Source organism: Candidatus Acididesulfobacter guangdongensis (genome assembly GCA_004195045.1).
Classification (GTDB): Bacteria; SZUA-79; SZUA-79; order Acidulodesulfobacterales; family Acidulodesulfobacteraceae; genus Acididesulfobacter; species Acididesulfobacter guangdongensis.
The window spans coordinates 807400-865070 of the sequence record SGBC01000001.1; the positions used below are offsets into that span (position 1 = coordinate 807400).

The following is a 57671-nucleotide window of genomic DNA, read 5'->3' on the forward strand; positions in this document are numbered from 1 at the left end:
TGTTATAATTGCGCAAATAGGGGCAGATTCATCAAAATTTGACATATTGTCCCATTTAGATTTGTCTTTAAAAGGCTATTTGAATATCATTAAAATTATTAATGAAAAAAACGCGAACAAAATATGGCTGGGCGGCGGCGGATACAATAATAAATTTACTTCATGCGCATGGTCATCGGCTTTCAGATTGGTTTTGGGAGATATAAATGCCGGCGATATCAAACATAATATTAAAGACCTGAAAGCGTTTAATTATGCAGAAAAAAATTACGACTTTCTCGCAAAAAACATTCTTTTAAAGCTAACTGCGCAACTTGACTGATATATAGATAAAATAATATATATTATATATATTTAATTATCGATAGGAAAAAAAGTATTGTTCCCACTACCACGCAGCTGTCGGCAACGTTAAAACTCGGCCAGTGATACTGATATATATGGATATCTATAAAATCTACCACAAATCCCTGAACGACCCTATTGATTAAATTAGAAAAAGCGCCTGATATAATTAATGCGGAAGAAATTATAAAAAGATTTGTATTTATTTTAACTTTAAACAAAATATAAATTAGCGCAATTATAATGGCAAACGTGAGAAATATTATGATATATTTGGAGGCGCTTCCCATAATCCCGAAAGCTATGCCTGTGTTATCAACATGCACTATATTGAAATAATGTTTTATAACCGTAATTTTTCCGTAAAAAGAAATATTTTTAGCTATTATATATTTTGTGAGCTGGTCAATAATAAGAATCGGAATAAATATAGCAATTAAAGTTAGTAATTTTTTTTTCATATATGATTATTTATTTTTTTACGAAAAATTTATGTATTTTATATATTTTATTGTATAGTGATTTGCATAGTAATTTTTATTTCGTAATTTTACAATTGTTGATTAGGCGTCAATTTATTTTTTTTGGAACATTCTATAAGAGCCTGTATCCCCGGTAAAACTTTACCCTCAAGCAGTTCAAGAAATGCTCCGCCCCCTGTGGAAACATAAGACATTTTAGCAAATTCGCCTGCTCTGTGCAGAGCGACATCCGTGTCTCCTCCGCCGACTATCGTAAGTGCGTATGCGTTTGCAACATTAGATACCATAGCATATGTACCTCTGCTGAATGCATCAAACTCGAACACGCCCATCGGACCGTTCCATACGATTGTTTTTGCATTCTGAATTGCCTCTGAAAATAAGGTTACGGTAGCAGGTCCAATGTCCAATGCCAGCCAATCTTTCGGAATTTCCTGAACGGTTGTAACTTTGGATTCTGCATCCGGTGCAAACTTATCGGCTACTACCGCATCGACAGGCAGGTAAAGTTTAATCTTTTTTTCTTTTATTTTATTCAATGTTTTTTTGGCATACTCAACCATATCGTTTTCGACCAACGAAGCTCCGATGTCATGACCTAAAGCCTTTAAAAAAGTGTTTGACATAGCGCCGCCTATAACTAATTTATCGACTTTTTCAGCTAAATTAGAGAGCACTTCTATCTTTCCCGAGACTTTTGCTCCGCCTATAATTGCCACAAACGGTCTCATCGGGTTTTCTACTGCTCTTCTAAAATAATTAAGCTCTTTTCTGATGAGAAAACCGGCTGCGCAGGTGTTGACATATTTTGTCACTGCAACATTTGAGGCATGTGAGCGGTGTGCCGTTGCGAAAGCATCGTTAACGTATATATCACACAATGATGCAAGCTCTTTGCCGAAATTATCGTCGTTAGCAGTTTCTTCGGAATGAAACCGTAAATTTTCCAGAAGCATAATATCCCCGTAAGAACTCGACTTTACGGCATTTTCTGCTAATTCCCCTATACAATCGTTGACGAACTTGACTTCTTTGTCCAAAAGTCTGCTTAGCCTTTTGGCGACAACGAGAAGAGAAAGTTCAGGAACAGGTTTTCCTTTAGGACGTCCCATATGGGACATAAGTACAATCTTTGCTTTTTCATCAAGGCAGTAATTTATTGTCGGTAAGACTGCTCTAATTCTGGAATCATCTGTTATATTACCGTTTGAATCCAAAGGTACATTAAAGTCAACCCTTATTAAAAGGGTTTTATTTTTAATTTCGATTTCATCAATATATATAATATTATCCATAGTATCCATGAGTAATAGTTAGGCGTTTTATAAATCTACCATTATTTTATTATTATAGCGCTAAGATATCAAGCTTAATCCTCAGGCATATATGAAAATCGAGTTCAATTTGTAAATCATGAGCTGCCTATTAATAAATTTATAGGCTTCCTGCTCCAACTCCAACGACGGGATACTTGTTTGGCGCATTGATTTGCCATTCACGATTTAAAGTTTATAATTCGTTATATTGCAACTCGACGAAGTTAATAATAATACACGAAGTTAATAATAATACGGTTGATAATTATTTAATATTTATTTATTATCTGAACATAAAAGTGCTTAAATCGGTAATTCTTGTTGAATAACCCCACTCGTTATCGTACCATGCGAGAACTTTAACCAAATTATTCTGTATAACTTTTGTCGTTAAAGAATCCACAATAGATGAATGAGAGTCACCCCTATAATCTATTGAAACTAACGGCTCCTCGCTGTAAGCCAGAACACCTTTCATTGAATTTTCAGAAGCCTCTAGAAATTTTTCGTTTACTTCTTCTACCGTCGTATTTTTTTTAACCAAGCATACTAAATCGTTTATTGATACGTCCGGCGTAGGAACCCTCAAAGACATACCGTCCAATTTTCCTTCCAATTCAGGCAAGACTTCGCAAATTGCTTTTGCAGCGCCGGTCGTAGTAGGTATTATAGAAACGGCTGCGGCTCTCATTCTTCTGAAATCTTTATGAGGAAGATCCAGAATTCTCTGGTCATTGGTGTAGGAATGCGCCGTTGTCATATTGCCTTTTTCTATAATGAAATTATCATTAAGCACTTTTGCAACCGGAGCGAGACAGTTTGTTGTGCATGATGCCATAGAAACTATCGTATGTTTATTTTTGTCATATATATTTTGATTTACGCCAAGCACAATAGTAGCGTCAGGATTGTGCGCAGGAGCCGAAATTAAGACTTTTTTCGCTCCGGCTGCAAGGTGTTTCGACGCGTTTTCTCTGTCCGTGAACAACCCTGTAGATTCAACGACTAAATCTACGTTAAGTTTTTTCCACGGCAGCCCGGAAGGGTCTTTAATAGCGGTGATTAGAGAGTCCCTTTTATTAGCATAAATATTTGTATCGTCATACCCTATTTCGAAATTTGCTTTGCCGTGAACGGAATCAAATTTTAGCAGAAAAGCAAGCGCTTTAGGTGTGGTTATGTCATTTATGGCGACAATTTCAATGTCTTCGCCAGCCTCTATTTTAGATTGAAAAATTCTGAAAACATTTCTGCCTATGCGGCCAAAACCGTTAATTGCAATTCTTAAAGAAGCCATTCTGTTACCTCCGTGTTGAAATAAAATTGAAATAAATAAAATTAAAATAAATTAAAATTAACTTAAAGACAAATTGCATAGCATAACGCAGGGCACTTAATTAAATTTTAGCATATTTGTCCTAAAAATGTGTTGATAATTATTGTAAATATTATATATTATGTATTATGTATTGATAATGTTAATATAATAATAAAATACAAATTAAAATATTAATTATCTTTGTTATTTTATTGTAATATTTGATATAATATCGTATTATATAGCTTGTGCATTTATAATTTGATGTATAACTATATATAATTTATATAATTGTTAATATTTTTAGTATGTTTATATTATTTGCATATTGTTTAGCAGGCGATAAATTTAATAAATAAAATAGGCTATTGCAAATTGTTAATCAGCCTATTAATAAATAAACGCTAATAACACTGCCGTCAGATTAAATTATATCACAATTATATTCATTTATCATATATCATACACAAATAATATAATAATTGACAAAAACATAATTCATCATAGATTCAATTATAGTGCTATAATGTTGCAGTTTCAAATTTTTAAATTTGATAATTTGATAATTTGATTATTTGATTATTTTGTTTAATGTAATCTTAAATATAACTAAAAAATAAGGAGATATTTTAATGTACGTCTATAAAGATATTACTATAAAAAGAATTGCCCATGACTGTTTTTTAGTTTCAAACGGTAAAATTAATCTTTATTTTGACCCGTTTAAGATAGAAGAAAACCTTCCGAAGGCTGATTATATTCTTATAACGCATGAACATTTCGACCATTTTTCAATAGATGATATAAGAAAAATAATTAAAGAATCCACCGTTTTATTTATGAATGAAATGACTGAAAAGGCATTGGGCGACCAGTTAGCAAATAAAATTGTGATAATTAACCCTGGAGATTCAATGGATTATGATGGAATTCACATAAAAGGAGTTCCTGCTTATAATGTCAACAAATTTAGAGAACGCGGCATCGTATATCATCCTAAAGAAGATAAAAAATTAGGGTTTATAGTGCTTATTAACAATGTAAAGATTTATCATGTCGGAGATTCGGACAATATTCCTGAAATGAAAAATTTAAAGGATGAAAATATTGATATTTTGCTAATTCCGGTAAGCGGAACTTACGTAATGACTCCCAAAGAGGCTCTCGACGCTACATTAACTATTAATCCAAAAGTTGCTATCCCTATGCATTACGGGGCTATAGTCGGTTCTGAAGCCGATGCGCAGGATTTTGTAGAAGCAGTCAAGAAAAAAGGGTTGGATGCCGTTTTAATTTGATGTTAATTACTGTATCTAAGCGGTTTATTTATTTACATGATTAATAGCATAATAATGGCAAAAACGACGCCGAATGTATTTAACCGGTTTATTTTTTATTTATACATAGTTATATTCTGTCAAATTATATAAAACCATATGCAAAAAGAAAATTATCTGCCGATAATAATAGAAAGTCTCGTATTCGGCAAAAATTCCGATTATCCGCTATATATTAAAACAGGCGACAGATATGTTTTATACAGGTCGAAAGCGCTTATATTCTCGAATAACGATGTTTTAAGACTGAAAAATAACGGAGTCTGCAATCTGTATATTAAACAGGAAGATAAAAGAACATATGATGCAGATATGATAGAACATATGAAGAACATAACATCTGCCGACAATAAAAGTTTTGAAGATAAAGCCGTGAGTATTTACAATTATTCAAAAATATATGCGCAATATATAATGACTACCGGAAACATAAAAGATGTCAAAGAACAGCTGAAACAGGTCATTGAAACTATGGTGGAATATATTTTAATGAGTGAACTTGCTTTGGTTAATATTATTCATATGTCACAGCACGATGCCGGCGAAGTGGGGCACGGTATGAACGTCAGTATTTATGCCATGACGCTTGCAGGCAGATTAGGATTTTCCAACAAAGTATCATTATATGAGATAGGATTGGCAGGATTAGTGCATGATATAGGAAAAATAAAAATTTCACAGCAATTACTGCAGAAACAAAATTTGACCGAAGAAGAATTAAATGAAATAAAGAAGCATCCTATTTATTCAAAAGAAATTTTAATAGAAAATGAGGTTGACAACGATAATATTATAAATGCCGTTATTGAACATCATGAAGCGTCAAACGGAACCGGTTATCCGTATGGTAAAATGGAAGAAAATATTTCCGCTTTCGGCAAAATACTTATAGTTGTCAATATGTTTGATTCGCTTACAAGGGAGTTGCCATATAAAATCAAATTAGAAAAAAAAGACGCGTTAAACAATATGATGTTACATAGAGAACTCTATAATAATGCATTTTTAAAAGAATTTGTGCTGCTCATGAAAGAATCAGGCGAGAAAAGCAAATTGATCACAGATATTAATTTTATTTCTTAATCTTTTTAATTTTAACTTTAGTCCCTCTGCTGACCAAATAAATTTAAAAGCATCAGGAAAAGATTTATAAAATCAAGATAAAGGGTCAATGCGCCCATAACCGTCTCTTTTCTTTCATCAAAAGAACCGCTCATGTAAATCTGTTTCAATTTTTGCATATCGTAGGCTGTCAAACCCAAAAATATAACTACTCCCAGTATAGAAATAATATACATTAAGGCGCTGCTGTGCAAAAAAAAGTTGACAAACATAGCTACTATTATCGCAATTAAACCTACCATCATAAAATTACCCATGGATGTTAAATCTCTCTTGGTTGTATAGCCTATAAACGCAAGCAAACCAAACGAAAATGCTGTTAGAAAAAATACTAATCCTATGGATTGCGATGTGTAAATTAGAAAAATTGTTGAAAATGTAATGCCGGTAAGGGCGGCATACAAAACAAAAATGGTTTCGCTCATAACGGCAGGCAATTTATTAATGCCGAATGAAAGTCCTAAAACTGCGGCAAGCTGTAATCCTATAAGTATATAAAATAACAGGACATGAGTGCTCAGAAATATTACCATCGGCTTATCCGAAGACACTAATTCCGCAATAACGCCTGTAATAGCCAGTCCGAAAAGCATCCATGTGAAAATACCCCTGAAAAAATCCGACAAACCTTCTCTTTCACCGGTGCCGTAAGCCGCCCTTATGCCGCCGTTTGAATTATTTCCAAAATACATTATGCACCTCTTGAAAATTAGATTATTTTATTTATCATATTAAGTATTAAGTATATGAAAGTGTTTACAAAAAAATAAAATCAAAATTATTAACTTTCAATTATTAGCTTCAAAATACATTATAATAAAATTTAGTCCTGAAAATCAATCTAATTTGAGCATATGTCCGTTATCTTTGAGCCATTTTATACGGATTTTGTAATCAGGCATTATTAAACCCACATAATTCCAGAAGTTTTTAGAATGATTTTTATGTATCGTATGCGATAGTTCGTGAATTATCACATAATCAATGATATCTGTCGGAGCCATTATCAGTCTCCAGTTTATTCTTATGCAGTCGTTATATGAACACGAACCCCATCGTTTTTTTGCAGAGGTTAAACCGATTTTTTTATATTTAAAACCGTGAGCGTCCGATATAACTTTAATCCTTTGCGATATTACGGCGGATGCTTTATATTTATAAAAATTTTCAAAAAATAATCTATAGTCCTCAGCAGTGTAAAAATTACGGCGGTTTTCAGAATAGTTTACACTTTTGCTATCTGTTTTTTTGCCGATGCATTCGTATTTATAATATTTATTTTTCGGTATAATCTCTATTTCTATGCAGCTATTCTTTACCGTCTGAATAAAGCGTTCTGTTTGAACAGGAGGTATATTGAAAATATAGAAAGATTGAGAATTTTCATTATGTAATAGACAAAAATTATCTAATATCGATAAAGAGCAGTGCGCAGATGAGATATTTTCCGAACTCAGCGCTAATTTAAAATCATTTTCATTGCCGTCAATAATTTTTAGAGTATATTTTTTTCCGAGGAGCAGAAATTTTTCACCGGAGACAAATAATTTCTGTTCGCCTGCAGCATATTTTTTAGACTCCATAAGTTCAAATTTTTCATTGAGCCATTTCTCATTTTTTTTTAACAGATTATAAATGCCTGATTCAGTATAATTTAACGGCAATCTTATAATAAGGGTTGCGGAAGGGGTAATTTCCAAAGTTACGCTCTTTCTTCTGCTTTTTATGATTTTTTCTATCTTATCCGGATTAATAACAGAATGTATATCCGGTATTTTTTTTATTAAGTCTGTATTTATAAATTTTTTTTTGTATTTATCATTACGATGCAACGCATTATTTTTCAAATTCATTTTTTTGCCGATTATATTAAAAATTTTTTCAAACATTGTTTATAATTATATAAAATTTATATTTATTTAATTTATTTATTTATTTAATTTATTTATTTATTTAATTCATTTATTTAATTCATTCATTCATTCATTTATTTATTTACTTACTTATTTACTTACTTATTTATTTATTTACTTACTTATTTATTTATTTACTTATTTACTTACTTACTTACTTACTTACTTACTTAGATTATTTATTTAATTTATATATAATTTGTTTAAAAAGACGGCTGCAAAATTTTAAAATATCTTTTTGTTTTATAAAACAATTGCCAATTAAATTATTTACGATATAATAACATTATATTATGATTGCTGCTTAAAATAAAATAAGTTAATTAAATAATTAAATAATTAAATAAAAATCCGGAGGTTTATCTGTTATGGCTAAAACATTAAAAGGAACGAAGAGTTTTGAAAATTTAAAAAATGGATTTGCAGGAGAATCAGAAGCGAATAGAAGATATTTGTATTTTGGAAAAGAAGCCGATATTCAGGGTGAGCCGGATATTGCAAATAATTTTAGAGAGACAGGGGAAGGGGAAACAGGGCATGCTTTCGGACATCTTGATTATTTAAGAAAATATGAAGGCGGAGATCCGGCCACTGGCAAACCGCTTGGCGATTTAAAAGAAATGCTGGAATCGGCTTTTGCCGGTGAAACATATGAGTACACCGAAATGTATCCGGGTTTTGCCAAAACTGCAAGAGAAGAAGGTTTTGACGACCTGGCTTTGTGGTTTGAAACACTTGCAAAGGCGGAAAAATCCCATGCAGGAAGATTTCAAAAATTACTTGAAAATTTTAAATAAATTAATCAGGAGCATCAATGTACAAAGCAGGTGCAGACCCGAAAGAAGCTCAGAACTTCGATATAAAAGACGCAAATTTTTTCAGTGAAGATAATCTTTTTGAAGAAATAAAAAGGGTATACCTTAAGTGTATAAGCTGCAGGCTATGCGTTGGGTTTTGTCCTTCGTTCCCTGCAATATTCAACGTTGTAGATAAAAAAGACGGCGATGTCGGGGCTATGACTAAAGCAGAATTGATGAAACCGCTCGATTTATGTTTTTACTGCAAACGATGCTATTTTAAATGTCCGTTTACTCCCCCTCATGAATGGAAAATTGATTTTCCGCATTTAGCGCTTAGATTTAAAGCGTTCAGATTTAAAAAAGAAGGAGCAAGAATTCAGGACAAGCTGCTTGTCGATACCGACAGTATGGGTAAAAAATCAGTCCCTATGGCTTCTATAATTAATAAAATCAATACATCAAAGGCTGTGCGTTCCATAATGGAACCTTTTATGGGCTTGGATAAAAGAGCCAAATTACCGGTGTTTAATAAAATAACATTTGAAAAATGGTTTCGCAATAATTACAAGCCGGATAAAAAACCTGTAGAACAGTTTAGCGGAAAAGTCGTTCTTTTTTATACCTGTATGCTTAATTATAATTTTTTAGAAAGAGGGATTGCTTTAATCAAAGTTTTAGAAAAAAATAATATATATATTGAGCTGCCGGACATACAATGCTGCGGCATACCTTTTTACGATACAGGGGATATCAATAATTCAATAAAAAAAGCCGAATACAATGTCAAGAATTTAAAAAAGTATATCAAAGAGGGTTTTGATGTAATAGTTCCTGTGCCGACATGCGCAATGCAGATTAAACATGAGTATCCGCTGCTGCTTCCAGACGATAAAGACGTACAGTTAATTTCAGCTAAAACCTATGAAATAAACGAGTATCTGTTTAATCTATACAAAAATGATAAATTTAATACCGATTTCAAAAAATCTATGGGTAATATCGCCTATCATATTAATTGCCATTTAAAATCCCTTAATGTTGGCTATAAAGCGGTAAATCTATTAAAACTTATTCCTGATACCAGGGTTAAAATTATAGAAAAATGTTCAGGACATGACGGAACATTCGGGGTGAAGAAGAAAACCTTTGATTACGCTCTAGATGTAGGAAAAAGTTTATTTGAAGAGATAACTGAAATGCAGATGGATTATTTTATTTCGGATTGCCCGCTGGCTTCTGATCAGATTGAGATGGCAACAGGCAAAAAAGTCAAGCATCCGGTTGAAATTTTATATAAAGCTTATTCGGGTTAGCAGATAAATATGAGAAAAATTGAGCTTAAAGATATTATAAACATTTATGAATACGAAAAACAAAGAGAACAGCGAATAAAAGATATTCTGCAGTTAAAAGAGAGAAGAAGAATCCATATTGGCGACAAACTCTTAATAACGTTTGAAAATTTTCAAACGTTATTGTTTCAGATTCAAGAAATGCTCAGGGTGGAACGGATTGTTTCTGAAGAAAAGATACAGGAAGAAATTGATGTATATAATGAGTTAATGCCTCAAAAAAATGAGCTTTCTTTTACTTTATTTATAGAAATACCTGATGATGAAGAAAGAAAAAAGCTGATAACAAAATTAGTCGGTATTCATGACTTCGTTGAGCTTCATATAACGAGAGTGAATCATGAAAATAGTCGGAATGATGAGCTGAATAAGGATATGACTAACGAACTGAATAACAATATAGTCCGGCGGGTTATAGTTATTAAAGGGACTGCCGATAAACAGAGCGCATTAGATTATAAAACGAACCGTACTCAAATGGTGCATTTTTTAAAATTTCATTTTAACGAAGATGAGATAAAACAATTTGAAATCGGCAAAAGCTTAATTGCCGTCAATCATCCTGAATACAATTATAGCACTGTTATAGAACCGCAATTAAAGCGGGAGTTGTTAGATGATCTATTGCAATAAAAAATATATTTGCGCTATAAAGTAATTTTTTTGTTTTAATTAATGAGACTAGACTATTATTAGCAAACAATAAAAAATAATACAATAAAATAATAATAAAACAATATACAGAGAGATGACATGGCTTACTTGTTGAAATCAGAACAAAGTTTTGTTTTAGAAATATTGCTTGGCACAACAATTTCGGAGTATAAAAGAATAAGGAAAGATTTAAAATTTTCAGAGAATATAACGTCTATCGACTATTTAAGTCTTTTATATATCAAACTTAATATATCTGCAATAGATGACAAGATTTTTAAAAGTATACTCGGTTCGCTGAGGACTGCGGATTCTATGATTATCAAGGGCAAAGAAATTATTGTATTTTTGCCCGGAACAGATAAAGAAGGCGTTTTACATTTAGAAGCCGGAATAAGAGAATTTTTAGACGATCTTTATGAAGGATATGTGAGCGTGTCATACCCAGAAGACGGTGATAACAAAATAGAATTGATTAATAATTTTAAAAAATATATAAGATTAAAATTTAATGAAGATTCAGAGCTGCTGAAAAACATTAATTAAATTTTTATTTAGTTAACATTTTAAAGATGGTGCCGAAGGCCGGAATCGAACCGGCACGGATATTATCCACCACCCCCTCAAGATGGCGTGTCTACCAGTTCCACCACTTCGGCAGTTTTAATACTTTATACTTTAGATAACACACAATATAATGAAATTTTTTTAATGCATTCTTCTGCGTTTTACAGCTTTACAAATTTATATATTATAATATTATTATATTATAATTCAGTCCTTTAACTATTTTTTTGATTTCTCGCTTGTCTTATTATTAACAACCGTGCTGTTTTTTGCAGGCGTTTTAACAAGAGCGCTATTATTGGCAGCTTTACCGGTATGATTTGCCGTAATTTTTTTGGCTGTAATCTTCTTAGAAATATTTAGACTGCCGGTTTTTTTTACTGCATTTTTGCCTGCTGCAGATGTTTTTTTAGCAGAAAGATAGTGTTTTATGGATATTGGCGCAACCTGCTTTGCCGCTATATAGCTTATTAAAAACGCCGAACCAAGAAAAATTACCGCAAGCACGGCGGTAGTTTTGGTTAAAAAATTTCCGGCTCCTGAAGCCCCGAACACGGTTTGGGAACTCCCGCCGAAGACGGCGCCCATTTCCTGACCCTTACCCTGCTGCATTAAAATTACGATGATAAGAAAAATAGCCGAAACTATAAGAACAACTGTTAAAAAAGCAATCATAGTATAATTATTAATTATTTATTAAAATTAGTTAAATTAGCTTGCAAAGAATCTATTTATTTACTATTTTATTATTTTATTATGCACAAAACAATAAAAAACTGTTTTCTTATATATTAATGATAATTAAATATACAAGTTAATTGTTAATAATATAAAATTGCGGATAAAAAGTCAATTTTAATTTTTTTCCTTAATCCTGCAATAGAAAGTTATCTACTCGGAAAAGGTGTCAGACACCTTTTACTTAGACACCTTTTACTTCCTTTTACTTTTTACTTATATTTCGCTTAACAGAGCAAAGAAATGCATAAATATTTTCTATTGCAGGATTAAGGTTTTTCAAAATTATATCCGTTTGTTTTTGTAATTCTTTGATAAATTATTAATGTAAGTTTAGCAAAACCGTATCCTAAAATGCCTCCTGCAATTACATCAAGAGGATAATGTTCGCCGTCATATACCCTTGAAAACGCGACGATTGCGGCTAATATATAAAATAGTTTGTAATGTTTAGGAAAAAAATAAGCAAGGGCAACGGCTAACGAAAAAGCTGTTGTTGAATGACCTGAAGGGAAAGAATATTCGGTAAGATGTCTTCCCAGCAGGTCGATATGCACCAAACCCTGTTCTATCAATTTATGCATTGCGACGATTGGTCTCGGTCTGTTTATTAATCTTTTTAAGATAATATCAAATATGCCTGGAACCAATTGAGTAATAAATAACAAAAAGAAAGATTTTTTAAAATTTTGTCTGTTATAAATATAAACAAATAATAAGACAAGCCAGTATACAACCCAGCCGTTTCCTAAGAATGTGACTGCCCTCATATTTTCGTTGAGCATTGAAAAATGAAAATTATTATTTATAAATAAGAACAGCAGCGTATCTAAATGTAATATGTATTTAAGCATAATTTTTTTATTAAAATTTTTAAAATTTGTTATTTTTTTAAATAATTTAAGATATAATTAAAATATAGGTGTATTAAATGTTTATTTATAGTTTAATAGTTTAATATTTATATTTTATAGTTTAATATTTAATAATGCACGCTAAATATTTACGGCAGCAAGTTGTTATAATTATTTTATTTTATATACTTTTATGTACGGCGGCTGTGTTTAAAATATATAATATTTATTTTTGATGCTGATTTCGCTATCGCGTTTTGTGCAACTTCATATATCTACCTTATCATATTTAGTTCGTTAATTAAATAGATAATTAACATGTCTATATCAATTAATATAATTTATGATACTTTTATTATAAAAAAGCATAAAAAGGAGGAAAATTAATCTATGCAAGCTGTTATTATGGCAGGAGGTTTTGGAACAAGACTTAAGCCGTTGACGAATAATACTCCTAAACCGATGATACATGTCGCCAACAAACCTATGATGGAACATGTAATAAATTTATTGAAAAAATATTCGATTAAAGACCTTATCGTTTTGCTTTATGTTCAGCCTGAAGTCATTACAAGCTATTTTAAAGACGGAAGCCAATTCGGAGTCAATATTAAATACATTCTTGCCGACGAAGATTATGGTACTGCCGGAAGTGTTAAAAATGTTGAAAAATTTATCGAAGAAGACAGTTTTATGGTTATAAGCGCCGATATTATTACAGATTTTAATCTTCAAAAACCTGTTGATTTTCATAGAGAAAAAAATGCCGATGCGACTATAGTTCTGACAAGGGTTGAAAATCCGCTCCCTTATGGAATAGTTATTACCGACAATGAAGGTAAAATTAATAAATTTCTTGAAAAACCGTCATGGTCGGAGGTTTTTAGCGATACTATAAATACAGGGATTTATATTTTAAATAAAAATATATTTAAATTTATTCCAGAAAAAAAGGAATTTGATTTTTCTAAAGAGCTCTTTCCTTCTATTATGAAAAACAATATGGAGCTTTACGGTTTTATTTCCGACGGATACTGGAAAGACGTAGGCACGCTTTCTGAATACAGACAAAGCCACCTTGATATTATTGCAGGTAAGGTTGATATCGATATAGACGGAGGACATTTAACAAAAAAAAATATACGTATTGCGGAAGGTACAATAATTGATATAACTTCCGATGTTGAAAATTCAATATTCGGGAAAAATATCAAAATAATGCAGCAATGCAAAATCAAAAACTGCGTTATCGGCGACAATGTAGTTATACAGGGGAATACATCAATAAGCGGCTCTGTTGTCGGTAAGAATTCGCATATCGGCAGCTCATGCGAATTACAGGAAACTATCTTAGGATATAGAACACAGGTAGGAAATAATGTCTTTGTCGGTACCGGTGGAATTATTTCAGATGCATGCATAATAGGAAATGACGCGGTTATAAATCCTAATGTGAAAATATGGCCGTTTAAAAATGTGGAAGACGGCGCTATACTTTCAGAAAGTTTAATCTGGTCCGATAAATGGAGCGCAAGAATTTTTGGTCAGTATGGAGTTACAGGGCTTGCCAATTATGAAATAACGCCGGAATTTTGTTCAAAATTGGGCGCTGCCTTCGGTGCATCGATAGGCAAGTCTAAAACAATATCTATTTCAAGAGACAGCCATAAAGCATCAAGACTTTTCTCAAGGGCTATGATGTCCGGCGTTCTTTCCGTCGGCGTTAATGTAAACGATTTTAGCGACACTCCTATACCTATTGCGAGATATCAGGCGCGACAATATAAAACATTCGGCGGTATTCATGTAAGAAAACATCCTTTTGACAGAAAACTGATAAATATCAAATTTTTTGATTCGGAAGGATTAGACCTTTCTCTTGCAAATGAACAAAAGATAGAGAGATTGTTTTTCAGAGAAGATTTCACAAGGGTGGGCTCTGAAGACACAGGAGAAATTTTTTATCCGACACACGGCACGGAATATTATACCGACGGATTTTTAAAAACAATAGATGTTGATAAAATTGCTAAAAGGAATTTTAAAATAGTTATAGATTATTCTTACGGATCTTCCAGCAAAATATTTCCGGCGATAATAGGCAAATTGGGCGTTGAATCCGTTCATCTCAATGCCAATCTTGACCAGACTAAAATAACCAAAAGCGATGAAGAATTTAAAAAATCGCTAAAAGATCTTTCCGGTATTGTAAGGTCAATTAACGCGGATATAGGTATCTTTATGGATAACGGCGGAGAAAAAATTTTTATATGCGATGAAAACGGCGATGTAATTGACGGGAATACAGCCCTTTCGCTCATGAGCCTTTTAGTTATGAAAACGGAAAATCAGAATAAAATTATTTCTGTGCCTGTAAATTCTTCATTTAATATAAGCAAATTAGCAAAAGAATACGCTTTTGAAGTAATTCCGGCAAAAAATTTTTCAAGCGCTCTGATGGAAAAGGCGGCAAATTCTCAAATATGTTTTGCTGGGGACAATGAGGGCGGATATATACACCCCGTGTTTCAGCCTGCATTTGACGGAATGTATTCGGCAATAAAACTTTTAGAAATGCTGGCAACGTTAAACACTTCTATTAAAAATGAATTGAGATATGTAGAGCCAAGTTATTTTGAATACACAACTGTACCGTGTCCAACAGAACTAAAAGGTTTCATTATGAGAAAATTTATAGAAACGTATAAAGAAGAAGATGCATTGTTTGTCGATGGAATAAAACTTTTTAAAGCGGACGGATGGGTCTTATCCACCCCTGCATCTGAGGGAGCATATTTTGAAATTTATTCCGAAGGTAAAACTAAGAGTGAAGCTGTTGAGTTTTTAGAGCAGTTTAAGAACAATATTGAAGAATGGAAAAATGAAAGAACATTCAGTTTTCAATCTTAAGATTAACACCGTGCAAATTAAATTAAGAATATTATGCGCTTGACACCGATGATGCTGCTGTATTTACCTTATCTTATCATCTTACGCCGAGCAAATTAAATTAAGAATCTTATGCAGCATGAAGCCGAATGTTAAACGGATGACAATATTTAGATTATTAGATGATTGCAATAAGTTAATTTATGGAGATTAAATATGGAGATTGAATATGGAGATTGAATTTGGCACGTCCGGCTGGAGAGGAAAAATAGCCGATGATTTTACTTACGAAAATGTAAAGTTAGTTTCTCAGGCAATATGCAATTTTTTAAATGAAAAAAGCGCAAATGTCGGCAAGATTGTCAAAGATAGACAGAACGGCGGTATTGAAAACGAACATACGATTACGGCAGGCAATACAGAAAAAATTATAATTGTAGGATATGATACACGTTTTTTATCTGAAGAATTTGCAAAATGCGCAAGTGGTGTTTTTTGTGCTAACGGCTTTAAAGTATTGTACTGCGAAACTTTTACGCCTACTCCGGTTCTTGCTGCGGCAATATTAAAAGAAAAAGCGCTGGGAGCTATTAATATTACCGCAAGCCATAATCCGTACAATTATAACGGGGTTAAATTTTCGCCTTGCTGGGGAGGACCTGCCCTTCCTGAAGATACCGAAATTATTACCGATAAATCAAATGAACTGCTCAAAAATCCGCATTATAAATTTATTGAATTTGATGAAGCAAAGGATAAATCTCTATTAAAAGAAGTAAGTTTTATTGATTATTATATCGGTCTTATAGAAGATAAAATAGATTTTAATCTGATAAAATCTAACGGCAGCAATATTTATATTATTGTGAACCCCATGCACGGCACTTCCAGCGGAGTAATAGACAAGGTGCTAAAAAAAAACGGCATAGATTTTGACATATTAAATCCGCAGAGAGATGCCTTTTTTGGAGCCGGAAAAGCACCTGACCCGTCTGATAAGAATTTAGCCGACCTTAAAGCAAGAATTAAAGAATATAACGATAAAAGAAATAATAATAGCGACGGCAAGAATAAAAAAATAGCATTCGGACTTGCTACGGACGGTGACGCGGACAGATACGGGATAATTGACGAAGAAGGCAGATTTGTCGAACCTAATATTATTTTGCCTATGCTTTATAATTACTATATTTCAGGGAAGAATATAAAAGGCGATGCTGCAAGAAGTGTGGCTACCTCAGCGCTTATTGACAGAGTTGCGAGGAAATACGGTTTTAAAATTCATGAGACTCCTGTCGGGTTTAAATATCTAGGAAAATTAATTTCCGAAAAAAAAGTTATAATGGCGGGCGAAGAATCGTCAGGGCTTACCGTTATAAACCATACGCCTGATAAAGACGGCATATTCACATGCCTGTTAGTTCTTGAGATGCTCTCTTTCTATAAGAAACCGCTAAACAGTTTAGTTAAAGAATTTATGGAAGAATTCGGTCCTATTTTTACTAAGCGTATTAATGAACCTGTTAACAGAGAGAAGTTCAAAGCGAATATAGACAGCAAAATGGCGGCATTTCCTTCAATTTTTGAAGGAAAAAAGGTAATAAATAAAAGTTTTGTCGATGGATATAAAATCTTTTTTGAAGATGATGCGTGGCTCCTGGCAAGACTTTCCGGAACAGAAGAGGTCATGAGAATATACGGAGAAGCAGACACGTCTGAGACATTAAACTTATTAATTGAGTCATTTAAAACCTATTTAAATAAATAAAAAATGCTATAATATAAAAAGTTTTACAAATTTATCTTTTAAAATTTTAATTATTTATAAGGAGATTAAAATATTGCCGGTAAAATATTTTATAATACCTTCAGGGCCTTTTGAGGTAAACACTTATCTTGTTTATGACGATGAAAACAGTGAAAGACCCGGATTTATCATTGACCCCGGAGGGCAGGAATCTAAAATTGATAATTTAATTAAAGAAAATGATATTAACCTGAAATTTATATTAAATACCCATTGCCATATTGACCATGTGGCTATGGTTAATTATTTTAAAAAAAAGTATAGTATTCCGCTCTATGCAAATGAGAACGAACAGTCTATTATTGACAATTTAAAAGAACAGGCGGATTATTTAGGATTTGATTTTTCAGGCGAGAGTATTTCAATAGATAAAAAATTAGATGAAAATGAAAAGATAAATATCGGCGGCATTAATATCAGAACAATCTTTACACCCGGTCATTCACCCGGAAGCACGTCGTTTCTGGTAAATAATCGATTTCTTTTCAGCGGAGACACTTTATTCAGACAAACGATAGGAAGAACCGATCTTTTCGGCGGGGATTCCGAAAAAATAATAAGCTCTATTAAAAATAAGCTTTTTAAATTAAATGACGAGATTAATGTATTTCCGGGTCATGGCAGAGAGACGACTATAGGATATGAGAAAAAAAATAATCCTTATTTTTTATAATCTCTAAAAATTAATGCACGTCCTGCAATATGTCTAATAAATAAGATAATACGATTGGTTAATCGGCTGCGGTATCATTTAATTATTTCAATTGTCCCAGTTTTCTGTTATTAATACTATTAATATGGTAAATACTGTACGATAAACAGCCTATAAAAAAATATGGTATTAAAAAATAAAAAAATTATTCTGTGCATTACAGGTTCAATAGCAAGCTATAAAGCAGTCGAACTATACAGGGTTTTAAAAAAAGAAGGCGCCTCAGTTGTTATAATCCTCAGCTCGTCGGCTTCAAAGTTTATTTCTCCGTATATATTTAAATCATTCGGGGAAGAAGTATATAGCGATGACGCTTTTGAAATTCCTCTTGCGCATATAGAACTTGCAAAAATGGCAGATGCAATAGTTATTGCCCCCGCTACATATAATACGATAAATAAGATTGCCTGCGGTATAGCAGATTCTTTAATAACGCTCACTGTTTCGGCTTCCGGCGACAAGCCGTGTGTGATAATCCCTGCAATGAACGGCAAAATGTATTCAAATGAAATTTTACAGAAAAATATAAAAGAGATGCCTTCAAAAAAATATTTTTTTGTATCTCCCGCTTCAGGAGAATTAGCCTGCGGCGATTTTGGAGAGGGGAAATTTCCTGAAATTGCGGATATTATTTTCGAACTGGAGAGCGTATTTAAAAATAATATATTAAAGGGCAGAAAAATATTGATTACGGCAGGGGGAACAAGAGAGTATATTGACCCTGTGAGATTTATATCTAACGCTTCAAGCGGAAAGATGGGGGTTGCTATCGCTAACGAGGCGGCTAAGGAAGGTGCAGACGTTACGCTGATAGCATGTAATATAGATTTTTCATGTTTATATATAAGCAAAAAAATAAAATTGATTAGAACGCAGAGTTTCCGAGATTTAAAGGATAGCATTCTGAAAGAATTTTCAGATAATAATATATTAATTATGGCGGCGGCAGTTTCCGATTTCGGTGTAAAAGAAAAAAGCGCTTTTAAGATTAAGAAAGAAGATATAAGTCCTAAAGGTACGGTAGGTATGAGATTAAACCTTATTAAAAACGAAGATGTTCTTAAACTTCTTGCAAAAAACAAACAAGACGGTCAGATATTTTTTGGATTTGCTGCTGAAACCGATAATATAATTGAAAATGCACAAAAAAAACTTAAAGAAAAATCATTAGACTATATTTTTGTAAATGATGTTTCAAAAAATATAATAGGAAGCGATGAAAACGAAGGCTATATGATAAAAAAAACATCTGAATTCATTACGGCGGCAACTAATAAAAGTCGCAATGAAACTAATAAAAAATCAATCGAAAATTACGGTCCGCTTCTTGAAATAAAAAAATTTGAAAGGATGAACAAAACTGAACTTGCAGAATTGCTGCTGGCGGAGCTGATATAGTATAGTAATTATTATGTAATAGTATATAATAATACCGTACCATATTCGGTAACTGTAGAAGCAGCGCAGCCTGTTTAATTGCAAAACAAGTTAATATGCCCATCTTATTCTGTAGGCTGACGGCACAAACACAAACATATTTATATTTGTATTTATGCTTATTCTGCAATAATTATTTCCTCAATAATCGGCTTGTTAATTTTATCGGGCATCAAATAGTTTTTAATATCCGCGACATCTTCTAATGTGTTGCCTTTAATGGAAACGATTGTATAAGAGTAATATGGCCATGAAGCGCCGATATCGGTATTTGAAGGAACAGCAGGGTGGTTCGGATGGGAATGGTAGAATCCTATTACTTCTATATTTTCTTTTCTTGAAAGTTTATCTATTTCAAGCATATCCGCGGGTTCAATTTCAAATGCATCCCATGCTATTTTTCTGTATTTATTCCGAGCTGGAAATATTTTTGTTATTTTCTTATTATTGCCGTCAAAGATGCCGAGCATAGCTCCGCAGGCTTCATAAGGAAAAATTTCGGTAACGTGTTTTTTAATTATAACTAAATTTTCTTCAGAAATTATCAGCGGCATGGTTTATTATTAATATTATTATAAGCTACAGTTTTGATTATTTTTATTTTTTTAACTTTTTTATAATTATACAATACATACATACAATACATACACATTATACGTTTGTAGATAAATAAGTTTTTATTTTATTCCGCATCGCATAGGAGATTTTTCAAACAATTTTCATTTTCATTGGGATTATTTTTATCGTCATCCCTTATATCTTTTATTATGGAAAACAAAATATTAATAATAGAATTTTCGTTATTGAGTTTATAAAACGTCCATGTGCCTTTTTTTCTGGTTTTAACTAAGTTGGCTTTTCTGAGTATGCTGAGATGAAAAGAAAGATTCGGCTGCGGAAGTTTGAAAATTTCCTGAAACTTACAAACGCAAATCTCTTCATTTTCCGTTAATAATTTTATTATCTTCAATCTAATTTTATCAGAAAGTGCATAAAAAAGTTCTCTGACGTCATCAATATTATTACTGTCCGAATTGTCGGATAAAACGGTCTGTACAACAGGCTCGATAAGCTGATTGCGTTCTGCTGATTTGTTTTTACCGCTTTTTTTTACTGTTAGATTCGGCATTTTAGCTTTTTAAGTTTTTATGATCATTTTTATTAATTTCATTTATAAGCAATTATAGCATAAAATTTCCTAAAAAGCCAAAAAGACCGTCAGTTTTGTTTTTTATATTATATTATTGATTATTTATCTCTTATTATTTTAGCTGCATTTATTTTGATTTCTCATTGCTTTTTCCATCGTTGTTTTTATTTCGTCCTTATTAACATCCCCTTTAATTTCTATAGACAATTTGCCGTCAGAATCTTCTTTGAGCGAAATAGATTCTATCCTTTCTTTTTGAGATTTGCTTAAACAATCGCATTTGCCGGTATTACAGTTTTCTATACTTTTCTCCATATCGCTTTTTTTAATTTCCGAAGAATTCAGTTCGATAAGAACACCTCCGTCTAAATCTTTTATTAAGGCAGCAGCATCTTTAACCGTTTTATTTTCTCCAAAACTGCAGCAGCTTGAAGCAATAGATTTTTCATTCATTGTCGTTCTCCTAATTTTATTAAATTTTAAATTAAATTAATTAAATTGTAATATCATTTTGCGCAGCTGACAGGCTTAATCTGCTTCATCTATTGATTAAGCTGTTAATTTAAGTATATAAAATTATATTTATAAACTTGATTATAACTTGCCGCTGTTTCTATATTTATGTTCGTCTTTAATTTAAGTATATAAAATTATTTTTATATAGTCAAGTTATATATAAAATTATTTTTATAAACTTGATTATAATCTATTACTCTTTCTATATTTTTGTCATATTTTATATAGTTTACAAAGAATAAATATCAGAAAAAATAAATTATAAAATTTTTTTATTGACAAAGTTTCGTAAAACATTTATTATATTATTATTAGCATATGCCAATAACTATTTTTGATATATAACAGTTATATATCAAAAAAAATAAATGATAATTAAATAATAATCAATACAGTTAACTTATAATAAATAACGCAAAAAACAAAAAATATGAGACCGTTTAAATGCAGAACAGTTGAAAGCGAACCTGTCATCAGTTATTTTAAGCCAAACGGTATTCCGGCAAAATTATTAGAAGAAATAATATTGACGGTTGACGAGTTAGAGGCTGTGAGGTTGGATGATTTTGAAGGTTTATATCAGGAAGAGGCTGCGAGAAAAATGGGCATCTCACGTCAGACGTTCGGTAATATTATAACGTCTGCTCATAAAAAAATTGCTGATTGTATCGTTAACGGTAAAGCGCTAAAAATCGAAGGAGGTGTTATTGCAATGAAAAGACGTTTTTTATGTTCAGGGTGCAAGAACGAATGGGAAGAGTCTTTTGGAACCGGCAGACCTGCGGAATGTCCAAAATGCGGGTCAAAAAAGTTTCAGAGAGCGAATAAAGGAAAAGGAGAATGCGGCGGCAGAGGAAGACGTTCGGGATGTTCTAAGTAAATGTAAATTTTAATATTAAATGAAAAATTAATTGAAAATTAATTAAACAATCAAGGAGAAAAATTATGAAATTATGTATTCCTACGGTCAGTTTTGAAGGGGTTAAGGTGAGTAAACATTTTGGGAATGCTCCGTACTTTTTTATTTACGATACAGAAAATGAAACATCTGAAATAATTTCTAATTCTAATAAGATTCATGAACACAATATGTGTAATCCGATAGGTGTTATTGCAGATAAAAATGTCGATGCCGTTGTATGTTTTGGTATTGGCGAAGGCGCAATAAGAAATCTTAAAAGAGGCGGAATTGATGTTTTTAAAACTAATAGAAATTTAGTTTCCGAAGTGCTGCAGGACAGTAAGGATAATAAATTTAACAATTTTGAAGAAGGTCATATATGCAGCGAACATGACAATCATCATGGAAATGGCAGCGATATTCATGCATGTCATTAATGCCATTTGTAATTGAAAAATTTGCAGCAATAGTAAAGTAGAAATGCAATAAAGGGCGGAATTTTATAATTAGGCGCTGTTCGTGCAGTTTTATAAAACAAAAGGCATATTCTTTCAGAATGAAATATGCGCTAAAAGATAAAATAAATCCGCCCTCTTTTATTGCTTTTATTGCTGAATATAGTTATAAAGCGTATCTCTCCTGATAGGATTTTTTCCGGCTGATTTTATAAGAGATATTATATCTTTTTCACTTAGATACTCGCCGAAATTGCCTCCTGCACTTTTTGTAATATTTTCTTCCATGAGCGTTCCGCCGAAATCGTTAATTCCGCATGAAAGTGATTTAACCGCAAGTTCCGTGCCTATTTTAGGCCAGCTTGTCTGAATATTTTTAAAATTATTTAGATATAATCTTAATATAGCATAAAATTTTAGTATTTTTTGACTGTCAGCGCTTATGCCAGTTTGAATCTGATGTTTTAATGAAGTTTTTGACGCAATAAAAGGTAAAGCAATAAATTCCGTAAAACCGTTTGTTGAATCCTGAATTTTTCTTATTAAATAAAGATGATAAGCTATATCGGCGTTTGATTCAATGTGTCCGACCAGAATAGTAGCCGAAGATTTTATATTCATTTTATGCGCAGTTTTAATAATTTCAGTCCATTGGAGCGTGGATATCTTATCTTTGCATATTGCTTTTCTCGTTTCAGGCGCTAAAATTTCAGCGGCTGTTCCGGGCATTGAATCGAGTCCGTTTTCTTTTAGAATTTCAAAAACTTTTTCAAACGAAAAGCCTGTTTTGGCAGAAAGTTCAAAAATTTCCTGCGGAGAGAATGCGTGTATATGCAGTTCCGGAAAAGCGGCTCTTATAGATTTGATTAAATTAAAATAAAAATCAGGATTAAAATCCGGATTTATGCCTCCGGTAACACAAACCTCATTTATGCCGATATTATAGCCTTCATTTATTTTTTCAATAATTTTATCGATTGTTAAAACAAATGAGTCCTTTGAATTGACAGTTCTTTTATATCCGCAAAATTTACAATTCAGATAGCAGATATTTGTAAAATTAATATTTCTATTGACTACATATGAAACGTTATCGCCGTTGACAGATTTATTAAGATAAGCTGCGTATTGTATAATTTCGTTAAAATTTTCGCTATCATCAAGCAGATTCAAAAGTTCATCGCTATCTATCTGCTCAGATTTATCAATCTTATTAAAGATATTATCTAACTTATGATATTTGTTTATATTTATATTTATCATATTTTATATATTAAGATTGCAAAAAATATAAAAATTTATTTATATTAAAATACGATTCCTTCCATTTGAGTGGAAGCAGATGCGTATAGTTTCATTGGAATTCTCCCCGATAAAAAAGCCAGCCTCCCGGCTTTGACGGCGTAATTCATAGCAAGAGCCATATTCAGCGGATCTGTAGCTCCGGCTATTGCCGTATTCATTAAAATTCCGTCAACTCCCAGTTCCATAGTTTTTGCGGCATCGGATGCGGTACCGACTCCTGCGTCAACTATTACAGGAACAGATACGGTTTCTTTTATTATTTTTAAATTATAAGGATTTCTGATTCCTAAACCGGAGCCTATCGGCGAAGCAAGAGGCATTACAACCGGACAGCCCATATCTTCAAGTTTTTTTGCAACTATAGGGTCGTCAATAATATAAGGCATAACCGTGAATCCTTCATTTACCAGAACCTTTGCTGCTTTTAAGAGTTCTTCGTTATCAGGATAAAGGGTTTTAGGGTCGCCTATGACCTCTAATTTTACAAGGTCTGTTTTAAATATGCCGAGTTCGCGGGATAATCTTATCGTGCTTATAGCGTCTTCAGCTGTAAAACACCCTGCGGTATTCGGCAAAAGGGTATATTTATCCTGGTCAATAAATGATAGCATATTTTCTTTCTGTTCAAAATCGATACGTCTTATTGCAACCGTTATAATTTCAGCGCCGGAAAGCTCTATTGCTTTTTGCATAGTGACAAAATCCGGATACTTGCCCGTCCCGACTATTAAACGCGACTTGAAGGAATATTTGCCTATTTTTAATTTGTCTTCAAAATTGGTTGTCAGATGATTATTGGGTATTATAGCCATATATTCTCCTCTTTGCTTTGATATTATTTAGTGAAATGTTTTATTTTATAATTAAATTAAATTATCCGCCCGGTGCGATAGTTACCAGGTCCAATCTATCTTTATCTTTCAGGATAAATTCAGCATATTTAGCCTTTGGTACGATTTCTTTATTAACTGCAGCCGCCGTACTTTTAATATTGAGATTAAGAGTATCTATAAGCTGGGCTATAGTTAAGTTTTCATTTAAATTGATTTCTTTATCGTTTACGTAAATAAGCATAATTTATTTTTATAATTGAAGCCGTTAAATTTTACTATTTATTTTACCGATTTATATCATGTATTATGCGATAGTTCTTGTTTGCTTAAGATTAAATAATTAGTTAAAAAAAAAGCCCTTAAAGCTGCCGTATGAAAATTTCAGCTTTAAGGACCGCTTTTATATTTATTTAATTTAAATTAATTCAGAACCTGTCTACTTAACCATTGTCAGTGCCAGTATCCGCTGTATTTCTTATGAGTTATATTATACCGATTAAATTGGTTTATACAAATAAGAATAATACAACACAATGCAATTTAAAAATTGTTCTGAACTATTGTTATGTAAATAAGTTTATAAGCTTTCCTTCGCTGGTATTGTCCATATTCAGGTTCAGAGGGTTCCGGATATAAAATCCAATCTCAGCCTTTTATGTATATCTTCAACCGTGCAATTGAAACTGCACAGTCAATACAGGCACCCCTAGCATTTATATATTAAATACATATTATCATATTGCTATCGGTTAGTCAACAACTTGTAATGAAAAAGGTATCTGATTTATTTTTTTGCATATATTTTCTTTGCAAATTGAATGTTTTGTATGCAAAAAAATAAATCAGATACCTTTTTCTGTTAATATCAGAATTCCATGTCTTTAAGCATGGAGAGTATGTCAAAGCATATCTTTAAAGACGACGGTTGATAAATATCTGGAACCGGTATCCGGCAAAACCGTAACATAATTTCCATTATATTTTTGAGAAAGTTTATATATCCCGTATAAATTAGCGCCTGAAGAAAAACCGCATAAAAGCCCTTCTTTTTTTATAAGCTTTTTCAGCATTAAATAACTGCCTTCAGTGTCGACTTTCACGTAATCGTCTATAATATTATTATGGTCAAAACCTTTAAAATTAAATGAATAGTTATATTTCCAGCCCTCTATGCCGTGCATCGGACTATCAGGTATAACCGCTATAATTTTAATATTTTTATTGTATTCTTTTAATCTTTTTCCGGTGCCGAGAATTGTTCCGCCTGTTCCTATACCGGTCACAAAATAATCAATATTGCCGCCTGTTTGTTCAATAATTTCTGCTGCCGTAGTTTCATAATGCGACAGGGCATTATTAGGATTGTTATATTGGTCAGGCATATAATAGATATCAGTTCCGCCGGTTTTATATTCTTCAAGAGATTTTTTTATAGCTCCGTCATGACTTTCTTCGGCAGGAGTCAGAATTAATTCTGCACCGTAAAGTTTTATAAGCTGTTTACGCTCTTCGCTCATATTAGAAGGGGCGTATATTTTTACTTTGAGGTTTAAAAATGAACCTATCATGGCATAGGAAATACCGGTATTGCCGGAAGAAGAATCTATTATAGTCATATTTTGTTTAAGAATATTTTTATTTACCGCATCCCTCAGCATGTAAAATGCAGGTCTGTCTTTAATCGAACCGCCGGGATTCTGAGATTCTGTTTTAGCGTAAACCTTAGACCTATCAGAGTTGTTAAATAAATTATTTAATAAACAAATATTTGTTCTGCCTATAGAATTAAATATATTTAAACTTAAAAAATTAAATTTATATTTTAAATCGTTTTCAGTTTTTTTTTCTTGTGCCATTATGATTTATTTATTTTTTTAAACCGTTTTTTTCGACTATTATTTCATAATCGGTATCATTTATTTTATTTATGGAAATCACCTTGTGCCCCTGTTCCTCCATAGAACGGGGAACATTTCTTATGGCGGGCTCATAATCTACTATTATTCTCAGTATTTCGCCCTGATTTATTTTTTCCAATGCAAGTTTAGATCTGACAAAAGTAAAAGGGCATATTTCGCCTTTAATGTCTAATTCGCTATTATATTCAGCCATTATAATACGCTCTCCGGCAAATTTTATTTTATATTATTATATATTTTTATTAAATTAAAAAATTATAATTGCAGTTAAATAGTTAAAAGTAGATAACTGTATCACAATTACATCAAGCTTTAAATTCACATAATTCTTCATATTCTATTAGATCAACCACTGTCGGATTTTCCCCGCAAAGCGGGCATGTCCTGTCTTGTCTCAGTTTCATTTCTGTAAATTTCATATCTAAGGCATCATATATTAATAATCTGCCGTTTAATGTCGTTCCTACGCCAAGTATTATCTTTATGGCTTCGTTTGCCTGTATTGCTCCGATGACGCCAGGTAAGACTCCCAAAACGCCGGCTTCCTGGCAGCTTGGAACTAATCCAGCCGGCGGAGGTGATGGAAATAAGCACCTGTAGCAAGGACCTTTGTCTGGCAGAAACACTGTTGCCTGTCCGTCAAATCTGAAAATAGAACCGTAAACAAGGGGTTTTCCGTAAAAATGGCATGCATCGTTAATCAGATACCGTGTCGGAAAATTATCGGTAGCGTCTATTACCACGTCATAATCTTTAATGAGTTCCTGTATATTGTCGGAAGATATTTTTTCTTTATATGTTATGACCTTGACATCGGGGGTGATCCTTTCGATAGAATCTTTTGCCGAATCGACTTTATATCTCCCTACGTCTTTATTGCCGTGCCATATCTGTCTTTGCAGGTTTGAAAGGTCAACAGTGTCAAAATCGGCTATGCCGAGTGTTCCTATCCCTGCTGCTCCGAGATATAAACCGCACGGAGCTCCTAAACCGCCTGCGCCTATCAAAAGGACTTTAGAAGATAATAATTTTTCCTGGCCTTCTCCGCCGACTTCGGGCAATATTATATGCCTGGCGTATCTTTTAATCTGTTCTTCAGTAAAATCCAAAATGACCTCCGCTCATAAAATAACGTAAATAAAATTTTAATTTATTCAATGATATCCAATACTATAGGCTCAACGCTTACGCCTTTAGATTCCAGGAATTTTATTGCTTTTTCTATATCTGCCTGTTCACCTTCGACTTCAAGGGCGATTATGCCTATATCGTTAGAAATACTGGCACTTCTGATGTTAGTTATTACATTGTAATTTTTACCTATTAAATATATCAGCGGGTCTTTAATTACTTCCTGAGGATAATTTAAATAAATTTTTTTTTTTTCGGAAGTTCCTCCGGCAATTGCAGGTATTATAGAAATTGTATCCCCGTCTTTTACCTTTGAATCGTTATTGTCTATAAATCTTATATCTTCGTCGTTTAAATAAACATTGACGAATCTTCTGACCTGGTCATTTTTTTCGCATATCCTTTCTTTTATTCCGGGATAAGTTTTTTCAAGGTCGTTAATAATTTCTAAAATATTAGTTCCCGCGGCATCAACTTCCGATTTGCCGCCGGTTAATGTTCTTAAAGGCGTCGGTATTCTAACAATTATAGCCATATTTCCTCCAGACTATTATTAATTAAATAAATTGTTTAATTTGTTTTTTATTATTTCATTTTTTGTTTTTTTCTTTTTCACGTACTTTTTTTAGGACGTCTTCAAATTCTTCCAAATTAGGCTTTATAACAGGCGCGTCATCTAATCTGCCATTAAGCGCCTCTAATGTCTTTAAACCGTTACCTGTAATTGCAAGTACCGTTGTTTCATTTTTATTGATATACCCCTTTTCAATAAGCTTTTTAGCAACCGCTACTGTGACACCTCCGGCTGTTTCTGTAAATATACCCTCGGTAGACGCAAGCAGTTTCATTCCTTCCACTATTTCATCGTCCGTAGCGTCTTCACCGAACCCGCCGCTTTTATGCATTAAGTCTGCAGCGTAATAACCGTCGGCAGGATTGCCTATTGCAAGAGATTTTGCAATGGTATCCGGTGTTTTTACAGGTTTAATAAATTCTCTTTTCTCTTTTACCGTCGAAGTAATAGGATTGCATCCGGTAGCCTGTGCTCCGAAAATTTTAGTATTATGTTTTTCTATTAATCCGCAGTATTCAAATTCTTCAATTGATTTTCCGACTTTTGTAATGAGCGAACCTCCAGCCATTGGAACGACAACGTTATCCGGAGATTTAAAACCCAATTGTTCAAGCATTTCAAAAGTAAGAGTTTTGGAACCTTCTGCATAGTAAGGTCTTAAGTTTATATTTACAAATGCCCAGTTATGCTTGCCTGCAATTTCAGTGCACAGTCTATTGACTTTATCATAACTTCCTTCAATTTTGACTAAATTAGTGCCGTATATTAACGTTCCGAGGACCTTGCCTGTTTCTAAATTTGATGGAATAAACACAAAACATTCGAAACCGGAAGCGGCGGAACATGCTGCAGTCGCATTTGCAAGATTCCCGGTTGAGGCGCACGCAATTACCTTAAAACCAAATTCTTTTGCTTTGGCTATAGCAACGGAAACGACTCTATCTTTAAAAGAAAGGGTTGGAAAGTTGACTGCATCATTTTTTATGTATAAATGTTTAACCCCTAAAACTTTGGCAAGATTATCCGCCTTAACTAAAGGGGTAAAACCTACATCTTTGCCTATTTCTATATCGCCTTTAATGGGAAGCAATTCTCTGTATCTCCACATATTCGGCTGTCTTGACTTAATTTTCTCGACGCTTATATTTTTTTTGATTTTATCGTAATCGTAATCCACCTCTAATGGACCAAAGCAATAATCACAGACATAAAGAGCGCTATCAGGATATTCCTTGCCGCATTCCCTGCATTTTAATCCTTTTACAAACATTTTGTCTCCTTGTATGAATATAAATATATATATGTTATTTTATTTAACTTGATTTATTTAATTTATTTAGTAACCTTAACTAATTTTTTAATTGATTTAATTAGAATTATAGATTTTTATAAAATAATAAAAAATACAGCAAAAAAAAAGCCTCTTCTTCCGGTAAAATATGAAGAAAAGGCTTTTAACGCTTATCTTCTTATCTTCCAGGTATAATCATTAGTTTAATCCGACGATGTTATTATGACGTTATATGTACAAACGCCACATCCCTGCGGGAATTAGCACCGAAATTTAACTTTCACATTTTCGGTTGCTGCGGTTTCAAACGGGCCCGTCCCTTCACCGCTCTTGATAAGAAATATCAAAATTATTTTTTAAATTTAAAAGAGCAATAATATTAATTATTAAATTAAAATAATAAAATAATAAACCGACTATAGTAAACTATATATCGTTTTAGGATTATATATTATAATTTAATTTATGTCAAATTATTTATTGCCTTTACGGCAAGTACTGAATTTTTTTTGTCGATGCCTAAACGATGATGTCTGATTCTGATGAATATAATAAAAAATAATGTCTGTTTATAATAAAAATTGTCTGTCGAAATGGCTAAATCTTTTCTGCCACTACTGCAGTGCCGTAAGCAACTACTTCGCTCATTGACTGACCCTGCCCTGAATCAAACTCGTTGCTGTCGAAACGCATCATCGTGACGGCGGTTGCGTTGAGGTTTTGCGCTTCCTGAACCATTGTCTGAATCGCCTCATCCCTTGTCTGAATTACCAATTTTATGTATCCGTCCTGATTTCCGCCAAACATTGCCTTCAGATTTCCGAACATGTTGCCGAACACTGTTCTTGATTTGATTGATGCTCCCTGCACAAGCCCTTTTACTTCGGTAATTTTATAACCCGGGATATTTTCAGACGTAACTACCAGCATTTTTACCTCCTTAATAATTATTTATTTTTTTTGTTATTAAATTTTAATTTCATGGAACTATGCGACGTCTTTTCTTATCCTATTACAGCTATGAGTTATTTTAATTGTTTACGGTATACATAGGTTTATAGCCGTATATTATTAATACAGTAAACGTATATATGATATATATGATAGCACATAATTATATATAATCAATCATGAAGCAAAAAATGTTTTTAATCAACTATGTTTTTAATTACAGTTTGCAATCATTCTATTATTCCTCTAAATTAAAAGCAAAAAATGTTTTTAATTAATTAACAATTAATATATATTGTGCTAATATAAAATATTAAGTTCAGGCTATATCGCTAAAATCAAAATGTTTCCAAATTATAATTTTATGTTTGTGCCGTTGATTAATATAATGTAAATATATATGATATACAATGTCATTAAAAAAGTTGTCGTTGCAAAGTAATCCGCTAAAAAAATTTAAAGCGGCAAAAATAGGCGCAGTGCTAGTATTCAGCATGGTTTTTGCATCATTTTTTTTATCAGGCTGCGTTCCGTATATAATCGGAGGCTCTTATTCCCAACCTAACGCAAGCGCCACTGCTCCCCAGTATTACGCTCCGCAATTTTTGCCCCATAATACAGAAGAAGGTATAGCGTCGTGGTATGGACCAGGATTTCAGGGAAGACCTACGGCAAGCGGGCAAATTTATAATATGTACGACTTGACTGCTGCTTCGAGGACTTTGCCTCTTGATACATATGCTTATGTTACCGATTTGCAGAACGGCAGAAGCGTTGAGGTGTATGTTAACGACAGAGGACCTTACTACGGCGGAAGAATAATGGATCTTTCATATGCCGCAGCGCGCGCTTTAAACATGCTCGGACCCGGCACGGCTCTTGTCAAAATTCAATATTTAGGACCGAATCCTTCTGCTGCAAGAATTGAACAAAACGAAATAAACGGATTTGGAACCAAGTATCTTCCGCCTCTCACTGGGTATACGCTTCAATTTGCAGCTTATACATCCAGAGTTAAGGCTGTCAATAAAGAAAAAGAAATTGCGAAGCTAGTGCCTGGTGTGCATATTATAATAAAAACTGTGCGCAATACCGCTTATTATTGCGTGGTGTTAGGAAGATTCAACAGTTTAAATAAAGCATATACTTTTGCGAAAGTTATTGCAAAGTACGGCAAGGATATATATATTACCAAAAGAGGATAAATAAAAAGGAGGAAAAATAAATGAAAATAGTAGCTTTAATACCTGCAAGGTTTGCTTCTACAAGATTTGAAGGGAAGCCCCTCGCGAAAATTATGGGCAAACCTATGATACAGCACGTATGGGAAGGCGTGTCTAAATCTGCCGTAATATCTGAAATAATTGTTGCTACCGAAGATAAAAGAGTTTTTGATGCAGTTATCAACTTTGGAGGCAATGCTGTTATGACTAAAGATACTCATGCATCGGGTACCGACAGAATAATTGAGGCATCCGAAAATCTTGATGCCGATATTATATTAAATATTCAGGGCGACGAACCTTTGGTTAACAATGAAATAATAGATGCCTTGATAGAACCTTTTAAAGAAGATGAAAACATAGTTTTTACAAGCGTTAAAACCCCTATTTATTCATTTGAAGAATTTATGGATATTAATAGCGTAAAAGTTGTGACGGATAATAGCGACTATGGAATTTATTTTTCAAGAAGTCCTATACCCTTTGACAGAAACCGCTACGATTTAAAATTTAATTTAATAGATAACAATATAAGCAAATTAGAAGATAAAAATAATAAAGAGAGCAAAAAACCGTTCGGATTTAAGCATTTAGGTTTTTACGGGTACAGAAAAGATTTTCTCAGAACTTTCGGATTATTGCCGCCATCATATTTAGAACAGAAAGAAATGCTTGAACAGTTGAGAGCAATTGAAAACGGTTATAAAATTAAGGTAAGAACGGTCGGTATTTCAACGATACCTGTTGATATACCTGCCGATATAAAAAAAGTTGAAAGTTATTTATTAAAATTATATAATTAACATCTTAATAATTAATATTTGTTTTTTATAAAAGTTTTTCATAAAAATTAAATTTCAAAAAGAGGTATCAAACAGAAATGAAAAAAGGAATCCATCCGGAATATCTTGAAACAAAAGTAAGATGTGCATGCGGAAATGAATTTGTTACCGGAAGCACTGTAAAAGAAATTCATATAGACATTTGCTCCCAGTGCCACCCGTTTTATACCGGCAAACAAAAATTTGTCGATAGCGCAGGCAGAATAGAAAAGTTTAATAAAAAGTATAATATAGAAAAAAAGAAATAAAGTAATTTTAGCTTATTCGCCTGAAATGTCTGGTCCCGCTAGGTGAAAACGCACGCCGCATACTGGGTAAAAGGCGGGATGGTTTTTAAGCATTATCCGTAAAAAAATATCTCAGCAGGAACTGCGGAAAAAAAAGTTTACTTTATCTTACGTGTTTTGTCTTAATTTGTTCCAATTAATTTACTTAATTAACAGCTGCCGATAAATCGGCTAACAGACCGAGATAGCTAGCGAGATAGCGAGATAGATGGTTAAACTAATAAATTATACGACTAATCCTGAAATTACTGTTGCAATAGCTGCAAGGCTGTGTTACAGCGCCTCAGATATAACAAAAATAGAGTGTGATTTTAAAGAAGCTGAAAACGGTTTAGAAAAAGCGAGAAAGTTAATAAAAAAAATTAGAACTTCAGGACACGAATCAGTGCTTGAACATGCTAATTTTACTTTTATAGTAGATAAACTATCCAGAAGCGCTTCGCATCAGTTAGTAAGGCACAGAATTGCCTCGTATTCCCAGAGAAGTCAGAGGTATGTCAAAGAAATTAATCCGCAGATAGTTATTCCTGAATCTATATCTAAAAATAAAGAATTTTTAGATAAATTTAACAATTTAGTCGGGGAAATTTATTCTTTGTACGGGTTTTTTTTAGAAAACGGCATTCCCGCCGAAGATGCAAGGTACATTTTGCCTAATGCCGCACAAACACAATTAAGTTTTACTATGAACGCAAGAGAGCTGCTGCATTTTTTTAAATTGAGAGGATGCGAAAGAGCACAGTGGGAGATAAGAAATCTTGCTAAGGAAATTTTTAAACTTGTTTATCCGATAGCTCCGTCTATTTTCCAGAACGCAGGACCGTCTTGCGTCAGAAGCGGCTGCTCAGAAGGAGAGTTTAGCTGCGGCAGACCTTTAGAAATTAAAAAAGAATGGATGAAGGGTTTAGCATAATGGAAGATTTAATCGAACAGAATAATTATAAAAATGATAATGAGCTGCCTTTTGTAAAACTTGAAGATGCTATAGTGCAAAAGTGTAAAGAACTTAAAGAAGAGGCTAAAAATCTTAATGAAAATATTCAAGAAATCAGCAAAGACGGTTTTAATGAATCAGCTAAAGAACCTATTAAAAGATATAACGCAATAAAGAGGGTCACCGATACTTTCGATGAATACAATAAAATACTTTCTGACATAGAAGAACTTCAAAGGCTTAAAAAAAAAGAATCGGATAGCGAACTTTTAGCCATGGAGATACATGAGATTAACGATCTGCAGGCTAAAGCAAATAAAGCTTCAGAATCAATAAAAGAATATTTTTATCCTAAAGATGCCGATGCCGACAAGGATATACTTTTGGAGATAAGAGCGGCTACAGGCGGGGAAGAAGCTGCGCTTTTTGCTCTGGATTTATATAAAATGTATAATAAATATGCGATAATAAAAAATTTCAATTTTGAACTTATTTCTTCGAGCTATTCCGCATCCGGAGGGCTTAAAGAAGCTGTAATATCAGTAAAAGGCAAAGATGTTTTCAGACTTTTAAAATACGAAAGCGGCGTGCATAGGGTGCAAAGAATTCCTGCAACTGAAACTCAGGGAAGAGTACATACTTCAGCTGCTACAATCGCAGTTATGCTGGAGCCGGAAGAGATAGACCTTAAAATAGCTTCCGAAGATTTAAGGATAGATGTTTACAGGTCAACCGGACATGGCGGGCAGAGCGTCAACACGACCGATTCTGCAGTCAGGATAACGCACTTGCCTACTAATCTTGTTGTCACATGCCAGGATGAAAAATCGCAGCATAAAAATAAGGCTAAAGCTTTAAGAATATTAAGATCTCGATTATTAAGCAGATTAGAAGCCGATAAAAAATCTATTGAAGCCAAAAATAGAAAAAATATGGTAGGAAGCGGAGACAGAAGCGAAAAAATAAGAACATATAATTTTTCACAGGGCAGAATTACAGACCATAGGGCAGGAATAACACTTCATAAACTTAATTACATTATGGAAGGAAATCTTGACGAGCTGCTAATTCCTCTGTCAAAATATTTTGAGTCACAAAAGTCTCTTGAAATCAAATAATTTTACTATTTTTGAAACAATTAAAGCCGGTTCTGAATATTTAAAAGAAAACAATAACGAGATTCTTGATTGTTTTAAAGAATCCTTGCTTCTTATGAGTTATGCTTTGAACGTTTCTATTGAAAGAATTATTGTAAACTATGAAAATAAAATAACTGAAGACAAGCTGAATATTTTTAACGGTTATATCGAAAGAAGGGCAAAAAAAGAACCATTCGCGTATATAATTAACAATAAAGAATTTTATTCTATAGATTTTTTTGTGGATAAAAATGTTCTGATACCCAGACCTGATACGGAAATTTTAGTTGATGAAAGTTTAAAAGAAGTTTATAGATTAAATAATAAAAAAATAAACAGCGCCAATTCTTATAGCCGTCATAACTACAATGAGCCGGATATAAAAAATAATACAGCTAAAAACATCAGCGTTATAGATATCGGCACGGGTTCAGGCGCCATTGCGGTATCAATAGCCAAGAACTACAAATATTCAAATATTGAAATATTTGCAGCCGATAATAGCTGTAAGGCTTTAAATGTTGCAAAAAAAAATGCAGTATTAAATAATGTAGAAAATAAAATTAAATTAACGTATTTTAATATTTTAAATCCAAATATATGCTGGTATAATGAATCTAGTAAAAAATATAGTACCGATTTTTACAATTTTGATATTATAATATCAAATCCGCCTTATATAATATCGTCTGATGTCGGTTTTCTCAGCGATGAAGTTAAAAATTACGAACCTTGTGCAGCTCTTGACGGAGGTATTGACGGGCTTAAATTTTACAGGAAAATATTCGAATTGTTTTCTTCGGCAATAGAAAATTCGGTTAATAGTAATTTAACAGATAGAGAATTTTGTTTATTATTAGAAATAGATCACAGATATAAAGAAGAAATAAAAAAAATTTATGAATTGACATTTTACGGTAAAGATAATAAATATAATAATAGTTGCGAAGATTATAAATATAAAATAAATACAAAAGGTAATAAAAACAATCCAATCAATATAACAATCAATTTTATAAAAGACCTGTCAGGAAAAGAAAGGGTGGCAAAGATTAATTATGGAAAAAATGATAATTGAAGGCGGTATCCCTTTAAGGGGTGAAGTATCTATAAGCGGTTCGAAGAACGCTGCATTACCTATTATTGCATCATCTATTATGTTTGACGATTCCGACAATGAACTGTGTAATGTTCCAAATCTTCAGGATATAGCTACTATTAAGAAACTTCTTGTCAGTCTTAATGCCGAGGTAAAAGATTCGGACGACGGAAAATTATCTATAAATACCTCGACCATTAACAACTTTGATGCACCATATGACCTTGTGAAAACTATGAGGGCTTCGGTTCTTGTTCTTGGACCGCTGCTTGCTAAATACAAAAAAGCCAGAGTGTCGCTTCCGGGCGGATGCGCTATCGGAGCGAGACCTATCGATTTCCATTTGCAGGCGCTTAGGGCTCTCGGCGCCACTATTAAGATGGAACATGGATATGTTGAGGCTACTGCCGGAAAACTTAAAGGCGCTGAAATTATTTTTCCGATACCTTCTGTTACAGGAACGGAAAACATTATTATGGCGGCAACGCTTGCGGAAGGCACTACTGTTATAAAAAATGCAGCAAGAGAGCCTGAGATAGACGATTTAATTCTTGCTTTATGCAACGGCGGAGCAAATATTAAAAGAGTCGAACCGTCCGTTATAGTCATCAAAGGAGTTAAAAAGCTGAATAAATTAAGCCATTATATTGTTTCAGACAGAATTGAAGCGGGTACCTATATGGTTGCTTCGGCTATAACGCAAGGCGATATTATAGTGAAGAACGTTAATCTGAATCATATGGGCGCAATTATAGATAAATTAACCGAAGCAGGTGTAAAAATAAACGTTGTTTCAACTTCTTCGGTAAGGGTAAAAGGACCTAAAACGATTAAAAGCGTTGATATTTCAACTGCTCCTTTTCCTTATTTTCCCACGGATATGCAGGCTCAAATGATGGCGCTTATGTCTATTGCAGGAGGATTGTGTGTTATAACCGAAAATATTTTTGAAAATAGATTTATGCACGTAGCTGAACTGAGAAGGCTTGGAGCCGATATAAAAGTATGCGGTAATTTTGCTATAGTAAAAGGAACAAGCGCTTTGTCGGGAACTGAAGTTATGGCGACGGATTTGAGAGCAAGCGCATCGTTAGTTCTGGCAGGGCTGGCTTCGTCCAAGGATTATACTTCTATATCGAGAATATATCATTTAGACAGAGGATATGAGGCTATGGAAAAAAAATTATCCGGTTTAGGCGCTATTATTTCAAGAACAGATGATTCAAACACGGCGGATTATAATGATGAATATTTATCAAATCAATCAATAGCATCGGGAATTAAATAAATGAAAGAAAAGGTGAGGATTGCAATTCCGAAAGGACGCGTACTTGAAAGTGCCCTTGATTTATTAAGAAAATCAGGGTTCATTAAACATTCCGATGAAGATTATAATTCTCGAAAATTAATATTTAATTATGAAGATGATAATGCAAAGTTATTAATAGTCAAACCATGGGATGTTCCTACGTTTGTTGAGTATGGTGCGGCGGATATCGGAGTAGCGGGAAAAGACATTTTGCTTGAGAAATTTAAAAATGTTTACGAACCTCTTGACTTGGGCATTGGTAAATGCAAGATAGCAGTTGCTGTGCATAAATCAATAAATTTTGGCAATATTGCCGGTGCGGATGCAGCAGTTTTAGGACAATCGGACAAAAATGAAAAAAAAGCAATCAACGGTAATGAAACGAATAATATTCGGACTGCATTATATCTGTCAAACAATATAAGAGTGGCAACAAAATATGTAAACATAACAAAAGATTTTTTTAAAAAAAAAGGTATAAGCGTTCAGATAGTCAAACTATACGGAAATATTGAACTGGCTCCTTTAACCGGACTTTGCGAGGTCATAGTGGATCTTGTATCTACCGGTGAAACTCTGAGGCAAAACAATCTTTTGCTTATTGAAGAAATAGCCCTTATAACATCCCGTTTAATCGTCAATAGGGCAAGCTTAAAAACAAACCCCAAAGAAATACATAATATTATAATGAGAATAAATCAAAATATAAAAGCATAAAATATAAAAATATAGAACTTTAAGAATATCATATATTATATATAAAATATAAAATGAAATTTTTTGACGCCAAAAAGGATAATTTTAAATCATTTATTTTTGAAAGAAGGAAACTTCAATTAAGTTTTAGCGTGAATATTCAGCATGATTTAGAAATTATGCGTAACAAAATTATAGAAGAAAAAGATAATGCTCTATCTTTTTATACGGCAAAATTTGATAATGTACAAATAGACCCGGCTGAATTTGCAATAAATGAAAAAGATAAAAAAAATGCGTTAGATTTTTTATCCGCTGATGAACGAAAAATATTAGAAAAAACAATCAAAAGAGTTTTTGACTATCACTCAAAGCAAAAAATAAAAACATGGTTTTCTTTTGACAATGGAGAAAACACTGAAGAATACGAAGAAAATTTTAAAGAGCGTCTTAAATCTAATCTCAATGCCTATAAAATAAATGAAAATATTTCCCCTTCGGGGATTATTACAGGGCAATTGATTGCGCCGCTGCAGCGGGTTGGAATATATGTTCCGGGAGGGAAAGCAAGCTACCCTTCTTCGGTGATTATGAACGCTATACCTGCAAAAGCTGCAGGAGTCAAAGAATTGTTCATGGTTACGCCTCCTTCCGACAAATTAAACAATTATGTTATCGCTGCCGCCGTTTTATGCGGCGTAGATAAAATATACAGGATAGGAGGACCGCAGGCTATATTTGCGCTGGCTTATGGAACTGAAACTATCAGTGCGGTCGATAAAATTGTCGGACCCGGCAATATATATGTTGCAACTGCCAAAAAAATGGTTTACGGAGATGTAGATATAGATATGATAGCCGGTCCAAGCGAAATTACGGTGATATGCGATGAATTTGCAAATCCGGACAAAGCGGCGATTGATTTAATGTCACAGGCAGAACATGATGAAATGGCTGTTTCTACACTTATCACAAATTCTTTTGATTTGATTGAAAATGTTAAAAAATCTTTAGAAAAACTGATACCAAAAGAAGATAGAAAAAAAATTATAGAGAAATCTTTAGATTCCAACGGTTCTTTGGTTTTAACCGGTTCTGTAAACGAGTCTATCGGTATTGCTAATGATTTAGTGCCTGAACATTTAGAATTGTACATAAAAGAACCGTTTGAAAAATTGTTTTTAATAAAAAATGCCGGTGCCGTATTTCTTGGAGAAAATACTCCTGAAGCAATAGGCGATTACATTGCGGGACCAAGTCATGTTTTGCCGACCGGAGGAACTGCAAGATTCTTTTCGCCGCTCGATACTGTATCGTTTTTGAAAAGAACAAGCGTTATTTTTTCAACCGAAAATTTTTTAAATAAAAATGCAAAAGATATAAAGTTTTTTTCCGATATTGAAGGGTTGGGAGCTCACGGCAATTCGGTGCTTATGCGTACGCGCCGGCGAAATGATTAGTAATGTTATATTAATTTTTAAAAACGGTAATTAATTATTTTATGAAAATAGATAATTTCATTAAAGAAAGCGTAATTAATCTCAAGCCGTATATGCCGGTTGAGATTGAACAGGACTACAATTTACTGAAATTAGACGCCAATGAATCTAATTATACTTTAAATAAAAGTTTAAAAAAAAAATACGCTGATTTTATTAAAGGAACACTAATCAATTTATATCCGGATTCGGGTAATAAAAGGCTAATCAGACTGCTGGAAAATCATTATAGCGCAAGGTCTGATAATTTTATTTTTGGAAACGGTTCTGACGAACTTATTTCCATAATTTTGGCAAGTTTAAAAAAAGATATTATCGTCAATATTCCTTATCCTACATTTTCAATGTATGAGATTATTGCAAAATACAATGATCTAAAAGTTAATAATATTAATCTGCTTGAAGATTTTTTTGAATTGCCGCCTGACATACTTAATCAAGGCGCAGCAGATACTGCTTGTGAAAAACGCTTAAATTGCTATGATGATGAAAAAACAGAAAATAGCGGCGGGCAGAAAAATATTTATTTTTTCGCCTATCCTAATAATCCTACGGGAAATCATTTCAGCAGCGATATACTGCTCAATCTTCTTGACGGCAAAAATAATATTGTCGTTATAGATGAAGCATATTTAATGTTTTCAGATAAAGAATCATTTATTAAATATTTAAATAAATACGAAAATTTAATAGTATTGAAAACATTTTCTAAAATAGGATTGGCAGGATTAAGATTTGGGATGCTTTTTGCAGGAGATAAATTAATAAACGAGTTTAAAAAAATTAAACTTCCGTATAACATAAACTCATTGACGCTTGCTTCCATAGAGTTCTTTTTAAATAATTACATATTTTTTGAAAAAAATATTCACAAAACCGTTGTTCAACGCGATAAATTATTTTTAAAACTAAAAAAGCTAAATTTTATTAACGTCTATAAATCAGATGCCAATTTTATTTTTTTTGGCTTAATAGATGAAAAGATTAAATCTGCGTTTGACGCTTTTCTAAAAAAACATAATGTAGCTATAAGAAATTTTACAGGACGGTTTGAAAATTTTTACAGAATAACGGTAGGTCTTCCATCGGAAAATGATAAAATAATTGAATACTTCAAAGAATTCGACTCAACAAAATAATTACTGTTAAATAACTAAAGTATATAGTAAAAATGTATAGAGACGAACAATTAAAAAATAAAGAGTTAAGAAAAGATAGGTTTCAAAGAAAGACTAAAGAAACAGATATAGAGCTATATTTAAATATTGACGGAAATGGTGAATATGTTATAGATACCGGCATTCCATTTTTTAACCACATGCTGGAACAGCTGGCGAAACATTCCAATTTTGATGTTAATCTGCATGCGAAAGGCGATACCGAAATAGATTTGCATCACTTAATAGAAGATACCGGAATTGTTATAGGGCAGGCTATCAATAAACTTGCCGGAGAAAAGAAAGGTATAAAAAGGTACGGATTTGCCTCTGTTCCTATGGATGAGGCTTTAGTTCAGACTACCGTTGATTTTAGCGGCAGAGCTTATTTTATTTATCATTATTATAATAATGATAATAATAAAAGCGCTTGCTCCAATTATAATATAAAAAGTAAAAAAGCGCAGTTATCTATATGTAAATATAATAATAACGGTTTTGATGATTTATCAAACGGATTTAATCTATTTAAGAGAAAAAGCACAGAAAGGCTGGTAGGTAAATTTATTAATAGGCAAAACATGTCCTATGTAAGATCTAAGCATTCAACACAAAAAACAGATTCAATTAATAATTCCGATTCTATGCAATCTGACAAATCAATTAACTACGGCAAAAAATTAAAAATAGGGTTGCTTGATTCAGAATTGGTGTATAATGAATTAGTTGCAGAGATTTTTTTCTATGATTATGTAAATATATTTTTTGAAGCTCTCTGTAAAAACGCTTTAATTAATCTGCATATTAATGTTATGTACGGCAACAATTATCATCATATAACGGAAGCAGTTTTTAAATCTTGCGCCGTAAGTATTTCTGATGCATTAAGCAAGACAGGAAGGAATAATATTCTTTCGACGAAAGGAATAATTTAATTAAAAAATTATGTTATGTATTTAATATTAAAAGATAAGTCAAAGGACAAGATAAGATTAAGAGCTTATTCTTTTTTTGATATTTTTCAGTATTTAGCGAATAATTTTTATTTACGTGCGGTATTGCTGCTGTTTTTTTCTTTAAACGGCATTCTATTGTTTACAAACATTGCAAATGCCTATACCGCAGACCGCAATTTAACCAAAATAACGTCCGTTTACGTTAATTATCAAAATAGTACCATTAACGTTTATACTATTGGAAAACCGTTTTACAAAGGTTACTTATTTAAAAAAGAACAGGATAACTTTTTTATTGTAGCGTTTGGACATGCGGTTCTTTATGGAAATGCCGGCAGAAGAAGTATTCCTTTTGGGGACATTGATGATGTTTTGTTCGCCCAATTTGCTGTAAATCCTTATGTCGTGCATATTGTAGCAAAGGAGAAATTACTTGAAAGACTGCCCGTAAAAACTATTTTCATCGGCAACAATAAATATGATACCGTTGTTTACGGAACCGGCAAGATAGAAACATTCAGCAATATAGCCCCGCAGCTTAAGAAATATAATCGGCAGAAACCTGTATTTAATGTTTTCATTGATGCCGGTCATGGAGGAACAGATCCTGGAGGGGTTGGACCAATGGGTTTGCCTGAAGCTTTTGTTAATTTAAGCGTTGCTTTAAAACTTCAAAAACTATTAAACGCAAAGGGTATAAAAACCGAGATAGACAGAACCTCAAACGTCAACGTCAGCTTGCAGCAGCGTGTAAATGAGGCTAATAACAGCGGAGCCAATCTTTTTATAGGCTTATATTGCAATTCGGCGATAGTTCCATATCTATACGGAACTACTACTTATTATTTTCATAAAGATTCGTATCCTTTTGCAAAATTTTTAAATCATTATGTGTCTAAACATTTGAAACTTAAAAATGACGGCACGGTAATGGACGATTTATATGTAATAAGATTTACGACAATGCCGGCGGTATTAATAGAATATGCTTATATATCTAATCCTTTAGAGGAGCATCTGCTTGCTTCTGCAACATTCAGACAATTAATTGCGGATGCTATTTCAAACGCAATATATAAATATTATATAGCAGATAAAAGATATTAATTTAATATATAAATATGATAAATAAAGCTATTAAAATAGTTATTGTAGATTATGGCATGGGCAATCTTAATAATGTAAAAAATTCATTTAATAAGATAGGTTTTGATTCCACTATTACCCATGATTTTCATGAAATAGAAAAGGCTACGCATCTCGTGCTTCCCGGAGTAGGAGGATTTAAAGATGCTATGAAAGAACTTAAAAATAAAGATTTAATACAGCCTATTAAAGATGCGGTATTAAATCATAACTCTGTTTCATTTCTTGGAATATGTCTGGGTATGCAGCTTTTATTTGAACATTCTGAAGAATTTGGGAATGCGGAAGGACTTGGGATATTGAAAGGCAAAGTGATTAAATTTAATAGTGATATCGTTCCGATTATTCCGCATGTCGGCTGGAATGATATTAATATAAAAAAAAACGGAATAAAAGAATTTCAACATATAGAAAATAATAGTTTTTTTTATTTTCTGCATTCTTATTATTGCAAACCCGATGATGATACTATTACGGCTGCTTCTTGTTTCTATTACGAAACATTTACGGCATGCGTAAAAAAGGACAATATTTTTGCGTGCCAGTTTCATCCTGAAAAGAGTCATGATGCCGGACTGACATTGCTAAAAAATTTTGTGTCTTAGTTTTTACTACTGATTAGTCATTTTTAGCATAAAACTTTCATCATAAGAGAAATGTATCAGATTTATTTTTTTTTCATACGAAACATTTAACTTACAGAGAAAATATTTGCAAAAAATTAATCTGATACCTTTGCCCTGATAATTGCAGGATTAAAGGATAAATTATAAATAAAAATTATAAAATTATATAAAAGTATAAAAACGCATATGATGATTATACCGGCTGTAGATATTTTAGGCTCAGAATGTGTAAGGCTTGCAAAGGGAGATTATAAAGATAAAAAAAATTATAAATTGACGCCGTTGGAAGCCGCTTTAAATTGGCAGAGTCAAGGCGCTAAAAGGCTTCATGTAGTTGATCTTGACGGCGCAAAATCAGGAAATCCGGAAAATTTCGATATAATTAATGATATTATCAAATCTGTTAATATTCCTGTTGAAATCGGCGGAGGAATAAGGGACGACGAAACAATAGAAAATTATTTTAATGCAGGTGCTTCGTATGTTATTCTCGGATCTATTCTTTTTAAAAACATCGGCGGTATTTTAAAATCTTTAGAAAAATACAAGGGAAAAATAATTGCAGGTCTTGATTTGTTTAATAAAAAAATTGCGTTATCCGGCTGGACGGAAAAAATAGAGGTAGACTTTTATGATGCCGTGGATAATCTGTATAATAATTATGGCGTTAACCAGTTTATTTTTACCGATATTAACAGAGACGGAATGCTCAAAGGACCGAATATTGATTTTATAAAAGAATGTTCGTCTATATGCAGAGATATACAGAAAATAAGCAATAATACTGATAGCAGTCTATGCAATGCCGATAATAATGACGATAGCGCTATTAATAATATTAAGTTTATAGCTTCAGGAGGAGTATCCGGCATTGGCGACATCAGACTGCTGAGGGATTTATATTTAGACAACATGCTCGGTATAATAACAGGAAAAGCGCTATATGACGATAGGCTTAATTTAGAAGAAGCCATTAAAACGCTGCAATAACTGCAATAAATAAATAATTATTATAAACATAAACAAAAATGTTAGCAAAAAGAATTATTCCGTGTCTTGATATTAAAGACAATAAAGTTGTAAAAGGTATAAATTTTGAATCTGTCAAATCGGCAGGCGATCCAGTCGAACTTGCAGTCTCTTACAATGACGACCTTGCTGACGAGCTAATGTTTCTTGATATTACAGCCTCGTTTGAGAAGAGAAAAACATTGATAGAATTAGTAAAAGAGATTTCAAAAAACATTTTTATTCCATTTAGTGTTGGCGGCGGTATATCGGACATAAATGACATAAGGAATCTTTTAAACAGCGGAGCGGATAAAATATCTATTAATACTTCGGCAGTTTTAAATCCGGATTTAATTGACGAAGCTGCTAAAAAGTTTGGCTCTTCTACCATAATAATTGCGTTAGATGTAAAAAATATAGACGGCAGATATTGCGTTTTTACGCATGGAGGCAGGAAAAATACGAACATTGATGCAATAGTCTGGTCAAAAGAAGTCTATAATAGAGGCGCAGGGGAGATTTTGCTTACAAGCATGGATATGGACGGTACTAAAAAAGGGTATGATATAAAACTGACTAATCTTGTAGCCCAAAATGTTAAAATTCCGGTAATAGCATCCGGCGGAGCAAGCTGTGCCGAGGATTTCGAAAATGTTTTTAATGAAGGGCTTGCGAGCGCCGCTCTCGCCGCATCAATTTTCCATTATAAAGAAACTAATATTACGGCTATCAAAAACTATCTCAGAACAAAAGGTATAGACGTAAGGATTTAAACAAATAATGTGTGATTTATTTCACAGCATTTAATCAACGAATAGTTCAAATAAATACTTAAATTAAATATTGAAATTAACTAAATTAATATGATGAGCGAAAAAAATGATTTTATTCATTCTATCGATTTTTCAAAATTAGACGGACTTATACCCGCCGTTGTTCAGGATTATTATTCAAAAGAAGTTCTTATGCTTGCATTTATGGACGATGAAGCGCTTAATAAAACATTAGAAACAGGCTATGCTCATTACTATTCACGTTCGCGTAAACAATTATGGAAAAAAGGGGAAACTTCAGGACATATTCAAAAAGTGCAGGAAATATTCTATGATTGCGATAACGACTCCATTCTTTTGAAAATTATACAAATAGGCGATGCATGCCATACCGGACACAAGACATGTTTTTTTTCAAAATTAGATAATAGCCTGATAAATTTCGGCAATAGTGAGGTTAAAAATATACAGGATAAAAACGGTACGGATTCGGACGCAATGCATAAAAATGCGGAAAGCGCAAAAGATATCGAATTTGACGGTAAAATTTTTTATTCGCTAAAATTAATATTTGATTTGATTAAAAGCAGGAAAACATCGGATCCTGAAAAATCGTATGTTGCAAAGCTTGTAAATTCAGGTTTAGAAAAAATAGGCAAAAAATTACAGGAAGAATCCCTCGAATTAATTATCGCAGGTTTTAATAAAGAAAAACATGACGCTATTTATGAAGCTGCCGATTTACTTTTTTTTTATATGGTACTTCTGGTTTATTTAGATATTGACATAAAAAATATAATACTAGAATTAAAAAAAAGAGAAGGGGTGTCGGGGATCGACGAGAAAAATTCAAGAAATATATAAAAATTAAAGCGGAAAAAGGTGTCAGATTAATTTTTTCAGAAAAGGTGTCACAGACACCTTTTCCTTATATATATTTTGCTTAACCGAGCAAAGAAATGCATAAATATTTTCTATTGCAGAATTAAAGTTAAAGATTGTAGTTGACAAACACCTATTAATTGTTAGATACTATAAATAGAACTATAATATATAATGAAGAGTGCTCTTATAAAAAGGAGGCGAGTCTACTTTTGTCAATCGTAAAAATAAAGGACAATGAATCATTTGAAAGTGCATTAAGACGTTTTAAAAAATCCTGCGAAAGAGCAGGAATCCTTTCTGAAATCAGAAAAAGAGAACATTACGAAAAGCCCAGCGTTAAAAAAAAGAAAAAAGCTGCGGCGGCAAGAAAGCGAAATTCTAAAAAAAATCGCTATAATTATTAATTTATCCGATTTATAATTTTGAAAAAAATGATATCCATCGGTTTTGTATATTATAATAATTATATACTGTATAAATTTGTATCAATTTTTATTATATAAATTTATACAGTATATTAATTATTGTTTGTATATTATTAATTGCTTATGTATATAAATATTATAATTTTGATTATAATGCTTGCCGCAATGGTTCGCGGCTTTTTTAGAGGATTTGCGAAAGAGGTTCTATCGCTAGTCGGATTGGCTGCGGCTTTTTTTGCAGGGTACTATGCAGCAGAAAATTTCAGTAAATTTCATCTTGCCTATTTTGGTTTTATTAATAATATCAAAAATTATGAGGTAAAGGAGATAATAATATTTGTTTCGGTTTTTATTATAGTAAGTTTAATATTTGCAGTAATTTCTTTTTTGATTACCAAACTGCTTGATATATTAATGCTTGGTTTTGTTAATAAAATAGGCGGTTTTTTTTTGCAGGAATCAAAGTTTTTATAATACTTAGCCTCGTTATATTTTTTCTTTTTTCATTGCCCTTAGTTAAAAATAATTACAGTTCCTTAAAAAAGTTAAAAAGTTATGCGGTGCTGCCTTATTTTTACAGCGCAGGAAATGTTATAACTTCATATCTTAAGCATATATAAATCTTATTATTTTCTTTAACCCCGTAATATGAGCTCAGATATACAGACAATATTAGATTCCGTGAATATTTACGACGAAGTTTCCGCTTATGTTAAATTAAAAAAGGTAGGCAGGCGCTTTTCAGGACTGTGCCCGTTTCATTCCGAAAAGACACCGTCATTTAATATTGACGCAGAAAAAGGTCTTTTTTATTGCTTTGGCTGCGGCAAGGGCGGAAATGTAATTAATTTTTTGATGGATATTAAAGGAGAATCTTTTGGAGAGACGATAAACTATCTTAAAGAAAAATATAATATTGCTGAGGCAGATGATTGGACGCAAAATAATTTTAAACAATATAGCAATATTACCCATTACAGGAATAATAATCAGGATAATCAAGAATTTTCCGAAAAAGCAGAAATAAAAAGAATATTAAAATTAGCCCTGAATTATTATTATGAAAATTTGTTTATCTACAAAAAAACAGGAGCCAATACTTTAAATTATTTACAAGCAAGGGGTATAAACGAAGAAATTGCAAAAGAATTCATGCTGGGGTATGCGCCTTCTAATAAGGGGCTTTCTAAAATACTTGCAGAAAACAAACTTCAATTGGATATTGCAGTAAATATAGGTTTACTTTATAAAAATGGCAGTAAGTATACCGATAGGTTTAGTAATAAACTCATAATACCTATTTTCGACCAATTTAACGAGCCTCTTGCTTTTGCCTCAAGAATTATAAATATAGGCGGCAAAAATAATATTGAAGACGGACCCAAATATGTTAATACCAATAATTCTTTAGTTTTTAACAAAAACAAAACATTATTCGGGCTCAATAAATCTTTAAATTATATAAAAGATTTAAATTACGTAATCGTTGTAGAAGGCTATTTTGATATGATATCGCTTTATAACGGCGGCATCAAAAATACCGTCGCAACTATGGGGACTGCGTTATCTAAAAATCATATATTATCATTAGCCAGACTTTGCGATAATATAGTTTTGCTTTATGACGGCGACGAAGCAGGATTAAATGCTATAAACAGAGGGATGGAATTATTTAAAGAATTTATGGATAATTCTGAGAAAAATATTTATGCCGTCTCGCTAAAAGACAACGAAGACCCGGACAGTTTCATGCAAAAATTTGGTTCGGCTGAATTAAAAATTTATCTGGACCGCAATAAGAAAAGGATTATTGAATTTATAATAGATTATTATATAAATAAATATTTAACGCCTGCTGCTAATGGCAGGCAGGTTAAATCTTATAATAATACAGCGGACGGGCAAGAAGACGGCAGCCATGAAGGGCAGGGCATTGAAGCAAACAATACAAAGCAAAATTATGAATTAAATTTTGATAATAATAATGATATAAAATTTAATAAAGAAATTATTTTAAAAAAGAAGATTTATATTATAGACAATATAATTCCTTTTTTGAATGCAGATAATACAATTTTATTTTCATATTATATTAATCTGATAGCAGGCAAACTCGGACTGAATGAAAAATTAGTAAGGGAATACGCAAACAATAAATTGTCAAATTATGTAAATAATAAAAAAATGCAGTATAATAATAGATATGCGGGTGAACGCAATAATCGCCCTGCGGATGTTAGTTTTTATAATGACGAAAGGTATTTGCCAAGTGGCAAAAATAACGGAGCTAATTATAAAAATATTGTTGACGGTGATAATATAAATATTATCAAATCAGGCAGTGTAATTAATAATAATAGAGGCGGTAATGATTTTAATTTCGCTGAAAATAGCGAAATCGGCAAGCACGTCGAAAGCGAATATGAATTATTAGACTATAATTCAGGAGAGGCATTAATCGACCAGAGTAATAAAATAGAAACAATGATACTTTCAGCAATCTTTAGAAAATTTATGTTGACAAAACTTATTAACGAGAGTATATTAAAAGAATTTTCCGATAGAGATATAGTTATTATAATTAAAGAAATAAAATACCTTCTGTCCAATGATGTTTCAGTAGAGGTTCCTGTTCCTGATTGTTTAAACCTTGCAGAAGATAAGTTGATTCAGGGAAGTTCTCGGGCATTTGCTACAAAATTTTCTATTCAGATTGGTATCGACGAAGTCTTTAAGAAAACGCAAAATCCCCAAAAATGGAGAATGTTGTTTTACGAATGCCAATTTGTAAAAGACGATATAAATGGAAATATAAATACTGCAGATAGTCATATAAGCGGTACATCTTACAATTTTGAAAATAGCAGTGCTGTAAATAAAAGTGCTTCGGCAGATTTTGAAGATTCTGCAAAAGTAGCGGAAAGAAATTTTATAAGATTGATTGTCAGGCGCAAGATTAATAATGTACTTATTTTACAATCTAATTTAATAAAAGATTTAAATAACGGCTCGTTAAGCGCTGAAGATTGGAATAAAAAATCTAAAGAACTGCTTGCGGTTAAAAATTTGGTAGAAAAATTACATAAAAAAATGAATTCGTTATAAATTGCTAATTTACTTTATTAAGATACTGTTATATAATTATATAGAGTATAATATATGCGGTTGCCTATAAAAATAAAATAATCTTATGAAAAAAAATATTGAAATTCTAAAGAAAGATAAAAGCAAATCAAATAAAAATTTTAATAATAATATTAAAGACTCCGGCAAAAGGATAAAAAATGCTATTAACGGCGATAATATGAGCACTATTCCGAATAAAAAGGATAACGAAGCAAATAAAAAATCAGATTCAACCTTAAGTGATTTAAACGACGAATTGAGCGAGCCGATTACAAATAAGAAAAAGGAATTGGACGACCAGATATATAAAAAGACTTTAGATAAAGCAAAAGAAAACGGCGGACATATTTCTTATGATGAGCTGAATGAAATTTTTCCTGCCGATATTATTTCTCCTGATCAAATAGACGATTTAATGAATATGCTCGGTGAAAGGGATGTAGACTTTATAAGCGATTCATCCAACAACAGCTATTCGCTAAAATTAAAACACAACAAGCATCTCCTTGACGGTACTTTTATAGAAGAAACGGAAGAAGAGGAAGAAGAGGATGTTTCTCTGAAAACAAATGATCCCGTCAGGATGTATCTGAGAGAAATGGGGTCGGTTTCACTTCTGACAAGGGAAAGAGAGATAGAAATTGCAAAAACTATAGAAGAAGGCGAAGAAGAAATTCTGTCATCGGTTTTAAATTCAGATCTCATGATAAATAGGGTTATCTCCCTCGTAGATAAGTTAAATGTCAATAAAAATATTATAACAGATATTGTATCTGATTTTGACGATGAAGAATTTCCAAGCGATAAAGATATAGACAAATCGGTGGGCAGGGTAGTAGGAATTATAGAAAAAATAAAAGAAACAATAGGTTTCAATAAACTCATTAAAAATAATTCAGAAGATTTAAGCGCTTGCGAATCAAAAAATATAAAATTAAAAAATAATAAACAAAAAAATGGTCTGATTGCCGCCGATGATTATAACAGTAATATTGCAAGATATATAGAAAAAGACGATAGAGTCGGCAGTGATGAAAAAGATGAGTATAAAAACGATGCAAACAATTTTGAAAAATCTTTTAGCGTAAGACATACTAATTTAAGTCCTGAAGTTGCGAAAAAGGTTATCGGATTATTGAAAGAACTGCATCTTAAAAAAAAGCAAACCGATAAAGTTATAACAAAATTAAAAAATTTAAATTTAAAGGTTGCAAATTATACTGAAAATTATGTAAAATTAGAGAAAGAATTAATAGAATTAAATAATGAAAAATTTAAAGATTTAAAACGAGTTGAAAGTATCTCTAAACTTATTGCAGAATCAAAAAATAAAATTGAAAGAATAGAAGATGAAGTCGGGGTTGACAGGAATTCCTTAAAAAAAATTGTAGATGCAATAAAAATAGGCGAAGAAAAGTCTAAAGTTGCTAAAACTGAGTTGGTTGAAGCTAATCTGAGGCTGGTAGTTTCTATTGCGAAAAAATATTCCAATAGAGGGTTGCAGTTTCTCGATCTTATTCAAGAAGGCAATATTGGATTAATGAAAGCTGTTGAAAAGTTTCAATATCAACGCGGATATAAATTTTCAACTTATGCTACATGGTGGATAAGACAGGCTATAACAAGGGCTATTGCGGATCAGGCGAGAACTATAAGAATTCCGGTACATATGATTGAAACTATAAATAAATTAATTAGAACATCCAGAGGTTTAGTACAAGAGATAGGCAGAGAACCCACTCCTGAGGAAATAGCCGAAAGAATGGATCTTCCTATTGACAAGGTCAGAAAAGTCCTTAAAATAGCTAAAGAGCCTATTTCCTTAGAAACTCCCATAGGAGAGGAAGAAGACAGTCATTTGGGAGATTTCATAGAGGATAAAACTGCGATTTTGCCATTAGAAGCAGCTATTTCAACGGACCTTGGCGAGCAAACTACAAAAGTTCTCGGAACGTTAACCGAAAGGGAAGAAAAGGTTTTAAGAATGAGATTCGGTATAGGTATAAAGTCTGACCATACATTGGAAGAGGTAGGACAAGAATTTGGCGTTACAAGAGAAAGAATCAGACAAATTGAAGCTAAAGCTTTGAGAAAACTTAGACATCCAAGCAGATCAAAGAGACTAAAAAGTTTTGTGAAATAATATGCAATACGATACGGGCCTATAGCTCAGCTGGTAGAGCCGCCGGCTCATAACCGGAAGGTCCCTGGTTCGAACCCGGGTGGGCCCACCATTATTATTATAATAATGACCTTTTTGATAAAAGAAATTATTGAAAAATTAGAAAATTTAGTCCCGTTGGGTCTTCAGGAAAAATGGGATAATTCAGGTTATCAGCTAAAATTGGCTGATGAACCTGCAGCTGGGGTTTTAATATCTTTAGAATTATCTCCGGAAGCAGTTTCATTAGCCGTTAATAATAAGTGCAATCTGATAATAACACACCATCCTTTCTTCTTTAATCCTATAAAATCACCTTCACAATCACCTTTACAATCAATAGATATAAATTCAACTGACGCCGCAATTGTAAATACTCTATTAAATAACAAAATTTGTGTGTATTCTATGCATACAAATTTTGATTCTTCCGTGTATTCAATGAGCAGATTTATAGCTCAAAAAATTAATCTTACTTCACTACTTCCTATATATCCGGCTAAAAAAAAACTTTATAAATTATCGGTATTTGTTCCTAAAGGTTATATTTATGCCGTAAGGGAAGCTTTATTTAAATATGCAAATCCTGTAATAGGAAATTACGAAGACTGTTCATTCGAAACAAAAGGAAAAGGCTCTTTTAAACCAGTTTCAGGAGCTAATCCTTTTATAGGAGAATCAGATAAAACAAGTTTTGTAGATGAATCAAAAATTGAGGTAATAGTTGCAGAAAATAATTTAGATAAAACTATCGAAGAAATGAAGAAAGTTCATCCATATGAGGAAGTCGCTTATGACGTATATCCGCTAGCCGGCTATGGCGGAGATGATCTCGCAGGTTTAGGAGTTATAGGCAAATTTAACGAAAATGAAACGGAAGTAACCCTGCAAAATTTAATTATAAAAGTAAAAAATATAACAAATTCAACTTATGTAAATTATACGGGAAATCTTAAAAGAGTTATAAGAAAAGTTGCAATAATTTCAGGCAGCGGTTTTTCTTATATAAATGAAGCTATGAATAAAGGAGCGGATGTTTTTATCTCCTCGGAATGTTCCTATCATGAAGCGATAAAGGCTTATAATAATAATTTATGCCTTATTGATATCCCGCATTTTGATTCTGAAAAATCTTTTAACGAAATATTAAAAGAAATATTAGAACGTTATTTTGAAATTAAAATATTAACAAATAATATTGATTTTAACCCTATCTTAAATTTTAAAGGAGACTAAATTTGAACGAACAAATTGCTTATATAATTGACATTCAGGATATTGACATGAATATTAAGAAAATTGAAGATGATGAAGCAAAAAACATTTATGAAATAAATGAATCGGCTGAAGGCGTAAGAAGTCAAAACGAAAAATTGGAAAGGCTAAAAAATGAATTATCGGAATTACAAAAAAAAATAAATTTATGCGAGTTAAATGTTGAGTCGTATAATGAAAAGATTGAAAAATACACTGAAGCTCAAAAACAAATTAAAACAAACAAAGAATACAATGCAATGCAAAAATCGGTTAAAGATAATGAGGCATTAAAGAGTTTAGAAGAAGAAGAAATTATAAAAACGATGAGCGCGCAGGAAGAAATTAAATCGGCAATAAAAATAACGGAAGAAGATATTAAACGTTTATCGGACATTATATCAAATAAAAAAGCTGAAATAGAATCAGATAAGATTAAATATTGCGACATAAAGAAAAATCTATCGGATAAAAGAAAAACACTTGAAAAGATATTGAAAGTTGAATTTTTAAATATTTACGAAGCAATAAAAAATAATAATAAATTTCCCGCAGTTATACCTGTCAACAACAATCGCGCCTGCACCGGATGTTTCAGAATATTGCCTCCGCAGCAGTTTAATGAACTCTTGTCAGGAGAAATATTTATGCAATGTCCGATTTGTTCAAGGATACTTTATTATAAACAGGAAATGCCGGAAACAAACAGCGGCGAGATTATACATAATACAGAAAAAAATAAAACCAAAGCAAATAAAAAGACAAAGATTAAAGCTTGAAAATACTTTGTTTGACTATTTTTTTTAAAATTGATAAAATCAAACTGTTCAGGCAGAATTAATAATCGCGGAATTGAATTATTACAATTTAATTTTGAGGAAAGTCCGGGCTTCACAGAGCATGGTGCCGTTTTAAAACGGTGAAGGCAACTTTAAGGAAAGCGCAACAGAAAATATACCGCCGCATTTTAAAAAAATTAATAGTTATCATTTTTTGTCTTTTTATTTATATTGCGGTAAGGGTGAAATAGTGAGGTAAGAGCTCACTCTGATATGCGGCAACGCGTACAGTGGCAAGCCCCGCCAGAAGAAAGAACAAATAGGGAAACTTAAGGCTGCTCGTCTTACACGGTTTTCGGGTTGTTCGCTTAGATAAATGATTATTTTAATTAACAGAACTCGGCTTATGATTTTGCCTGACTTTATTATATCGCCGGACTAACAATAATTTTGTACGGTGCTGTCAGTATATAATTTAATTTAACTAACAAAACTAATTAATGAAAATAGAAAACATTAGAAATTTTTCGATAATAGCGCATATAGACCACGGTAAATCAACGTTGGCGGACAGACTGTTAGAATTTACCGGAACCATAAATGATCGTGAAAAAGTTTCGCAATTTCTTGACAATATGGAACTTGAACGCGAAAGAGGCATAACGATAAAAGCTCAAACCGTAAGACTTAAATATAATTTTGAAGGCAAACCTTATATATTAAATTTAATAGATACCCCCGGACATGTTGATTTTTCCTATGAAGTTTCAAAATCTTTAGCTGCTTGCGAAGGCGCATTGCTTATAGTCGACGCATCTCAAGGAGTTGAAGCGCAAACCCTGGCGAATGTGTATATTGCTTCCGATATGAATCTCAATATTATTCCAGTAATTAATAAAATAGATTTGCCGAGTGCAGATATTGAAAAAACTAAGCAGGAAATAGAAGAAATAGTCGGATTGGATGCAAACTGCGCTATTCTTGCGAGCGCCAAAGAAGGGATAGGTATAAAAGAAATTCTTGACGACATCGTCATGAAAATTCCTTCTCCTGATGGAGACCCTGAAGCGCCGCTTAAAGCTTTAATTTTTGATTCATGGTTTGATTCCTATCAGGGAGTTGTTGCGCTTGTCAGAGTATTTAACGGCAGCGTAAAGGCTGGGGATAGTATTTTGCTTATGAGTTCAGGTAAATCTTATGAAGTTCAGAAAGTAGGGGTTTATTCTCCGCATATGCAAGTACTGCAGCAGCTGAGTGCAGGGGATGTAGGCTGTATTATTGCAAATATAAAAGATTCCAGCAGATTTAAAATAGGAGATACAGTAACTTTAGTATCTAATCCTACCAATAATCCGCTTGTAGGATTTAAGGAACCTAAACCGATGGTATTTGCGGGAATTTATCCAATAGATTCGGATGATTATCAGGAACTCAAGGATTCAATAGAAAAACTCAAGCTTAACGATTCATCTTTTACCTATGAGCCTGAAACTTCGTTAGCTTTAGGATTTGGTTTCAGATGCGGTTTTCTTGGGCTGCTTCATATGGAAATTATCGTAGAGCGGTTAGAAAGAGAGTATGATTTGAGTTTAATCACGACATCGCCTACGGTGCTTTATAAAATTATAACAAATAAAGGAGAAGTTAAGGAGGCTTTAAATCCTGCAAAATTTCCATCCTCAAAGGAAATTCCTATGCAGGAAGTAAATTACATCGAAGAACCTTTTATACATGCAAATATATATGTTCCTACGGAATATCTCGGCAAGATAATGAATCTTTGCGTTGAAAAAAGGGGATTACAGATAGAGCTCAGATACATCACTAAGCAGAGGGTATTGCTTATATATGAATTGCCTCTTTCTGAAATTGTTCTTGATTTTTATGATCAGTTAAAGTCGCTATCTAAAGGTTACGCTTCTTTTGATTATGACACTTCCGGATACAGACGGTCGGATATGATAAAACTTGAAATACTTGTCAACAAAGAGCCTGTGGATGCGCTTTCTGTTATTGCGCATAAAGATAAAGCATTTATAAGAGGACGTAATATAGTTGAAAAACTAAAGACGCTAATTCCGAGACAGATGTTTGAAGTTGTTATACAGGCGCAAATAGGTTCTAAAATTATAGCAAGGGAAGAAATAAAGGCACTGAGAAAAAATGTTCTTGCCAAGTGCTATGGCGGAGATATTACAAGAAAAAGAAAACTGCTTGAAAAACAAAAAGAAGGCAAAAAAAAGATGAAAAATATTGGCTCTGTTGAAATACCGCAGGAGGCTTTCTTATCTGTTCTTAAAGTTTAGACTAAATATTATAATATATATATCGATTTGTTGTTTAAATTTATAGACAGAGTAATTTTTTTTGTATATAATAAGTTCATTTGCAATTTAATACTTACGTTATAATATTAGTTATGAAAATAATTTATTATTAATTATGCAAATGTTTTATATTTTATATATAAAAATAGTTACTATTAATTAGCAAAAATTAAATTATGAGCAATAGAAAACTTGGAGATTATTTTAAAGCAATAGTAATAGCTATATTAATAGCATTGTTTGTAAGAACTTTCGTTATTCAGGCATTTAAAATTCCTTCCGGGTCAATGGAGCCCACTCTTATACCAGGCGACCATATACTTGTCAATAAATTTATATGGGGAATACATATACCATTTACTAAATACATCATTAATGTATCACATCCGAAAACCGGTCAGGTTATAGTCTTTAAATTTCCATACGCAAAAAAATACAATCTGCATCCCGGAATTGACTTTATCAAAAGAGTAGTAGGTACTCCAGGAGATAAGATTCAAATTATAGATAATCGTGTTTATATTAATAATCATTTGTATAATTGTAAATATGCGCATTGGACATCAAAAAAAATCCTGCCGGCATATAACTCTCCAAGAGATAATTATGGTCCGATAACGGTCCCTAAAGATGATTTATTTGTTATGGGAGATAATAGAGACAACAGTTTTGATTCAAGATACTGGGGATTTGTTCCATACAAAGATGTTATAGGCGAAGCGTTTATAATATATTTTTCGTGGAATCCAAAAAATCATTTTGATATATATTGGCATAGATTTTTTAAAACAATACCCGATTGTCCATTTAACGGATAAAAAACTAAACGTTATGCTAATCTGCCGTAATATTTTGATTTATATTTTGAGCTAATACTGCTTAAAAAATTAAATTAATTTAACCTAGTTTCATTTAACAGTTTTATTTAAAATCTTAATATTTTTGAGTTAGCATAAAAATTTATTAGTTTTAATTGATAAAAATTGAATGAAATAATTTTTAAAAATGATGAAGTAAACGATATAATTGACGGTCTTGCGGCTAAGATTATCAAATTCAAATTTGATCTCGGCAATTTAATTATTGCCGGTATTAAAGAAGGCGGCGTTGCCCCGTCTAATATCATTCACGAAAAAGTAAAACATGCGACGGGATTTAATTGTCTTTTAGGGTATGTTGACATAACATTATACAGGGACGATTCTTTTGAGGTAAAAAAAGCTGTAAAATCAACGGAGATGCCTTTTAATATCAACGGCAAAGATATACTGCTCGTGGATGATGTAATATGCAGCGGAAGAACTGTAAGAGCCGCTATTGACGATTTGATATGTTTTGGAAGACCCAA

At 32.5% G+C, this 57671-nt stretch carries 56 protein-coding genes, 2 tRNA genes, 1 other RNA gene, 1 pseudogene and 2 riboswitches (2 of these 62 only partly in view); of the genes and pseudogenes, 40 read left to right on the top strand and 20 right to left on the bottom strand.

Annotation, left to right across the window (positions count from 1 at the left end; translation table 11 throughout):
- Nucleotides 1-322, top strand: partial view of a hypothetical protein gene (locus tag EVJ46_03705; protein ID RZD17345.1) — the 3' end only. It extends 728 nt beyond the left edge of the window; the window shows 322 of its 1050 coding nt (coding positions 729-1050); its start codon lies beyond the left edge, outside the window; its stop codon occupies nt 320-322.
- A 22-nt stretch (nt 323-344) separates the two neighbouring features.
- Here EVJ46_03705 and lspA read toward each other — a convergent pair whose 3' ends face one another.
- The 3 genes from lspA to gap form a co-directional block, all read right to left on the bottom strand.
- Nucleotides 345-806, bottom strand: coding sequence for a signal peptidase II (gene lspA / locus EVJ46_03710; protein ID RZD17346.1), 462 nt, complete (start codon nt 804-806; stop codon nt 345-347).
- 89 nt (nt 807-895) lie between these two features.
- Nucleotides 896-2122, bottom strand: a complete 1227-nt coding sequence (locus tag EVJ46_03715) for a phosphoglycerate kinase (protein RZD17347.1) — start codon at nt 2120-2122, stop codon at nt 896-898.
- A gap of 304 nt (nt 2123-2426) precedes the next feature.
- The gene (gene gap, locus EVJ46_03720) at nt 2427-3440 is read right to left on the bottom strand and encodes a type I glyceraldehyde-3-phosphate dehydrogenase (protein ID RZD17348.1); all 1014 of its coding nucleotides are present in this window, start codon (nt 3438-3440) and stop codon (nt 2427-2429) included.
- A 653-nt stretch (nt 3441-4093) separates the two neighbouring features.
- Between gap and EVJ46_03725 the strand changes: the two genes are divergently transcribed.
- On the top strand, nt 4094-4759 hold the full coding sequence (locus tag EVJ46_03725) for an MBL fold metallo-hydrolase (protein ID RZD17349.1): 666 nt from the start codon (nt 4094-4096) through the stop codon (nt 4757-4759).
- Between the two features lie 138 nt (nt 4760-4897).
- Entirely contained in the window at nt 4898-5881 is a 984-nt protein-coding gene (locus tag EVJ46_03730; GenBank protein RZD17350.1) for an HD domain-containing protein, read from the top strand.
- A gap of 17 nt (nt 5882-5898) precedes the next feature.
- On the opposite strand, the gene EVJ46_03735 is transcribed toward EVJ46_03730, so the two are convergent.
- Both EVJ46_03735 and EVJ46_03740 read right to left on the bottom strand, forming a co-directional pair.
- Entirely contained in the window at nt 5899-6612 is a 714-nt protein-coding gene (locus EVJ46_03735; protein ID RZD17351.1) for a Bax inhibitor-1/YccA family protein, read from the bottom strand.
- Between the two features lie 144 nt (nt 6613-6756).
- On the bottom strand, nt 6757-7809 hold the full coding sequence (locus tag EVJ46_03740; protein ID RZD17352.1) for a M48 family peptidase: 1053 nt from the start codon (nt 7807-7809) through the stop codon (nt 6757-6759).
- A 392-nt stretch (nt 7810-8201) separates the two neighbouring features.
- On the opposite strand from EVJ46_03740, the gene EVJ46_03745 reads away from it, so the two are divergent.
- The 4 genes from EVJ46_03745 (at nt 8202) to EVJ46_03760 (ending at nt 11185) form a co-directional block, all read left to right on the top strand.
- Entirely contained in the window at nt 8202-8630 is a 429-nt protein-coding gene (locus EVJ46_03745) for a rubrerythrin (GenBank protein RZD17353.1), read from the top strand.
- Between the two features lie 17 nt (nt 8631-8647).
- The gene (locus tag EVJ46_03750; GenBank protein RZD17354.1) at nt 8648-9946 is read left to right on the top strand and encodes a Fe-S oxidoreductase; all 1299 of its coding nucleotides are present in this window, start codon (nt 8648-8650) and stop codon (nt 9944-9946) included.
- A gap of 9 nt (nt 9947-9955) precedes the next feature.
- Nucleotides 9956-10618, top strand: coding sequence for a DUF3501 family protein (locus EVJ46_03755; GenBank protein RZD17355.1), 663 nt, complete (start codon nt 9956-9958; stop codon nt 10616-10618).
- Nucleotides 10619-10738: 120 nt separating this feature from the next.
- Complete coding sequence (locus EVJ46_03760; GenBank protein RZD17356.1) at nt 10739-11185, top strand: hypothetical protein; 447 nt, start codon at nt 10739-10741, stop codon at nt 11183-11185.
- Between the two features lie 27 nt (nt 11186-11212).
- On the opposite strand, the gene EVJ46_03765 is transcribed toward EVJ46_03760, so the two are convergent.
- From EVJ46_03765 to EVJ46_03775, 3 genes are all read right to left on the bottom strand, one after another.
- Nucleotides 11213-11298, bottom strand: a tRNA-Leu gene (locus EVJ46_03765).
- Between the two features lie 127 nt (nt 11299-11425).
- Entirely contained in the window at nt 11426-11881 is a 456-nt protein-coding gene (gene secG / locus EVJ46_03770; protein ID RZD17357.1) for a preprotein translocase subunit SecG, read from the bottom strand.
- A gap of 332 nt (nt 11882-12213) precedes the next feature.
- Nucleotides 12214-12798, bottom strand: a complete 585-nt coding sequence (locus EVJ46_03775; protein RZD17358.1) for a phosphatase PAP2 family protein — start codon at nt 12796-12798, stop codon at nt 12214-12216.
- A gap of 390 nt (nt 12799-13188) precedes the next feature.
- Between EVJ46_03775 and EVJ46_03780 the strand changes: the two genes are divergently transcribed.
- The 4 genes from EVJ46_03780 to coaBC all read left to right on the top strand — a co-directional run bounded on the left by EVJ46_03780 (nt 13189) and on the right by coaBC (nt 19604).
- Nucleotides 13189-15708, top strand: a complete 2520-nt coding sequence (locus EVJ46_03780; GenBank protein ID RZD17359.1) for a nucleotidyltransferase — start codon at nt 13189-13191, stop codon at nt 15706-15708.
- A gap of 208 nt (nt 15709-15916) precedes the next feature.
- Nucleotides 15917-17455: a phosphoglucomutase/phosphomannomutase family protein gene (locus tag EVJ46_03785; GenBank protein RZD17360.1), complete on the top strand. Its 1539-nt coding sequence runs from the start codon at nt 15917-15919 to the stop codon at nt 17453-17455.
- Between the two features lie 91 nt (nt 17456-17546).
- Nucleotides 17547-18167: an MBL fold metallo-hydrolase gene (locus tag EVJ46_03790; protein ID RZD17458.1), complete on the top strand. Its 621-nt coding sequence runs from the start codon at nt 17547-17549 to the stop codon at nt 18165-18167.
- Between the two features lie 162 nt (nt 18168-18329).
- Complete coding sequence (coaBC, locus tag EVJ46_03795; protein RZD17361.1) at nt 18330-19604, top strand: bifunctional phosphopantothenoylcysteine decarboxylase/phosphopantothenate--cysteine ligase CoaBC; 1275 nt, start codon at nt 18330-18332, stop codon at nt 19602-19604.
- 158 nt (nt 19605-19762) lie between these two features.
- On the opposite strand, the gene EVJ46_03800 is transcribed toward coaBC, so the two are convergent.
- The 3 genes from EVJ46_03800 to EVJ46_03810 all read right to left on the bottom strand — a co-directional run bounded on the left by EVJ46_03800 (nt 19763) and on the right by EVJ46_03810 (nt 21246).
- On the bottom strand, nt 19763-20197 hold the full coding sequence (locus EVJ46_03800) for a M67 family peptidase (GenBank protein RZD17362.1): 435 nt from the start codon (nt 20195-20197) through the stop codon (nt 19763-19765).
- A 128-nt stretch (nt 20198-20325) separates the two neighbouring features.
- The gene (locus tag EVJ46_03805) at nt 20326-20772 is read right to left on the bottom strand and encodes a transcriptional regulator (protein ID RZD17363.1); all 447 of its coding nucleotides are present in this window, start codon (nt 20770-20772) and stop codon (nt 20326-20328) included.
- A 138-nt stretch (nt 20773-20910) separates the two neighbouring features.
- On the bottom strand, nt 20911-21246 hold the full coding sequence (locus EVJ46_03810; GenBank protein ID RZD17364.1) for a hypothetical protein: 336 nt from the start codon (nt 21244-21246) through the stop codon (nt 20911-20913).
- Nucleotides 21247-21739: 493 nt separating this feature from the next.
- On the opposite strand from EVJ46_03810, the gene EVJ46_03815 reads away from it, so the two are divergent.
- Together EVJ46_03815 and EVJ46_03820 are read left to right on the top strand one after the other, a co-directional pair.
- Nucleotides 21740-22189 carry a DUF134 domain-containing protein gene (locus tag EVJ46_03815; protein ID RZD17365.1) on the top strand — a complete coding sequence of 150 codons (450 nt, stop codon included), beginning with the start codon at nt 21740-21742 and terminating at the stop codon, nt 22187-22189.
- 65 nt (nt 22190-22254) lie between these two features.
- Entirely contained in the window at nt 22255-22647 is a 393-nt protein-coding gene (locus EVJ46_03820) for a hypothetical protein (protein RZD17366.1), read from the top strand.
- A 168-nt stretch (nt 22648-22815) separates the two neighbouring features.
- Here the strand turns inward: EVJ46_03820 and cofH are convergent, their stop codons facing one another.
- From cofH to EVJ46_03865, 9 genes are all read right to left on the bottom strand, one after another.
- Nucleotides 22816-23928, bottom strand: a complete 1113-nt coding sequence (gene cofH, locus EVJ46_03825) for a 7,8-didemethyl-8-hydroxy-5-deazariboflavin synthase subunit CofH (GenBank protein RZD17367.1) — start codon at nt 23926-23928, stop codon at nt 22816-22818.
- A gap of 44 nt (nt 23929-23972) precedes the next feature.
- Nucleotides 23973-24782 (bottom strand): thiazole synthase, encoded by an 810-nt coding sequence (locus EVJ46_03830; GenBank protein ID RZD17368.1) that lies wholly within the window; start codon nt 24780-24782, stop codon nt 23973-23975.
- Nucleotides 24783-24843: 61 nt separating this feature from the next.
- Entirely contained in the window at nt 24844-25044 is a 201-nt protein-coding gene (gene thiS / locus EVJ46_03835) for a sulfur carrier protein ThiS (protein ID RZD17369.1), read from the bottom strand.
- 328 nt (nt 25045-25372) lie between these two features.
- Nucleotides 25373-25521, bottom strand: a riboswitch (TPP riboswitch).
- Between the two features lie 181 nt (nt 25522-25702).
- Nucleotides 25703-26659 carry a PLP-dependent cysteine synthase family protein gene (locus EVJ46_03840; protein ID RZD17370.1) on the bottom strand — a complete coding sequence of 319 codons (957 nt, stop codon included), beginning with the start codon at nt 26657-26659 and terminating at the stop codon, nt 25703-25705.
- 10 nt (nt 26660-26669) lie between these two features.
- The gene (locus EVJ46_03845) at nt 26670-26915 is read right to left on the bottom strand and encodes a sulfurtransferase TusA family protein (protein RZD17371.1); all 246 of its coding nucleotides are present in this window, start codon (nt 26913-26915) and stop codon (nt 26670-26672) included.
- A gap of 112 nt (nt 26916-27027) precedes the next feature.
- The gene (moeB, locus tag EVJ46_03850; GenBank protein RZD17372.1) at nt 27028-27834 is read right to left on the bottom strand and encodes a molybdopterin-synthase adenylyltransferase MoeB; all 807 of its coding nucleotides are present in this window, start codon (nt 27832-27834) and stop codon (nt 27028-27030) included.
- 38 nt (nt 27835-27872) lie between these two features.
- Entirely contained in the window at nt 27873-28388 is a 516-nt protein-coding gene (locus EVJ46_03855; GenBank protein ID RZD17373.1) for a hypothetical protein, read from the bottom strand.
- Between the two features lie 55 nt (nt 28389-28443).
- Complete coding sequence (locus EVJ46_03860) at nt 28444-29697, bottom strand: threonine synthase (GenBank protein RZD17374.1); 1254 nt, start codon at nt 29695-29697, stop codon at nt 28444-28446.
- Between the two features lie 246 nt (nt 29698-29943).
- Nucleotides 29944-30058: riboswitch (SAM riboswitch) on the bottom strand.
- Nucleotides 30059-30315: 257 nt separating this feature from the next.
- Nucleotides 30316-30648, bottom strand: coding sequence for a YbjQ family protein (locus EVJ46_03865; GenBank protein RZD17375.1), 333 nt, complete (start codon nt 30646-30648; stop codon nt 30316-30318).
- Between the two features lie 515 nt (nt 30649-31163).
- Between EVJ46_03865 and EVJ46_03870 the strand changes: the two genes are divergently transcribed.
- The 27 genes and pseudogenes from EVJ46_03870 to pyrR form a co-directional block, all read left to right on the top strand.
- Nucleotides 31164-31874: a septal ring lytic transglycosylase RlpA family protein gene (locus EVJ46_03870; protein ID RZD17459.1), complete on the top strand. Its 711-nt coding sequence runs from the start codon at nt 31164-31166 to the stop codon at nt 31872-31874.
- Between the two features lie 20 nt (nt 31875-31894).
- Nucleotides 31895-32695: a 3-deoxy-manno-octulosonate cytidylyltransferase gene (gene kdsB / locus EVJ46_03875; GenBank protein ID RZD17376.1), complete on the top strand. Its 801-nt coding sequence runs from the start codon at nt 31895-31897 to the stop codon at nt 32693-32695.
- A gap of 77 nt (nt 32696-32772) precedes the next feature.
- Nucleotides 32773-32982, top strand: coding sequence for a 50S ribosomal protein L31 (locus tag EVJ46_03880; GenBank protein ID RZD17377.1), 210 nt, complete (start codon nt 32773-32775; stop codon nt 32980-32982).
- Between the two features lie 247 nt (nt 32983-33229).
- Nucleotides 33230-33934, top strand: a complete 705-nt coding sequence (locus EVJ46_03885; GenBank protein ID RZD17378.1) for an FAD-dependent thymidylate synthase — start codon at nt 33230-33232, stop codon at nt 33932-33934.
- Nucleotides 33934-35073, top strand: coding sequence for a peptide chain release factor 1 (locus tag EVJ46_03890; GenBank protein ID RZD17460.1), 1140 nt, complete (start codon nt 33934-33936; stop codon nt 35071-35073). Before EVJ46_03885 ends, EVJ46_03890 begins: the two co-directional genes overlap by 1 nt.
- A complete protein-coding gene (locus tag EVJ46_03895; protein ID RZD17379.1) occupies nt 35039-36172 on the top strand; it encodes a peptide chain release factor N(5)-glutamine methyltransferase in 1134 nt (377 codons plus the stop codon). Before EVJ46_03890 ends, EVJ46_03895 begins: the two co-directional genes overlap by 35 nt.
- Complete coding sequence (gene murA, locus EVJ46_03900; protein RZD17380.1) at nt 36153-37481, top strand: UDP-N-acetylglucosamine 1-carboxyvinyltransferase; 1329 nt, start codon at nt 36153-36155, stop codon at nt 37479-37481. The genes EVJ46_03895 and murA overlap by 20 nt, the downstream gene beginning before the upstream one ends.
- Nucleotides 37482-38219, top strand: coding sequence for an ATP phosphoribosyltransferase (hisG, locus tag EVJ46_03905; GenBank protein RZD17381.1), 738 nt, complete (start codon nt 37482-37484; stop codon nt 38217-38219). It begins immediately after the preceding gene.
- Nucleotides 38220-38272: 53 nt separating this feature from the next.
- Complete coding sequence (gene hisD, locus EVJ46_03910) at nt 38273-39658, top strand: histidinol dehydrogenase (GenBank protein RZD17382.1); 1386 nt, start codon at nt 38273-38275, stop codon at nt 39656-39658.
- A 41-nt stretch (nt 39659-39699) separates the two neighbouring features.
- Nucleotides 39700-40836, top strand: a complete 1137-nt coding sequence (locus EVJ46_03915) for an aminotransferase class I/II-fold pyridoxal phosphate-dependent enzyme (protein ID RZD17383.1) — start codon at nt 39700-39702, stop codon at nt 40834-40836.
- Between the two features lie 32 nt (nt 40837-40868).
- Nucleotides 40869-41249, top strand: a pseudogene (locus tag EVJ46_03920) (imidazoleglycerol-phosphate dehydratase).
- 555 nt (nt 41250-41804) lie between these two features.
- Nucleotides 41805-42917, top strand: coding sequence for an N-acetylmuramoyl-L-alanine amidase (locus EVJ46_03925; protein RZD17384.1), 1113 nt, complete (start codon nt 41805-41807; stop codon nt 42915-42917).
- 14 nt (nt 42918-42931) lie between these two features.
- Nucleotides 42932-43561 (top strand): imidazole glycerol phosphate synthase subunit HisH, encoded by a 630-nt coding sequence (hisH, locus tag EVJ46_03930; GenBank protein ID RZD17385.1) that lies wholly within the window; start codon nt 42932-42934, stop codon nt 43559-43561.
- A 207-nt stretch (nt 43562-43768) separates the two neighbouring features.
- Nucleotides 43769-44572 carry a 1-(5-phosphoribosyl)-5-[(5-phosphoribosylamino)methylideneamino] imidazole-4-carboxamide isomerase gene (locus EVJ46_03935; protein ID RZD17386.1) on the top strand — a complete coding sequence of 268 codons (804 nt, stop codon included), beginning with the start codon at nt 43769-43771 and terminating at the stop codon, nt 44570-44572.
- 38 nt (nt 44573-44610) lie between these two features.
- Nucleotides 44611-45366 carry an imidazole glycerol phosphate synthase subunit HisF gene (gene hisF, locus EVJ46_03940; protein ID RZD17387.1) on the top strand — a complete coding sequence of 252 codons (756 nt, stop codon included), beginning with the start codon at nt 44611-44613 and terminating at the stop codon, nt 45364-45366.
- Between the two features lie 93 nt (nt 45367-45459).
- Nucleotides 45460-46230, top strand: a complete 771-nt coding sequence (locus tag EVJ46_03945; GenBank protein RZD17461.1) for a bifunctional phosphoribosyl-AMP cyclohydrolase/phosphoribosyl-ATP diphosphatase HisIE — start codon at nt 45460-45462, stop codon at nt 46228-46230.
- A gap of 230 nt (nt 46231-46460) precedes the next feature.
- Nucleotides 46461-46655 carry a 30S ribosomal protein S21 gene (locus tag EVJ46_03950; GenBank protein RZD17388.1) on the top strand — a complete coding sequence of 65 codons (195 nt, stop codon included), beginning with the start codon at nt 46461-46463 and terminating at the stop codon, nt 46653-46655.
- 144 nt (nt 46656-46799) lie between these two features.
- The gene (locus EVJ46_03955; GenBank protein ID RZD17389.1) at nt 46800-47150 is read left to right on the top strand and encodes a hypothetical protein; all 351 of its coding nucleotides are present in this window, start codon (nt 46800-46802) and stop codon (nt 47148-47150) included.
- Between the two features lie 174 nt (nt 47151-47324).
- Nucleotides 47325-49781, top strand: a complete 2457-nt coding sequence (gene dnaG / locus EVJ46_03960; protein ID RZD17390.1) for a DNA primase — start codon at nt 47325-47327, stop codon at nt 49779-49781.
- An 85-nt stretch (nt 49782-49866) separates the two neighbouring features.
- Nucleotides 49867-51945 (top strand): RNA polymerase sigma factor RpoD, encoded by a 2079-nt coding sequence (gene rpoD / locus EVJ46_03965; GenBank protein ID RZD17391.1) that lies wholly within the window; start codon nt 49867-49869, stop codon nt 51943-51945.
- Nucleotides 51946-51960: 15 nt separating this feature from the next.
- Nucleotides 51961-52036: transfer RNA gene (locus tag EVJ46_03970), tRNA-Met, on the top strand.
- A 14-nt stretch (nt 52037-52050) separates the two neighbouring features.
- Nucleotides 52051-53199 (top strand): Nif3-like dinuclear metal center hexameric protein, encoded by a 1149-nt coding sequence (locus EVJ46_03975; protein ID RZD17392.1) that lies wholly within the window; start codon nt 52051-52053, stop codon nt 53197-53199.
- 2 nt (nt 53200-53201) lie between these two features.
- Nucleotides 53202-53996 (top strand): hypothetical protein, encoded by a 795-nt coding sequence (locus tag EVJ46_03980; protein RZD17393.1) that lies wholly within the window; start codon nt 53202-53204, stop codon nt 53994-53996.
- A gap of 49 nt (nt 53997-54045) precedes the next feature.
- Nucleotides 54046-54419: RNase P RNA component class A (rnpB, locus tag EVJ46_03985), an RNA gene on the top strand.
- Between the two features lie 77 nt (nt 54420-54496).
- Nucleotides 54497-56302, top strand: a complete 1806-nt coding sequence (locus tag EVJ46_03990; protein ID RZD17394.1) for an elongation factor 4 — start codon at nt 54497-54499, stop codon at nt 56300-56302.
- Between the two features lie 197 nt (nt 56303-56499).
- The gene (lepB, locus tag EVJ46_03995) at nt 56500-57141 is read left to right on the top strand and encodes a signal peptidase I (protein ID RZD17395.1); all 642 of its coding nucleotides are present in this window, start codon (nt 56500-56502) and stop codon (nt 57139-57141) included.
- A 165-nt stretch (nt 57142-57306) separates the two neighbouring features.
- Nucleotides 57307-57671, top strand: the 5' portion of a protein-coding gene (gene pyrR, locus EVJ46_04000) for a bifunctional pyr operon transcriptional regulator/uracil phosphoribosyltransferase PyrR (protein ID RZD17396.1). Its footprint extends 157 nt past the window's final position; only the first 365 of its 522 coding nucleotides appear in the window; the start codon lies at nt 57307-57309; the stop codon falls past the right edge of the window.

Coding starts and splice junctions, on each gene's coding strand:
- EVJ46_03880 (RZD17377.1), top strand. CDS start 32,773: ATGAAAAAAGGAATCCATCCGGAATATCTTGAAACAAAAGTAAGATGT.
- EVJ46_03915 (RZD17383.1), top strand. CDS start 39,700: ATGAAAATAGATAATTTCATTAAAGAAAGCGTAATTAATCTCAAGCCG.
- hisD (RZD17382.1), top strand. CDS start 38,273: ATGAAATTTTTTGACGCCAAAAAGGATAATTTTAAATCATTTATTTTT.
- EVJ46_03800 (RZD17362.1), bottom strand. CDS start 20,197: ATGCCGCTGATAATTTCTGAAGAAAATTTAGTTATAATTAAAAAACAC.
- EVJ46_03870 (RZD17459.1), top strand. CDS start 31,164: ATGGTTTTTGCATCATTTTTTTTATCAGGCTGCGTTCCGTATATAATC.
- hisF (RZD17387.1), top strand. CDS start 44,611: ATGTTAGCAAAAAGAATTATTCCGTGTCTTGATATTAAAGACAATAAA.
- EVJ46_03725 (RZD17349.1), top strand. CDS start 4,094: ATGTACGTCTATAAAGATATTACTATAAAAAGAATTGCCCATGACTGT.
- EVJ46_03820 (RZD17366.1), top strand. CDS start 22,255: ATGAAATTATGTATTCCTACGGTCAGTTTTGAAGGGGTTAAGGTGAGT.
- EVJ46_03885 (RZD17378.1), top strand. CDS start 33,230: ATGGTTAAACTAATAAATTATACGACTAATCCTGAAATTACTGTTGCA.
- EVJ46_03735 (RZD17351.1), bottom strand. CDS start 6,612: ATGTATTTTGGAAATAATTCAAACGGCGGCATAAGGGCGGCTTACGGC.
- EVJ46_03955 (RZD17389.1), top strand. CDS start 46,800: ATGTATATAAATATTATAATTTTGATTATAATGCTTGCCGCAATGGTT.
- rpoD (RZD17391.1), top strand. CDS start 49,867: ATGAAAAAAAATATTGAAATTCTAAAGAAAGATAAAAGCAAATCAAAT.
- EVJ46_03755 (RZD17355.1), top strand. CDS start 9,956: ATGAGAAAAATTGAGCTTAAAGATATTATAAACATTTATGAATACGAA.
- EVJ46_03780 (RZD17359.1), top strand. CDS start 13,189: ATGCAAGCTGTTATTATGGCAGGAGGTTTTGGAACAAGACTTAAGCCG.
- EVJ46_03775 (RZD17358.1), bottom strand. CDS start 12,798: ATGCTTAAATACATATTACATTTAGATACGCTGCTGTTCTTATTTATA.
- EVJ46_03740 (RZD17352.1), bottom strand. CDS start 7,809: ATGTTTGAAAAAATTTTTAATATAATCGGCAAAAAAATGAATTTGAAA.
- gap (RZD17348.1), bottom strand. CDS start 3,440: ATGGCTTCTTTAAGAATTGCAATTAACGGTTTTGGCCGCATAGGCAGA.
- EVJ46_03745 (RZD17353.1), top strand. CDS start 8,202: ATGGCTAAAACATTAAAAGGAACGAAGAGTTTTGAAAATTTAAAAAAT.
- thiS (RZD17369.1), bottom strand. CDS start 25,044: ATGCTTATTTACGTAAACGATAAAGAAATCAATTTAAATGAAAACTTA.
- kdsB (RZD17376.1), top strand. CDS start 31,895: ATGAAAATAGTAGCTTTAATACCTGCAAGGTTTGCTTCTACAAGATTT.
- EVJ46_03760 (RZD17356.1), top strand. CDS start 10,739: ATGGCTTACTTGTTGAAATCAGAACAAAGTTTTGTTTTAGAAATATTG.
- dnaG (RZD17390.1), top strand. CDS start 47,325: ATGAGCTCAGATATACAGACAATATTAGATTCCGTGAATATTTACGAC.
- EVJ46_03935 (RZD17386.1), top strand. CDS start 43,769: ATGATGATTATACCGGCTGTAGATATTTTAGGCTCAGAATGTGTAAGG.
- EVJ46_03805 (RZD17363.1), bottom strand. CDS start 20,772: ATGCCGAATCTAACAGTAAAAAAAAGCGGTAAAAACAAATCAGCAGAA.
- EVJ46_03810 (RZD17364.1), bottom strand. CDS start 21,246: ATGAATGAAAAATCTATTGCTTCAAGCTGCTGCAGTTTTGGAGAAAAT.
- EVJ46_03975 (RZD17392.1), top strand. CDS start 52,051: ATGACCTTTTTGATAAAAGAAATTATTGAAAAATTAGAAAATTTAGTC.
- EVJ46_03860 (RZD17374.1), bottom strand. CDS start 29,697: ATGTTTGTAAAAGGATTAAAATGCAGGGAATGCGGCAAGGAATATCCT.
- EVJ46_03730 (RZD17350.1), top strand. CDS start 4,898: ATGCAAAAAGAAAATTATCTGCCGATAATAATAGAAAGTCTCGTATTC.
- EVJ46_03830 (RZD17368.1), bottom strand. CDS start 24,782: ATGGCTATAATACCCAATAATCATCTGACAACCAATTTTGAAGACAAA.
- coaBC (RZD17361.1), top strand. CDS start 18,330: ATGGTATTAAAAAATAAAAAAATTATTCTGTGCATTACAGGTTCAATA.
- EVJ46_03750 (RZD17354.1), top strand. CDS start 8,648: ATGTACAAAGCAGGTGCAGACCCGAAAGAAGCTCAGAACTTCGATATA.
- EVJ46_03990 (RZD17394.1), top strand. CDS start 54,497: ATGAAAATAGAAAACATTAGAAATTTTTCGATAATAGCGCATATAGAC.
- EVJ46_03715 (RZD17347.1), bottom strand. CDS start 2,122: ATGGATAATATTATATATATTGATGAAATCGAAATTAAAAATAAAACC.
- hisH (RZD17385.1), top strand. CDS start 42,932: ATGATAAATAAAGCTATTAAAATAGTTATTGTAGATTATGGCATGGGC.
- EVJ46_03865 (RZD17375.1), bottom strand. CDS start 30,648: ATGCTGGTAGTTACGTCTGAAAATATCCCGGGTTATAAAATTACCGAA.
- murA (RZD17380.1), top strand. CDS start 36,153: ATGGAAAAAATGATAATTGAAGGCGGTATCCCTTTAAGGGGTGAAGTA.
- EVJ46_03890 (RZD17460.1), top strand. CDS start 33,934: ATGGAAGATTTAATCGAACAGAATAATTATAAAAATGATAATGAGCTG.
- lspA (RZD17346.1), bottom strand. CDS start 806: ATGAAAAAAAAATTACTAACTTTAATTGCTATATTTATTCCGATTCTT.
- secG (RZD17357.1), bottom strand. CDS start 11,881: ATGATTGCTTTTTTAACAGTTGTTCTTATAGTTTCGGCTATTTTTCTT.
- EVJ46_03855 (RZD17373.1), bottom strand. CDS start 28,388: ATGGCTATAATTGTTAGAATACCGACGCCTTTAAGAACATTAACCGGC.
- EVJ46_03945 (RZD17461.1), top strand. CDS start 45,460: ATGAGCGAAAAAAATGATTTTATTCATTCTATCGATTTTTCAAAATTA.
- EVJ46_03840 (RZD17370.1), bottom strand. CDS start 26,659: ATGGCACAAGAAAAAAAAACTGAAAACGATTTAAAATATAAATTTAAT.
- EVJ46_03815 (RZD17365.1), top strand. CDS start 21,740: ATGAGACCGTTTAAATGCAGAACAGTTGAAAGCGAACCTGTCATCAGT.
- EVJ46_03845 (RZD17371.1), bottom strand. CDS start 26,915: ATGGCTGAATATAATAGCGAATTAGACATTAAAGGCGAAATATGCCCT.
- hisG (RZD17381.1), top strand. CDS start 37,482: ATGAAAGAAAAGGTGAGGATTGCAATTCCGAAAGGACGCGTACTTGAA.
- EVJ46_03785 (RZD17360.1), top strand. CDS start 15,917: ATGGAGATTGAATTTGGCACGTCCGGCTGGAGAGGAAAAATAGCCGAT.
- lepB (RZD17395.1), top strand. CDS start 56,500: ATGAGCAATAGAAAACTTGGAGATTATTTTAAAGCAATAGTAATAGCT.
- EVJ46_03925 (RZD17384.1), top strand. CDS start 41,805: ATGTATTTAATATTAAAAGATAAGTCAAAGGACAAGATAAGATTAAGA.
- cofH (RZD17367.1), bottom strand. CDS start 23,928: ATGATAAATATAAATATAAACAAATATCATAAGTTAGATAATATCTTT.